Source organism: Salmonella sp. 32100201201700099SM (assembly GCF_017572645.1).
In the GTDB taxonomy this organism is placed as follows: Bacteria; Pseudomonadota; Gammaproteobacteria; order Enterobacterales; family Enterobacteriaceae; genus Salmonella; species Salmonella enterica.
This window is the reverse complement of sequence record NZ_JAGERQ010000011.1, coordinates 1-57,671: the sequence shown is the minus strand read 5'-3', so window position 1 is coordinate 57,671 and position 57,671 is coordinate 1. Positions and strand designations below refer to the sequence as shown.

The 57,671-nt window shown below is 53.6% G+C and carries 46 protein-coding genes, 2 pseudogenes and 1 riboswitch (1 of these 49 running past the window's edge); of the genes and pseudogenes, 20 read left to right on the top strand and 28 right to left on the bottom strand.

The annotated features are described in order from the left end of the window. Window positions 1-256 carry the 3' portion of a (4S)-4-hydroxy-5-phosphonooxypentane-2,3-dione isomerase gene (lsrG, locus tag J4685_RS17300; RefSeq protein ID WP_001543603.1) on the top strand. The gene continues 35 nt to the left of window position 1, outside the view, so 256 of the gene's 291 nt are visible here — the last part of the coding sequence; its start codon lies beyond the left edge, outside the window; the stop codon is at window positions 254-256. Window positions 257-265: 9 nt separating this feature from the next. After that, window positions 266-1,030 (top strand): epimerase, encoded by a 765-nt coding sequence (locus J4685_RS17295; protein WP_001088041.1) that lies wholly within the window; start codon window positions 266-268, stop codon window positions 1,028-1,030. A 91-nt stretch (window positions 1,031-1,121) separates the two neighbouring features. Here J4685_RS17295 and tpiA read toward each other — a convergent pair whose 3' ends face one another. Continuing rightward, entirely contained in the window at window positions 1,122-1,889 is a 768-nt protein-coding gene (gene tpiA / locus J4685_RS17290) for a triose-phosphate isomerase (RefSeq protein WP_001216335.1), read from the bottom strand. 112 nt (window positions 1,890-2,001) lie between these two features. Then, entirely contained in the window at window positions 2,002-2,598 is a 597-nt protein-coding gene (locus tag J4685_RS17285) for a YiiQ family protein (RefSeq protein ID WP_000802238.1), read from the bottom strand. A 100-nt stretch (window positions 2,599-2,698) separates the two neighbouring features. Between J4685_RS17285 and J4685_RS17280 the strand changes: the two are divergent. Continuing rightward, window positions 2,699-3,126: pseudogene (locus J4685_RS17280) on the top strand (DUF805 domain-containing protein). Window positions 3,127-3,235: 109 nt separating this feature from the next. Here J4685_RS17280 and fpr read toward each other — a convergent pair. The 4 genes from fpr to J4685_RS17260 form a co-directional block, all read right to left on the bottom strand. After that, window positions 3,236-3,982 carry a ferredoxin--NADP(+) reductase gene (fpr, locus tag J4685_RS17275; RefSeq protein WP_000796291.1) on the bottom strand — a complete coding sequence of 249 codons (747 nt, stop codon included), beginning with the start codon at window positions 3,980-3,982 and terminating at the stop codon, window positions 3,236-3,238. Between the two features lie 96 nt (window positions 3,983-4,078). Next, the gene (gene glpX, locus J4685_RS17270; RefSeq protein WP_001250626.1) at window positions 4,079-5,089 is read right to left on the bottom strand and encodes a class II fructose-bisphosphatase; all 1,011 of its coding nucleotides are present in this window, start codon (window positions 5,087-5,089) and stop codon (window positions 4,079-4,081) included. 111 nt (window positions 5,090-5,200) lie between these two features. Next, on the bottom strand, window positions 5,201-6,709 hold the full coding sequence (gene glpK, locus J4685_RS17265; RefSeq protein WP_000136809.1) for a glycerol kinase GlpK: 1,509 nt from the start codon (window positions 6,707-6,709) through the stop codon (window positions 5,201-5,203). A 20-nt stretch (window positions 6,710-6,729) separates the two neighbouring features. Further along, complete coding sequence (locus J4685_RS17260) at window positions 6,730-7,575, bottom strand: MIP/aquaporin family protein (RefSeq protein ID WP_000084285.1); 846 nt, start codon at window positions 7,573-7,575, stop codon at window positions 6,730-6,732. A 398-nt stretch (window positions 7,576-7,973) separates the two neighbouring features. Between J4685_RS17260 and zapB the strand changes: the two genes are divergently transcribed. Beyond that, the gene (gene zapB / locus J4685_RS17255) at window positions 7,974-8,213 is read left to right on the top strand and encodes a septal ring assembly protein ZapB (protein ID WP_000051370.1); all 240 of its coding nucleotides are present in this window, start codon (window positions 7,974-7,976) and stop codon (window positions 8,211-8,213) included. Window positions 8,214-8,434: 221 nt separating this feature from the next. Here the strand turns inward: zapB and rraA are convergent, their stop codons facing one another. The 7 genes from rraA to priA all read right to left on the bottom strand — a co-directional run bounded on the left by rraA (window position 8,435) and on the right by priA (window position 16,415). Further along, window positions 8,435-8,920: a ribonuclease E activity regulator RraA gene (gene rraA, locus J4685_RS17250; RefSeq protein WP_000872918.1), complete on the bottom strand. Its 486-nt coding sequence runs from the start codon at window positions 8,918-8,920 to the stop codon at window positions 8,435-8,437. 92 nt (window positions 8,921-9,012) lie between these two features. Continuing rightward, window positions 9,013-9,942 carry a 1,4-dihydroxy-2-naphthoate polyprenyltransferase gene (gene menA / locus J4685_RS17245; RefSeq protein ID WP_000139635.1) on the bottom strand — a complete coding sequence of 310 codons (930 nt, stop codon included), beginning with the start codon at window positions 9,940-9,942 and terminating at the stop codon, window positions 9,013-9,015. A gap of 66 nt (window positions 9,943-10,008) precedes the next feature. Then, window positions 10,009-11,340, bottom strand: a complete 1,332-nt coding sequence (gene hslU, locus J4685_RS17240; protein WP_001293360.1) for an HslU--HslV peptidase ATPase subunit — start codon at window positions 11,338-11,340, stop codon at window positions 10,009-10,011. Between the two features lie 9 nt (window positions 11,341-11,349). Next, window positions 11,350-11,880: an ATP-dependent protease subunit HslV gene (hslV, locus tag J4685_RS17235; RefSeq protein WP_000208240.1), complete on the bottom strand. Its 531-nt coding sequence runs from the start codon at window positions 11,878-11,880 to the stop codon at window positions 11,350-11,352. Window positions 11,881-11,971: 91 nt separating this feature from the next. After that, a complete protein-coding gene (gene ftsN, locus J4685_RS17230; RefSeq protein WP_000068784.1) occupies window positions 11,972-12,943 on the bottom strand; it encodes a cell division protein FtsN in 972 nt (323 codons plus the stop codon). A gap of 93 nt (window positions 12,944-13,036) precedes the next feature. Beyond that, window positions 13,037-14,062, bottom strand: coding sequence for a DNA-binding transcriptional regulator CytR (gene cytR, locus J4685_RS17225; protein WP_000841334.1), 1,026 nt, complete (start codon window positions 14,060-14,062; stop codon window positions 13,037-13,039). 154 nt (window positions 14,063-14,216) lie between these two features. Next, a complete protein-coding gene (priA, locus tag J4685_RS17220) occupies window positions 14,217-16,415 on the bottom strand; it encodes a primosomal protein N' (protein WP_000109390.1) in 2,199 nt (732 codons plus the stop codon). A 203-nt stretch (window positions 16,416-16,618) separates the two neighbouring features. On the opposite strand from priA, the gene rpmE reads away from it, so the two are divergent. Then, a complete protein-coding gene (rpmE, locus tag J4685_RS17215; RefSeq protein WP_000715284.1) occupies window positions 16,619-16,831 on the top strand; it encodes a 50S ribosomal protein L31 in 213 nt (70 codons plus the stop codon). Window positions 16,832-16,875: 44 nt separating this feature from the next. On the opposite strand, the gene J4685_RS17210 is transcribed toward rpmE, so the two are convergent. From J4685_RS17210 to metJ, 3 genes are all read right to left on the bottom strand, one after another. After that, window positions 16,876-17,538 carry a TIGR02117 family protein gene (locus J4685_RS17210; RefSeq protein WP_000792805.1) on the bottom strand — a complete coding sequence of 221 codons (663 nt, stop codon included), beginning with the start codon at window positions 17,536-17,538 and terminating at the stop codon, window positions 16,876-16,878. A 200-nt stretch (window positions 17,539-17,738) separates the two neighbouring features. Continuing rightward, on the bottom strand, window positions 17,739-19,529 hold the full coding sequence (locus J4685_RS17205) for an aryl-sulfate sulfotransferase (RefSeq protein WP_000899648.1): 1,791 nt from the start codon (window positions 19,527-19,529) through the stop codon (window positions 17,739-17,741). Window positions 19,530-19,984: 455 nt separating this feature from the next. After that, window positions 19,985-20,302, bottom strand: coding sequence for a met regulon transcriptional regulator MetJ (gene metJ / locus J4685_RS17200; RefSeq protein WP_000852811.1), 318 nt, complete (start codon window positions 20,300-20,302; stop codon window positions 19,985-19,987). Window positions 20,303-20,566: 264 nt separating this feature from the next. Between metJ and metB the strand changes: the two genes are divergently transcribed. Both metB and J4685_RS17190 read left to right on the top strand, forming a co-directional pair. Beyond that, entirely contained in the window at window positions 20,567-21,727 is a 1,161-nt protein-coding gene (metB, locus tag J4685_RS17195) for a cystathionine gamma-synthase (RefSeq protein ID WP_000197206.1), read from the top strand. Between the two features lie 2 nt (window positions 21,728-21,729). Beyond that, window positions 21,730-24,162, top strand: a complete 2,433-nt coding sequence (locus J4685_RS17190; protein WP_000110815.1) for a bifunctional aspartate kinase/homoserine dehydrogenase II — start codon at window positions 21,730-21,732, stop codon at window positions 24,160-24,162. Window positions 24,163-24,277: 115 nt separating this feature from the next. Here J4685_RS17190 and mscS read toward each other — a convergent pair whose 3' ends face one another. From mscS to J4685_RS17175, 3 genes are all read right to left on the bottom strand, one after another. Continuing rightward, window positions 24,278-25,135 (bottom strand): small-conductance mechanosensitive channel MscS, encoded by an 858-nt coding sequence (gene mscS, locus J4685_RS17185; RefSeq protein ID WP_000398251.1) that lies wholly within the window; start codon window positions 25,133-25,135, stop codon window positions 24,278-24,280. Window positions 25,136-25,137: 2 nt separating this feature from the next. Further along, window positions 25,138-26,136 carry a hypothetical protein gene (locus J4685_RS17180; RefSeq protein WP_000406831.1) on the bottom strand — a complete coding sequence of 333 codons (999 nt, stop codon included), beginning with the start codon at window positions 26,134-26,136 and terminating at the stop codon, window positions 25,138-25,140. Between the two features lie 234 nt (window positions 26,137-26,370). Continuing rightward, entirely contained in the window at window positions 26,371-27,495 is a 1,125-nt protein-coding gene (locus J4685_RS17175; RefSeq protein ID WP_001134814.1) for a hypothetical protein, read from the bottom strand. Between the two features lie 135 nt (window positions 27,496-27,630). On the opposite strand from J4685_RS17175, the gene J4685_RS17170 reads away from it, so the two are divergent. From J4685_RS17170 to J4685_RS17160, 3 genes and pseudogenes are all read left to right on the top strand, one after another. After that, entirely contained in the window at window positions 27,631-29,187 is a 1,557-nt protein-coding gene (locus J4685_RS17170) for a bifunctional metallophosphatase/5'-nucleotidase (protein ID WP_000865268.1), read from the top strand. Between the two features lie 264 nt (window positions 29,188-29,451). Beyond that, window positions 29,452-30,691 (top strand): annotated as a pseudogene (locus J4685_RS17165) (serine hydroxymethyltransferase). Further along, complete coding sequence (locus J4685_RS17160; RefSeq protein WP_000976817.1) at window positions 30,688-31,794, top strand: alanine racemase; 1,107 nt, start codon at window positions 30,688-30,690, stop codon at window positions 31,792-31,794. Before J4685_RS17165 ends, J4685_RS17160 begins: the two are co-directional and overlap by 4 nt. Here the strand turns inward: J4685_RS17160 and J4685_RS17155 are convergent. After that, window positions 31,739-33,220: a PLP-dependent aminotransferase family protein gene (locus tag J4685_RS17155; protein WP_001090458.1), complete on the bottom strand. Its 1,482-nt coding sequence runs from the start codon at window positions 33,218-33,220 to the stop codon at window positions 31,739-31,741. The two genes, J4685_RS17160 and J4685_RS17155, sit on opposite strands and share 56 nt — an antisense overlap. Window positions 33,221-33,498: 278 nt before the next feature. On the opposite strand from J4685_RS17155, the gene metF reads away from it, so the two are divergent. Both metF and katG read left to right on the top strand, forming a co-directional pair. Continuing rightward, window positions 33,499-34,389, top strand: coding sequence for a methylenetetrahydrofolate reductase (gene metF, locus J4685_RS17150; RefSeq protein WP_000007507.1), 891 nt, complete (start codon window positions 33,499-33,501; stop codon window positions 34,387-34,389). A gap of 164 nt (window positions 34,390-34,553) precedes the next feature. Continuing rightward, window positions 34,554-36,734, top strand: a complete 2,181-nt coding sequence (katG, locus tag J4685_RS17145; protein ID WP_000108111.1) for a catalase/peroxidase HPI — start codon at window positions 34,554-34,556, stop codon at window positions 36,732-36,734. A 106-nt stretch (window positions 36,735-36,840) separates the two neighbouring features. On the opposite strand, the gene J4685_RS17140 is transcribed toward katG, so the two are convergent. The 6 genes from J4685_RS17140 to argE form a co-directional block, all read right to left on the bottom strand. Next, complete coding sequence (locus J4685_RS17140; RefSeq protein WP_000374040.1) at window positions 36,841-37,944, bottom strand: glycerol dehydrogenase; 1,104 nt, start codon at window positions 37,942-37,944, stop codon at window positions 36,841-36,843. Window positions 37,945-37,955: 11 nt separating this feature from the next. Further along, window positions 37,956-38,618 (bottom strand): fructose-6-phosphate aldolase, encoded by a 663-nt coding sequence (gene fsa / locus J4685_RS17135; RefSeq protein WP_000424866.1) that lies wholly within the window; start codon window positions 38,616-38,618, stop codon window positions 37,956-37,958. A gap of 254 nt (window positions 38,619-38,872) precedes the next feature. After that, the gene (locus J4685_RS17130) at window positions 38,873-39,709 is read right to left on the bottom strand and encodes a helix-turn-helix transcriptional regulator (RefSeq protein WP_000274595.1); all 837 of its coding nucleotides are present in this window, start codon (window positions 39,707-39,709) and stop codon (window positions 38,873-38,875) included. 160 nt (window positions 39,710-39,869) lie between these two features. Then, window positions 39,870-41,603, bottom strand: a complete 1,734-nt coding sequence (locus J4685_RS17125; RefSeq protein ID WP_001192089.1) for a phosphoethanolamine transferase CptA — start codon at window positions 41,601-41,603, stop codon at window positions 39,870-39,872. A gap of 212 nt (window positions 41,604-41,815) precedes the next feature. Beyond that, the gene (gene ppc / locus J4685_RS17120; RefSeq protein WP_001005555.1) at window positions 41,816-44,467 is read right to left on the bottom strand and encodes a phosphoenolpyruvate carboxylase; all 2,652 of its coding nucleotides are present in this window, start codon (window positions 44,465-44,467) and stop codon (window positions 41,816-41,818) included. Window positions 44,468-44,835: 368 nt separating this feature from the next. After that, entirely contained in the window at window positions 44,836-45,987 is a 1,152-nt protein-coding gene (gene argE / locus J4685_RS17115; protein WP_000800204.1) for an acetylornithine deacetylase, read from the bottom strand. Window positions 45,988-46,075: 88 nt separating this feature from the next. Here argE and argC point away from each other — a divergent pair, with 88 nt between their 5' ends. The 4 genes from argC to oxyR all read left to right on the top strand — a co-directional run bounded on the left by argC (window position 46,076) and on the right by oxyR (window position 50,560). Next, on the top strand, window positions 46,076-47,080 hold the full coding sequence (argC, locus tag J4685_RS17110; protein WP_000935332.1) for an N-acetyl-gamma-glutamyl-phosphate reductase: 1,005 nt from the start codon (window positions 46,076-46,078) through the stop codon (window positions 47,078-47,080). 7 nt (window positions 47,081-47,087) lie between these two features. Further along, window positions 47,088-47,864, top strand: coding sequence for an acetylglutamate kinase (gene argB, locus J4685_RS17105; RefSeq protein ID WP_001575262.1), 777 nt, complete (start codon window positions 47,088-47,090; stop codon window positions 47,862-47,864). A gap of 117 nt (window positions 47,865-47,981) precedes the next feature. Continuing rightward, complete coding sequence (gene argH / locus J4685_RS17100) at window positions 47,982-49,358, top strand: argininosuccinate lyase (RefSeq protein WP_001230040.1); 1,377 nt, start codon at window positions 47,982-47,984, stop codon at window positions 49,356-49,358. A gap of 284 nt (window positions 49,359-49,642) precedes the next feature. Next, window positions 49,643-50,560, top strand: a complete 918-nt coding sequence (oxyR, locus tag J4685_RS17095) for a DNA-binding transcriptional regulator OxyR (protein ID WP_001025919.1) — start codon at window positions 49,643-49,645, stop codon at window positions 50,558-50,560. On the opposite strand, the gene sthA is transcribed toward oxyR, so the two are convergent. Next, window positions 50,543-51,943: a Si-specific NAD(P)(+) transhydrogenase gene (gene sthA / locus J4685_RS17090; protein WP_001120789.1), complete on the bottom strand. Its 1,401-nt coding sequence runs from the start codon at window positions 51,941-51,943 to the stop codon at window positions 50,543-50,545. The two genes, oxyR and sthA, sit on opposite strands and share 18 nt — an antisense overlap. A gap of 198 nt (window positions 51,944-52,141) precedes the next feature. On the opposite strand from sthA, the gene fabR reads away from it, so the two are divergent. Further along, window positions 52,142-52,777 carry an HTH-type transcriptional repressor FabR gene (gene fabR / locus J4685_RS17085; protein WP_000971959.1) on the top strand — a complete coding sequence of 212 codons (636 nt, stop codon included), beginning with the start codon at window positions 52,142-52,144 and terminating at the stop codon, window positions 52,775-52,777. Window positions 52,778-52,792: 15 nt separating this feature from the next. After that, window positions 52,793-53,152 carry a YijD family membrane protein gene (locus J4685_RS17080; RefSeq protein ID WP_000813838.1) on the top strand — a complete coding sequence of 120 codons (360 nt, stop codon included), beginning with the start codon at window positions 52,793-52,795 and terminating at the stop codon, window positions 53,150-53,152. A gap of 46 nt (window positions 53,153-53,198) precedes the next feature. Here J4685_RS17080 and trmA read toward each other — a convergent pair whose 3' ends face one another. Next, window positions 53,199-54,299, bottom strand: coding sequence for a tRNA (uridine(54)-C5)-methyltransferase TrmA (gene trmA / locus J4685_RS17075; RefSeq protein ID WP_000186976.1), 1,101 nt, complete (start codon window positions 54,297-54,299; stop codon window positions 53,199-53,201). Window positions 54,300-54,413: 114 nt separating this feature from the next. Next, a riboswitch (cobalamin riboswitch) is annotated at window positions 54,414-54,607 on the top strand. 65 nt (window positions 54,608-54,672) lie between these two features. Here trmA and btuB point away from each other — a divergent pair. Together btuB and murI are read left to right on the top strand one after the other, a co-directional pair. Then, window positions 54,673-56,517 carry a TonB-dependent vitamin B12 receptor BtuB gene (btuB, locus tag J4685_RS17070; protein WP_000591403.1) on the top strand — a complete coding sequence of 615 codons (1,845 nt, stop codon included), beginning with the start codon at window positions 54,673-54,675 and terminating at the stop codon, window positions 56,515-56,517. After that, window positions 56,462-57,313 carry a glutamate racemase gene (gene murI, locus J4685_RS17065; protein WP_000201804.1) on the top strand — a complete coding sequence of 284 codons (852 nt, stop codon included), beginning with the start codon at window positions 56,462-56,464 and terminating at the stop codon, window positions 57,311-57,313. The genes btuB and murI overlap by 56 nt, the downstream gene beginning before the upstream one ends. Window positions 57,314-57,671: the final 358 nt, after the last annotated feature.

Sequence of the window (57,671 nt, the reverse complement as noted above, 5' to 3'; positions counted from 1 at the left end):
TGACAAGGTTGAACAATTTATCGATGTTTTTCGGCAGAATCATCTGGGCTCAATTAAAGAGCCGGGTAACTTGCGTTTTGATGTTCTGCAGGATCCGCAGGTGCCTACGCGATTTTATATTTATGAAGCCTACGTTGATGAACAGGCCGTCGCTTTTCACAAGACAACGCCACACTATAAAACTTGCGTGGAGCAGCTTGAACCGTTGATGACCGGTCCGCGGACAAAAAAAGTTTTTATGGGTTTGATGCCTTAAGGAGCGCTCATGAACAGCCAGTTTGCCGGATTAACGCGCGAAGCATGTGTGGCATTGTTAGCGTCATATCCGCTTAGTGTGGGTATTCTGGCAGGGCAGTGGATTGCGTTGCATCGCTATCTGCAACAGTTGGAAGCGTTAAACCAGCCGCTGTTGCATTTGGATTTGATGGATGGTCAATTTTGCCCACAGTTTACCGTTGGGCCATGGGCAGTTGAGCAACTGCCGCAAACCTTTATCAAAGATGTTCATTTGATGGTAGCGGATCAATGGACGGCGGCGCAAGCCTGCGTGAAGGCGGGCGCACACTGCATCACGCTTCAGGCTGAAGGCGATATTCATCTGCATCATACGCTAAGCTGGCTTGGTCAGCAGACCGTGCCCGTTATCGGCGGTGAAATGCCGGTGATTCGGGGGATTAGTTTATGCCCGGCAACGCCTCTGGATGTCATTATCCCTATTCTGAGCGACGTTGAGGTTATTCAACTACTGGCAGTGAACCCTGGATACGGCAGTAAAATGCGCTCCAGTGATTTGCATGAGCGCGTGGCGCAGCTTCTCTGTCTACTTGGTGATAAACGCGAAGGTAAAATTATCGTTATTGATGGGTCGTTAACGCAGGATCAATTGCCTTCGTTGATTGCACAGGGCATCGATCGTGTTGTTTCTGGTAGTGCGTTATTTCGTGATGATCGGCTGGCTGAGAATACGCGGAGCTGGAGGGCGATGTTTAAGGTTGCCGGGGATACTACTTTCTTACCCTCCACAGCATAAATGCCGGATGGCGGCTTTACCTTATCAGGCCTACATAAGCACTCGGCTGGTAGGCCTGATAAGCGCAGCGCCATCAGACATTGATTGGCAATTAAGCCTGTTTAGCAGCTTCTGCTGCTTTCACGATCACCGCGAAGGCGTCAGCTTTCAGAGAAGCGCCGCCTACCAGTGCGCCGTCGATGTCCGGCTGCGCGAACAGTTCGGCTGCGTTGGAGGCATTAACAGAACCGCCGTACTGGATAATGACCTGTTCAGCGATTTTCGCGTCAGCTTTAGCAATGTGGTCACGGATGAATTTGTGCACTGCCTGAGCCTGCGCAGGAGTTGCAGATTTACCGGTACCGATCGCCCATACGGGTTCGTAAGCGATAACCGCGCCTTCAAAGGCTGCCGCGCCCTGCGTTTTCAGTACCGCGTCGATCTGGCGTGCGCACACTTCTTCTGTTTTGCCCGCTTCGTTTTCCGCTTCGGTTTCACCGATGCACAGTACCGGCGTCAGACCTTGTTCTTTCAGTACGGCGAATTTTTTGGCGATCAGCTCGTCAGATTCTTTGTGATAAGTACGACGCTCGGAGTGGCCGATAATAATGTACTGCGCGCCGATATCCTTCAGCATTTCAGCCGAAGTTTCACCGGTGAATGCGCCAGACAGATTCAGATCAACGTTCTGCGCGCCCAGCATGATGTGGCTGCCGGCAGCAGCGCGTTTCGCCAGATCGATATACATTTCCGGCGGAGCGATTGCCACGTCGCAGCCTGCTACGCCCGCCAGTTCTTTACGCAGGTTAGCCACCAGTTCGTTTACCATGTGGCGGCTGCCGTTCAGTTTCCAGTTACCCATCACTAAAGGATGTCGCATTTCATTTCTCCACGCTTAGTCAGCGAATTAAGGAAGATGGCCGCTCGTCAGAGCAGCATGGTCTGTGAAACAGTATAGAGATTCATCCCCGGAAAGGCTTTGCTTTTTGTCATCAATTCGCCCCTTCCAGATTTTCAGATAACGCCAGCTTAATCGGTTCAACCGCGAAGGTCAGCCCCTTTTCGCCGTTATCTGCGACAACATAACGTACCGCGCCTTCTGTCTCGGCGTAATAGTGTTTACCTTTACCGGCGATAAGCATCTTTTGCAGTTTTTTCTGGCTTTGCTCTTTTGTCAGCAACGGGGCGACAGTACGAATAATGGCGGCCATATATTCCAGCGCTTTCGCTTTCGCCGCTTTCTGTTCCGGCCCCTGAATGGGCAGCCAGGTAATCTGGATACTTTTCACTTTGAGCGTACCGCGCTCCAACGCCGTGGAGGCATACAGATTTTCGTTAATCTTACTGGCGGCGCGGGTCAGATTCGCCTTATCGCGGCTATTCTCAATGGCGCGAAATTCATTGAGCGGCAGATCGGGATTCTGGCGGTTAAAGTTCTCACGAAACTGGCTAATAGAAAGATCAAAGGTTGGCGAGCCCGCCAGCAGATAGGGCGCTGTCGTGGTCGATGAAGAGAGCTGCGCGTGCGCCGTTATGCTGGCGGTGAGAGCAGAAAACAACAGTAGAAACAGAGTACATCCTGGCTTCATCAATCTTACCTTTCGTTAGGATTGCTCACGATTAAAACGATAACTGTCGGGCTTGTCAAAAGGGTAAACTGTAGCGGAAGGCAAAATATAAGGAACTTACATGACCATACAGCAATGGTTATTCTCATTTAAAGGGCGTATCGACGCCGTGATTTCTGGATTTGGATCGGCCTCTGGTTTGCCGGGATGCTGGCGCTATTTTCGCTGGCGGGGAAAAATCTGCTTGATATCCAAACGGCGGCATTTTGCCTGGTGTGCCTGCTGTGGCCGACCGCCGCCGTCATGGTCAAACGTCTGCATGACCGGGGACGCTCCGGCGCGTGGGCGTTGCTAATGATTCTGGCGTGGATGCTGCTGGCCGGAAACTGGGTGATGCTGCCGGGGATGTGGCAGTGGGTCGTCGGGCGATTTATTCCGACGCTGATCCTGGTGATGATGCTTATCGATCTGGGCGCATTTGTCGGTGTTCAGGGGGAAAATAAGTTTGGGAAAGCGACACAGGACGTGAAGTTTAAAGCAGAACCGTAAACGGGCGGTAAACCGTAATTTGCCCGGTGGCGTTGACGCTTACCGGGCCTACAGATTGGTGATGATTTGCAGGAGGCCGGATAAGCCCCAGCCGCCATTCGGTAAAACATCACCAGTAATGTTCAGCCGTCATATGCCCCGGTCGGCGGCGCAGATGTTTAGTCATCTGTCGGGTCTCTTTCAGCAGTTGCTGCGTATCGCGCACCATCTGCGGGTTCCCGCACAGCATGACGTGGCTGGTCTCTTTATCCATCGGTAATCCAACGGCTTTTTCCAGCTCGCCGTTTTCAATGAGCGCTGGCACGCGTCCGGTAAGCGAGCCTGGCACGCTCTCCCGGCTGACCACCGTTTGGATGCGCAGCTTGCCTTCATAACGCTGTTGCAGTTCCAGCATTAGCGGCAGATAGCTTAAATCGGCGGCGAAGCGTGCGGCGTGGACCAAGACCAGATTTTTAAAGCGCGCGACATCCTGGCCATATTGCAGAATAGACAAATACGGGCCAATAGCGGTTCCGGTTGCCAGCATCCATAGCGTCTCGCAGTCAGGCACTTCATCCAGTACAAAGAAACCCGACGCGTCGCTGACCACTTGCACCTCATCGCCAAGTTTTAGCGCCGCCAGCCGCGGGCTGAGCTTTCCTTGCGGAACCGTCACCAGATAAAACTCTAAATTCGGATTGTCAGGCGCATTCACATAGGAATACGCGCGCTGAACGCGCTCGCCATCGATCTCCAGTCCGAGTTTGGTAAATTGGCCTGCAGTAAAAGGATTAATGGGGGCGTGAACGGTCAGGCTGAACAGTGCGTCAGTCCAGTTTTGCACCTTAGTGACTTTACCTGTTACCCAATCGGCCATGGTTTTCTCCTGTTCTGAATCGCTAACCTTATCTTCGTTCGTCAGGAGAAAGATTTCCAGCCCCGCGAGGCTGGAAGGCTCTAACTAACAAATGCGCTAGAGGATATGCGCCTGCACATCAGGATCTTTACGATCAAGATAGTGGATAGACTGAATGCGGCGGATGGTGCGTGATTTGCCGCGGATCAGCAGCGTTTCCGTCGTGGCGATATGGCCTTTTCGGCTAATTCCTTCCAGCAGATCGCCTTTCGTGATGCCGGTCGCAGAGAAAATAACGTTATCGCTACGCGCCATGTCGCCCAGGCATAACGCCTTGCCCGCTTCAATCCCCATTGCTTTGCAGCGCGCCAGTTCCTGTTCGCCAATGCGGCGGTTTTCTTCGCTGTCGCCTTTCACGTCATGGCGCGCCAGCAGACGTCCCTGCATATCGCCGTCCAGCGCGCGGATCACCGCTGCGGATACCACGCCTTCTGGCGCGCCGCCAATCCCGTACAGCACGTCGACTTCGCTATCCGGCATACAGGTCAGAATTGAGGCCGCGACGTCGCCGTCAGGAATGGCAAACACGCGTACGCCCAGTTTGGCCATCTCTGCGATGACCTCGTCATGACGCGGTTTTGCCAGAATGGTCACGGTCAGATCGCCAAGCGGTTTACCCAGCGCATATGCGATGTTGCGCAGGTTATCCGCCAGCGGCAGATTGAGATCGATCGCCCCTTTGGCGCCCGGACCGACAATCAGTTTTTCCATATACATATCGGGCGCATTCAGGAAACAGCCTTTATCGCCGACCGCCAGCACCGCCAGCGCGTTCGCCTGACCCATCGCCGTCATGCGCGTGCCCTCAATCGGATCGACGGCGATATCTACCGCATCGCCGTGACCAGTACCGACTTTCTCGCCGATATAGAGCATCGGGGCCTCGTCGATTTCGCCTTCGCCAATCACGATGGTGCCGTCAATGTTGACCTGGTTGAGCATGATACGCATGGCGTTGACCGCCGCGCCGTCCGCGGTATTTTTATCGCCGCGTCCCAGCCATTTGTAGCCAGCCAGCGCCGCCGCTTCGGTCACACGGGAAAATTCGATGGCAAGTTCTCGTCTCATAACAAACTCGTAGCAAAAAGGAGTGGCGCGCAGTGTAGCACAGGGGAAGGAGGGAATAATTGATGTGTGTGCGGAGTTGCCTCCGCACAAAGATTTTGCCGGATGGCGACCTTACTTGTCGTGCTCTTCCCACGCCATTGCGCGTTTAACCGCTTTCTTCCAGCCGCTGTAACGGTAGTTACGCTCGGTAGTTTCAATGCCGGGGCGGAATTCTCGCTCAATGACGGCTTTTTCCTGCAGCTCGTCCAGGTTCTGCCAGTAACCGACGGCCAGGCCAGCCAGATAGGCGGCGCCCAGCGCGGTCACTTCGCGCACTTCCGGGCGTTCCACCCGCGTGCCGAGAATATCTGACTGGAACTGCATCAGGAAGTTGTTGGCCACTGCGCCGCCGTCCACACGCAGAGCGTGCAGGCGGATACCGGAGTCGGCCTGCATCGCTTCCAGTACGTCGCGGGTCTGGTAAGCGATGGATTCGAGCGTTGCGCGGATAATGTGATTAGAGTTCACGCCGCGGGTCAGGCCAAAAATGGCGCCGCGGGCATACGGGTCCCAGTACGGCGCGCCCAGACCGGTGAAGGCCGGAACCACGTAGACACCGTTGGTATCTTTCACTTTCGTGGCGAAATATTCGGAGTCGAACGCGTCGCTGATGAGCTTCATTTCATCACGCAGCCATTGAATGGACGCTCCCGCCATAAACACCGCGCCTTCCAGCGCATAGTTGACTTCGCCGCTTGGGCCGCAGGCGATGGTGGTCAGCAGGCCGTTTTCCGATTTTACCGCTTTTTCGCCGGTGTTCATCAGCATAAAGCAGCCGGTGCCGTAGGTATTCTTTGCCATTCCTTCCTTTACGCACAGTTGGCCGAATAGCGCGGCCTGCTGATCCCCTGCAATCCCGGCGATAGGAATACGTGTACCGCCTTTACCGCCAATATTGGTCTGGCCGTAGACTTCGGAGGACTTACGTACCTGGGGCAGCATCGCGCGTGGGATATCCAGCACGTCCAGCATCTTATCGTCCCAGTCCAAATCATGGATGTTGAACAGCATGGTTCGTGAGGCGTTGGTGTAATCCGTAACGTGGACGCGGCCCTGCGTCATCTTCCAGATAAGCCAGGTATCCACCGTACCGAACAGCAGCTCGCCACGCTTCGCGCGTTCGCGCGAACCTTCCACATGGTCAAGGATCCATTTCACTTTAGTGCCAGAGAAGTACGGGTCGACGACCAGACCGGTATTGTCGCGGATGTAATCTTCCAGGCCGTCGCGTTTAAGCTGTTCGCAAATATCGGCGGTACGACGGCACTGCCAGACAATAGCGTTGTATATCGGTTTGCCGGTTTCACGTTCCCAGACGATCGCGGTTTCACGTTGGTTGGTGATACCGATAGCGGCAATCTGATCGGAACTGATATCGGCCTTAGCCAGCACTTCTACCAGCGTTGAGCTTTGGGACGCCCAAATTTCCATCGGGTCGTGTTCTACCCAGCCTGGCTTAGGATAAATTTGCTCAAATTCACGCTGTGATACGCTGACGATATTCGCGTCATGATCCATAACGACCGCGCGGGAGCTGGTGGTACCCTGGTCGAGCGCAACGATATATTTTTTTTCAGTCATAATTTTGTCCCGTAATCAGATTACAGCGAAGCATTTTGTTGTGTGGTCGCGGTGGAGTCCTTCTCTTCCACGACGCAGGTATCGCACGGCAAATGACGGCCAATAAATTTGCGATAAGCAAACGCGCCCAGAATGGCGCCGACGATGGGGCCAAACAGCGGCACCAGGAAGTAAGGAATGTCTCTACCGCCGGTAAACGCAATTTCACCCCAGCCGGCAAGCCCGGCGAACATTTTGGGGCCAAAGTCACGCGCCGGATTCATCGCAAACCCGGTCAACGGCCCCATAGAGGCACCGATAACGGCGATCAGTAAACCAATGAGCAGTGGCGCAAGCGGACCGCGAGGTACGCCGTTGCCGTCGTCGGTCAGCGCCAGAATCAGCCCCATCAGAATAGCGGTAATCACCATTTCAACCGCGAAGGCCTGCACAAAATTGATATGAGGATTCGGGTAAGTTGAGAAAATGCCTGCGAGATCGAGACTTTCAACGCTGCCACGGACGATATGGTGGGTTTGTTCGAAGTCCACAAAAAGATTGTAATAAAGCCCGTAAACTAACGCCGCTGCGCAAAAGGCGCCGGCAACTTGAGAAATAATAAAAGGAACAACTTTACGTTTGTCGAAACAGGCAAATAGCCAGAGTGCGATGGTCACTGCCGGGTTCAGGTGTGCGCCAGAAACACCTGCCGTCAGGTAGATAGCCATCGCTACTCCCAGACCCCAGATGACGCTGATCTCCCACTGTCCAAAAGTAGCTCCGGCAACTTTAAGCGCAGCGACACAACCCACACCGAAAAAAATCAACAACCCGGTACCGAGGAATTCAGCAATGCACTGGCCTTTTAAGGTTGATGTTTGACTCATAATCGGATCCTGAAGAGTATGTAATGTTTATTGGTATGCGAGGAGGTCATGGACATCCACGATGCCCTGTAGGCACACTGTTAATTTATCGTTAACGAGCAAAAACGAGAAATATCGAAATCAAAATGTGTGTACTGCGTCAATAAAATGAGCGTTATCGCGCCATGAGGCGCATTTTGAGACAGCAGAAGAGAGTGAATTGAATCATTTCATTAACCAATATGTTAACACTTTTAAGTTATTGAATGAATGTTACCAGGAGATGGATGAAAATTGCTGCAAACCGCGATCTACGCGGTATGTCGCTGGACAGCGAGAGCGGGGCTTCATACAATCGACACTATATATTGTGCGCGTTTACGTGAAGCGTCGCCTTGCAATTCAGGAGAGGTAAGATCATGTCTTTAGAAGTGTTTGAGAAACTGGAAGCAAAAGTACAGCAGGCGATTGACACCATCACCCTGTTACAGATGGAAATTGAAGAGCTGAAAGAAAAGAACAACAGCCTGACGCAGGAAGTGCAGTCTGCACAGCATCAGCGTGAAGAACTCGAGCGTGAAAATAATTCTCTGAAGGAACAGCAGAGCGGCTGGCAGGAACGTTTGCAGGCGCTGCTTGGTCGTATGGAAGAAGTCTAATTCTCGTCATATTTCACGTTATGGCGGCGTTGGCTGCGTGCGTTCACCCCAGTCACATAGTGGCCTATGCTCCTGGGGATTCACTTACTTGCCGCCTTGCCCTGACGCGAAATCTATAGAGGATTTAGAATGCGGATACCGGTGGGCCGGATAAGGCGTAAGCCGACATCCGGCAATCAGCGACAACGCATAAAAAAGGCGCCTTACGGCGCCTTTTTTGATCACTCGATATCAAGCGGGTCTTCGGAAAGGATAATCCCGGTGTTGTCGGCATAGAGATGATCGCCGGAGAAGAACGTCACGCCGCCGAAATTGACGCGCACATCGCTTTCCCCAATGCCTTCACCTGCGGCGCCAACCGGAATGGCGGCGATCGCCTGGATGCCGATGTCCAGCTCTTCCAGATCGTCCACCTGACGCACCGCGCCATAGATAACCAGCCCTTCCCATTCATTTTGCGTGGCCAGACGCGCCAGCTCCGCATCGACTAATGCACGACGGACAGAACCGCCGCCATCGACCAGCAGAACCCGACCACGGCCATTTTGTTCGAGCAGATCGTACAGCAACCCGTTGTCCTCGAAACATTTTACCGTGATGATTTGTCCGCCAAACGACGACCGCCCTCCAAAATTAGAGAACAGCGGTTCCACGACGTTGACATCTTCCTGATAGATGTCACAAAGCTCGGAAGTATCGTATTTCATAGGCTTAACGTTCAGTTGCTGCGAGAATTTTTAGTATATCGCGCTAAGTATACTGTTGGCAAAATCATCAATTGTTAATTGATATTTGTCAGTTAAACGGCCCACTGACTTAAGAGTATCCCAATCACAAATAACAGGTTGGTTAACAACGCGCCTTTAACGGTACGTTCAAGCATCGGGCGCATTGCCGCAGGCTCCCTTTCGCGCATTACGTAGCGCGCTTGTTTAATGAGCAAGGGCGCGGCCAGAATAAACAACCATCCCCACGGACTGTGTAGCGAGAGCAGATTAAACAGCGCCAGACAGAGCAGCGCGCCTAGCAACAGGCAGGCGTGATAACGACGCGCGTTGACATCGCCCAGTCGTACTACAAGGGTGTTTTTGCCGTTCTCTCTGTCGCTATTAATATCGCGCAGGTTGTTAATATTCAGCACCGCCGTCGCCAGTAAACCGCAGGCGGTGGCCGGGAGAATCAGCGCCGGAATCAGCGTATGCGCCTGAAGATACCAGCTCCCCATGACACTTAGCCAGCCAAAGAATACCAGAACAGAGATATCACCCAGCCCGATATAACCGTAGGGCCGATTACCCACGGTGTAGGTGATGGCGGCGATAATCGACAGCCCGCCCAAAATCAGGAAGCCGACAAAATCGGTTAACGTATGGCACGCGACCGCCACCAGCGCCAGTCCGGAGATACAGATCAGCACGACGGTAATGATTAACGCCCGCTTCATCTCCTGCTGGGTGATGACGCCTTTTTGCATCCCCCGCAGCGGCCCGATGCGATCCGGTTTATCACTGCCTTTGACAGCGTCGCCGTAATCGTTGGCGAGGTTGGATAAAATTTGCAGCAGCCCGGCGGTGATAAGGGCCAGCAGTGCGACCAGAGGATCGAAATAGCCTTGCCACCATGCCAGGGCCGTACCGACGATAATCGCCGCGAAGGCGAGAGGTAAGGTTTTGGGTCGTAAGCTTTCCAGCCAGGCCTGGGTGCGGCTAATTTGTTGTTGTTCAGTCATATTTAGCGCCAATAAAAATGGGGCTTTTCAGCCCCATCAACAGTGATGAAAATGCATTGGACGCGATTATAAGATAAAACGGCTTAGATCTTCATCTGCGACCAGCGCATCCAGATGTTTGCTCACATATTCCGCATCAATTGTGATGTTTTGGCCGTGCAGATCGCTGGCGTTATAGGAAATCTCTTCCATCAGACGCTCCAGTACGGTATGCAGACGGCGCGCGCCGATGTTTTCGGTGGTTTCGTTAACCTGCCAGGCGGCTTCGGCAATACGTTTAATACCGGAATCGGTGAACTCGATATTGACGCCTTCAGTTGCCATCAGCGCTTTATACTGCACGGTGACGGACGCGTTTGGCTCGGTCAAAATGCGTTCGAAATCGCTGGTGGTCAGCGCCTGAAGTTCAACGCGAATCGGCAGACGGCCCTGCAGTTCCGGGATCAGATCAGACGGCTTCGCCACCTGGAACGCGCCAGAGGCGATAAACAGAATATGATCCGTTTTGACCATCCCGTGTTTGGTCGAAACCGTGCAGCCTTCTACCAGCGGCAGTAAGTCGCGCTGTACGCCTTCGCGTGAAACATCCGGGCCGGAGGTTTCGCCACGCTTACAAATTTTGTCAATTTCATCGATAAACACGATGCCGTGCTGTTCAACCGCGTCGATAGCGTCCTGTTTCAGCTCTTCCGGGTTGACCAGCTTAGCAGCCTCTTCTTCAACCAACAGTTTCATCGCGTCTTTAATTTTCAACTTACGCGGTTTCTGTTTCTGACCGCCCAGGTTCTGGAACATAGACTGCAACTGGCTGGTCATCTCTTCCATGCCCGGAGGCGCCATAATCTCTACGCCCATCGGCGCGGCGGCGAGGTTAATCTCGATCTCTTTATCGTCGAGCTGGCCTTCGCGCAGCTTTTTGCGGAACGTTTGACGGGCGGCAGAAGGCTCCTGCTGCTGTTCGGCCTGGCCCCAGTTATTTTTTGCGGGTGGGATCAGTACGTCGAGAATACGTTCTTCCGCCAACTCTTCCGCACGATAGCGGTTTTTCTCGATAGCCTGTACGCGAACCATTTTCACCGCGGCATCGGTCAGATCGCGGATGATAGAGTCCACTTCTTTCCCGACATAGCCCACTTCGGTGAATTTGGTGGCTTCGACTTTAATGAACGGCGCGTTGGCGAGTTTTGCCAGACGACGGGCGATTTCGGTTTTACCGACGCCGGTCGGGCCAATCATCAGAATATTTTTCGGCGTCACTTCGTGGCGCAGCTCTTCATCAAGCTGCATACGACGCCAGCGGTTACGCAATGCAATCGCCACGGAACGCTTTGCGTTATCCTGGCCGATAATGTGTTTGTTCAGTTCGCTGACAATTTCGCGTGGGGTCATTTCAGACATGAGAGGTCCTTACGCTTTGGCGGTCAATTCTTCAATGGTGTGGAAATGGTTGGTGTAAATGCAGATATCGCCTGCAATATCCAACGCCTTTTCAGCAATTTCGCGCGCGCCGAGCTCGGTATTTTCCAACAGAGCGCGAGCGGCAGCCTGGGCATAAGGACCGCCGGAGCCGATAGCAATTAAATCGTTTTCAGGTTGCACGACATCGCCGTTACCCGTGATGATGAGCGAGGCGGTTTCATCCGCGACGGCCAGCAACGCTTCCAGTTTGCGTAGCATACGGTCGGTACGCCAGTCTTTCGCCAGTTCAACGGCGGCTTTGACCAGGTGCCCCTGATGCATTTCCAGTTTACGTTCAAACAGCTCGAACAGCGTGAATGCATCCGCAGTACCGCCCGCAAAGCCCGCAATGACCTTGTCGTTGTAGAGGCGGCGGACTTTCTTCACGTTGCCTTTCATTACTGTGTTACCCAGTGTGGCCTGACCATCACCGGCGATTACCACGTGGCCGTTACGGCGTACGCTTACTATTGTTGTCACGAGCAGACCCCTTGGTTACTAATGCTGAATTGCGGCCCCGTACGGCGTACGGGGCATAATGCAAGTATAGATGGGGGAGATTTTGAGGGTTTCAACCCCCGGTGGCGAGTCGAATGCAGTTTGTATGGCCCGCCATCTTCAGACGGTTAATGGTGCTGTCGGCATTTTCTTTACCTTTCACCGGCCCGATAACCACGCGATTCCAGCCGTTATTGGTGGTAATTTTGGAGTCAAAGCCTTCAAACGCCAGCTGAGCGCGGACGCTTTCTGCCTGCTCGGCGCCTTTGAATGAACCACATTGCACCATCCAGCGACGTTCATCTTTTTTCTCTGCTGTCGCCTTCGGCGCTTCAGGCGCGCGCGTAATGGGCGCGGCTTTTGGCGCTGCCGCGCTGGTATGCGCCGGCGTTTGCAGCAAATCCTGATAAGGTTGCTGCGAGGCCGTCTGCTTCGGCGGCTGACTTTGGCGCGCGGGTTGCGCCGGGGCGGACTGTACCGTGCGCGTTTGCGGCTGTTCGTTTACCCGCGGCTGCGTACGTGGTTGCTGAACAGGCTGCGTTTGAGCCCACTGCTGCTGCGCCTGACGCTGGCGCTGTAGCGTTTTCTGGCGTTGTTCTGGCGTCTGCTCGTTCCACGGCACTTCGTTAAGTTGCGTTGGCTGCTGACGCATATCCGCCTGCATCTGCTCCAGGAGTTGACGCTGCTCGCTGGTGAGCTGATTCGGGTTCATGACTTCGCCGCCGGCGGACGGTTCCGTTGGCGTACGCACGCCCGGCTGGCGACTTTCCAGCTCTTTGATGTAACGCCAGCGCTCTTCCGGTTTTGGCGGAAGCCCATTGCCGGTGACTTTCTGGTTTTGTAGCGTTTCGGACTCTTCTTTCTTATGGTGAGTAATGAAGTACAGACCGCCGATAAAGGTCACAAGGACGGCTGCCGCAATCGCGACCATTGCCGGCGAGACGGCAGGCATGTTGCTTTGCTTCTTCCGTGAGTTCTGTGAGGTGCTCTTTTTGCGCCGCGAAGGAGCCGGTTGGCCGCGACGTACATAATCTCGTTGTGCCACTATCGTTTCGCTGTATTTATTCGTTCGTCAGCCCGTCATGTTACTGAAGCGGCGGGCCTTTGACCAGACAGGTGAGTCTTAAAGCTATTTACTTTAGGGTAAAGCGCGTGTAGAACCGCGAATAATCAGCTCGCAATCCATTAAACGCGAGCCGCTGCTCACATTTTGCCCCTGCATCTGATCGAGCAACAGCAGCATCGCCTCGCGACCAATGTCAAAACGCGGCTGCGCCACGGTTGTCAACGGAGGGTCGCAAAACTCGGCCAGCGCGATATTGTCAAAGCCGATAATCGACAGATCGTCAGGCACTTTCAGACCCTGGCGCTTGGCCCAGGAGAGGGCGCCCAGCGCCATTACGTCGCTATGACAAAAGACGGCGGTAGGCGGCAACGGTTGCTCAAGCAACTGCTTTAATGCGTTTGCCCCGGCTTCAAAGGTAAAGTCGCCACGGGCGATGTAATGCAGATCGACCACAATGCCACTGCGTCTTAATGCCTGTACGTAACCTTGTAAGCGATAGTGACAGAGCGGCATATCTTCCGGCCCCGCAATACAACCAATCCGCTTGTGGCCCAAATCCAACAGGTAGTTCATGGCATTGAACGCGGCGGTCAGGTTATCGATATGTACCGTCGGCAGTTCAAGCTCCGGCGCAAACTCATTCGACATCACCATCGGAGGCAAATTGCGCTGCTCCTCAACGCTGGCGTCAAAGGGCAGTCGGGAACTGAGAAGTACCATGCCGTCGATCTGTTTGGTGATGATGAGATTAAGAAAGGTTTTTTCTTTCTGGTTTTGATGGGCGCAATCGCCAATCAGCACCAGATACCCCTGTTCTGCCGCGGTCACTTCGATACCGCGGATAATTTCACTGAAGAAGGGATCGCAAATATCCGGGACAATCACCAGAATCGTACGGGATTCATTGCGTTTTACATTTCGCCCCATCGACTGCGGGAAATAACCCACTTCAAGCGCGGCCTGTTCAACCCGGCTACGGGTCGACTGGGAGACTTTATCGGGGTTCATTAACGCGCGGGATACGGTTGCCGTAGAGACTTTCGCCTTCAACGCAACATCCTTCATCGTAGCGGCAGTAACCTGCTTGTTCGATTTCACTCTTTCTCCTCGCCTGGGAACTGCTGGCGCAGATCTATCCCTGGTAACACTCATCGAAAACATTTTTATCAGATAGTGCGTGGAAGCGGTTACAGAATTTTCATAAAAAGTGTGATGGATCTTTAATTTTACGATCCGCCTCGCATCGTGAGGACTATCCTTCAATCGGATCGACGTCCAGAACCCATTTAACTTTCCGCGCTTCCGGGAGCGTATTGATCAACGCCAGCGTGCCGCTGATGATGTGTTGCAGGCGAATCCGTGAAGGATGCTGAAGTAAAATTTGCCAGCGATAGCGGCCGCCGCGTTTTGGCGCGAGGGCCGGAACCGGACCTAAGATCCACAGCTTATCGTCTGATAGCGGGCTGGCCTGAATCAGATTACGCAACTGCTGGAGAAAGACGGGCGCCTGCTGATTGTTGTGATCCTCTGCGCGAATAATGACATGGCTGGTCCACGGCGGAAGCTGGAGCGTTTGCCGTTCCGCCAGCGCCTGTTCCGCAAACGCATCATAGCCTTTATACAGTAACGTTTGCAGCAGGGGATGTTCAGGATGGTGCGTTTGGAGCACCACTTCGCCCTGTTTGCCCGCGCGCCCGGCGCGGCCGGAAACCTGAGTGTAGAGCTGGGCAAAGCGTTCCGCCGAACGAAAATCTGCGGAAAAAAGCGCGCCATCGACGTCCAGCAACGCCACCAGCGTGACGTCCGGAAAGTGATGGCCTTTCGCCAGCATTTGTGTGCCTATCAGAATGCGCGCTCCACCGCGGTGAACTTCCGCCAGATGCTGCTCCAGCGCGCCTTTACGACTGGTGGTATCACGGTCGATTCGTGAGATCGGCACGCCGGGGAAGAAGGGCGCCAGCACCTGCTCCAACTGTTCCGTCCCTAACCCAACCGGTAGCATATGTGTGGAGCCGCAGGAGGGGCACTGACGCGGTACCGGACGTTGGCTGTCGCAGTGATGACAGCGTAAATGATGCTGCGCCTGGTGCAGCGTGTAGTAGTGATCGCAACGCGGGCACTCCGCAATCCAGCCGCAGTCGTGGCAAAGCAGCGCGGGCGCGAATCCCCGGCGGTTAAGAAATAAAATTACCTGATTGTCGGCCTGGAGATGTTGGCGCATACGGGCGATAAGGGCGGGCGCCAGTCCCGCCTGAAGACGCTGGCCTTTTAAATCCAGCACATGCTGCAGGGCTGGGCGGGCGTTGCCTGCGCGCCGCGTCAGACGCAGCATCCGGTATTTTTTCTGCCGCACGTTGCATAGCGTTTCCAGGGCTGGGGTGGCGGAGCCGAGAATAATCGGGATCTGCTCGCTATGGGCGCGATACACAGCCAAATCGCGGGCATGGTAGCGCCACCCTTCCTGCTGTTTATAAGATCTGTCGTGCTCTTCGTCGATGACAATTACGCCAAGATTTTTAAACGGCGTAAACAGCGAGGAGCGCGTGCCGATGACAATCGCCGCTTCGCCGTTTTTCGCTTTCAGCCATGCCGAAAGACGCTCGCTGTCGTTTAGCCCGGAATGCAGCACTTCCACCGGCGCGTTAAAACGTTCGCGAAAACGGGCGATCGTTTGCGGCGTCAGGCCGATTTCCGGCACCATCACCAGCGCCTGTTTGCCCTGGGCGAGGACGTTTTCCAGCACGCTCAGATACACTTCGGTCTTGCCGGAACCGGTTACGCCTGCCAGCAACCAGGCGGAGAAACCGTCCGACGCGCTGTGAATTGCGCCGACTGCTGTCGCCTGTTCGGTATTTAGCCGCAGGCGCTCTCCTGCGACGGCATAATGCTCCCGCCAGTCGGTAAACGCGGGCGTTTCACTGGCAAGCTCACAAAGCCCCTTACGCCGCAGCGTTTGCAGCGTGGCGTCAGTAAAATCAAGCTCGGCTACCTGATAGCGCCAGATCTTTCCTTGCCGCAGCGCCGCCAGCGCCTGTTGTTGTTTGGCGGAGCGTTTCAAGCTGTTGATGTCGACGGCTTGCCCCTCTTCGGTGGCGAACCAATACCATAGGGGCGCGTTGCTGGCTGGTTTTCCCTGACGCAGTAAAACCGGCAGAGCGTGAAACAGAACGTCGCCGAGGGGATGGTGGTAGTAATCCGCCGCCCAGAGGAGTAAGCGCCAGATGGAGGGAGAAAAGATTGGCTCGTTATCCAGGATTTCAATGACCGATTTTAATTCATCAAGCGGCAATTCGCTGTGGTCGCTAACCGAGACGACAATGCCCACGCGCTCTTGCTGCTTGCCGAACGGCACGCGCACGCGGCACCCGGCTTTGGCGACCCCGCCTTCCGGCAGCAGGTAATCAAAGGTTCGGGGAAGCGGAACGGGCAAGGCAACGTGCGCGACGGACATAGTATCTTCCTGACTTGAAATTTCGTCGGGTAGTATACACATTACGATAAGGGAGCGCGGATCAGTTTGCATACGGTGGTCAAATTCTGTATGATTCGCCGCCTTTGGTGCGTGTTGTGAGCATCAAACCCTTTACTATTAACTTCGCGTGGTGTCTGGCGTTAGGGCTGGAAGAGCGACGCGGCCTTACACTGAGGTTCCCCATGAAAAAAGGTATTCACCCGAATTACGTAGAAATTACTGCAACCTGTTCTTGCGGTAATGTTATCAAAACCCACTCTACCGTGGGTCACGACCTGAACCTGGACGTGTGCGGCAAATGCCACCCGTTCTTCACTGGTAAGCAGCGTGTTGTTGATACCGGTGGTCGTGTTGAGCGCTTCAACAAGCGCTTCAGCATCCCTGGCAGCAAATAAGTTACCGCCAGAAAAAAAGCGCCGCAGGGCGCTTTTTTTGTTTTCTAGGGATAACAGTATTTGTTCAGACACATTCTGTGATCCGTAATCGCTTTCATTACGCTTCCTGCCGTGAGTTTTAACGAAGGATTTATAGTTAGTCCCGCGCTTTCCAGCCCCTTCGCTGTCCATTTATTGCAGGTATTGAGTATGCCGTAGCGGCCATTCGCGGCGTAAAACTGGCTATCGCCGTAAATTCCTTGTTTTAACGGAATCAGATTACCCTCTTCGTCACGCGCAAAGCTGCGGCCCAGATAACGCATCAGACTGTTACGCTGGTTTGTGTGCAGGAGCAGTGATTTTATCTCGCTACCGGCGAAATAGCGTTCTGGTTTACCGGAAAAGGCGACGATGTGCATAACCGCGCCGGATGACCAGAACATGGCCTGGAGCGTAAGCGCGGTGGTTATTTCTTGTGACTGATAAAAGCCCTTATCGCCCCAGCCGATTTCATACCACTGCGCCTCCTGAACGAACCGTTTTTTAAGCTGTGGCAGAACGGTATTAACATCATGGGCCGGCGCAATAATTCCCGTGTGCCAGCCATGACTGACGATATAGATTTCCGTCGGGTAGGGCTGTCCGCCTGTCGTAGGTTTTACGGCTTGTGGAAAGGTTGTGCAGCCATATAGCAATAAACTTAACCAGGCGATAAAGAGATTTTTCATGACATATCACCAGCAAAGGCGCGGTATGTTGTGGCGTTTGTCTAATGACGCTGCGCTTATCGGGTCGGTGCCGGATTGGTAATTCATTGATATTTTTGCATTCCTCTCCGAGGGCAATAAGGCGAATGTCATAACTACAATACGTTTTAACCATTCAGGCGGAAGTTGGCTTCCGCCTGTTTTACTTTTACTCTCACGCTTTATTTTTTAAACATCTGCTCTGGATCGATAATCAGCGCCCGATAACCCAGCATACCAGCACGGTTACTGTGTACTTTTAGCTCCAGCATCACATCCTGAGTACCGTCTTTGACTTCATCCAGAACGGAAACGATTGGATTTGTACCGCTCATTCCCGCTGTGGCCGAGTACATGAACATCGTTTTGGTTTCCGGGCGATATTCCGTGACGGAAGTAATGGCGCTGTACCAGTCAAAACCGCGCTCTTTACCATATTCCCACATTTGGGAAACCGTCATATTTTTTTCGTCAATCTGATATTCCACGCCGCGGGAATATTTCATTGACGGCATGGCCGGTTGTTCCATGCCGCGCGCATCGCCGTTATCAAAGGCGGTCACGACGGTGTTACCTCCGGTGCTTTTGGATGGCACTAACCAACCGGTATGTTGTGTCCATGTCCAGTCAAATCCACCGTCGCAGTGGTGCGCTTCGCAGGTTAGCGGTTTACCGTTGCTGTCTACGGGTTTCAGCACTTTTTTCGCCAGTTCGCCTTTCCAGCCGGATGGATCGGAAAGTATCCATTTCACTTTTTTATCGCGACCAATTTTGATGATGGCAGACTGGTGGCGCGAGCTAATGATAATGCTGTCGTCGCGAGGATCGTAGCTGACGGAGTTAACATGCGCCCAGTTGCGGCCCGGGCCGGAACCCGCGATATCGCCGAAGGGTTGTTTTGCAAGCTGCTCTTTGGTCATGACCTGACCGGAATGTTCGGCATCGACGCTCAAACATACCGCTCCCTGATCCATCGCCAGAATAACGTCGTCACGATAGGGGTCGAGGATTTTTGGCAGATCCCAGTAATCGACGGTATCGCCGTTCTGGTCAACTTCAAGAATATGATCACGCACAGTATTGATGGTGTATTTACCATTTAATGGATAATTTTCTTTTGCGACACGCAGCAGGTAGGTGCCTTTCGGCGTTTCGGTAATGGCGTGCGAAAAATCAATAAATCCTTTTGGCAGTCGTTTATCAGAAATAACGCGGCCTAAGAAATCATATTTAAAGTAACGTTGACCCTGGCCAAAAATAAGATTGCCATCGTTAACCTGATGGAAGCTCATCATGGAACCAAAGCGCGTTATATCATCCTGGTTACGGAATTTATCAATATTCATATAGCCGCGAACATCGCCATTCGTATCGCTAATCCAGTTGATACCGGTATAATCCCAGTTCGCCGCGCCGCCTGCGACATGCATAATGTGGCCGGCTCTTGGCATCCCCGTTATATGGTTAAAAAGATATAAGCGATTTTTAAGCGAGCTATCGACTTTAACCGGTTCTACCGTAGGAAGAACGGCAGTTTGCCCGGTAGTAGAGGGTAATGATACCGGTGCGGCGTAAATGGACCACGTATAAGTTTGTTTTTTACCTTCTTCAGTCCAGTCAACTTTAACTTTATTGACATAATCTGGATACAAGCCAAATACAGGTATGCCGTCATGGGTATTTATAGCCTGCGGGCCGACATCATAACTGATCGGGATACCTTTTTCCCCTTTCCCTAAAACGGTAACCTTCACGTTCTGTACATTATGATTGGCTTTATTAATGATTGCTGTTAATGGGAAAACGCCGCCGTAGGGGGCGACATCGACCATACCTAATGGCCCCTCATGGACTGGAATGACATCTGCTGATGCGACCATTGGCCTGTTTGGGTCTAAAACACCTGAGGTCAAAACGCTGCCGCTCAAACACAGGCAGCATAATACAGGTAAGACTTTCCTTGTAAATAACATATTTATTTCCCCATTCGATATTATCGATAAAATGAATGTATATTAACCTTCTTATTTATCGGAGATGAAAAAACATTTAAAAAAGTAAAACAATCCGCGGAGGGGAATAATGATGTTGGTCACAAATATGAGGTGTCCATGGTCTTTTTAACAATACTCATCGTTATACTATTTGTTCAGTAAATATATGGCGGTGTATTATTATTCATGTACGCTTTGCTACGTGAAACTTTAAATAAAGATTGGAAGTTTAAATATAATAAAATTATATCGATTATGGCATGCCGGGAATTTTTTCAGGAAAATAACGAAGAGAAACTTATCATGTCTGACAAATTTATCCACCGAAGGCTATTCGGGAAGATGAACGTTTAGAACAATGTCGGAGATAGCCGTGTACAGGGGAAATCGTTAAAAAAGCGCGGCCAGAGGCGTTCTGACCGCATGCTTTGTTATCAGTATTCCCACGTTTCCGGGTCAATCCCCATCTCACGCATGATCTCTTTTGCCGCTTCCGGGATTTCATCGCTGCGCTCTTTTCGCAGATCGGCATCATCCGGCAAGGGTTGCCCGGTAAAGGCGTGCAGAAATGCTTCACACAACAGCTCGCTGTTGGTGGCGTGGCGCAGGTTGTTCACCTGACGACGCGTACGTTCATCGGTGAGGATTTTTAACACCTTCAGAGGAATGGAAACCGTAATTTTTTTGACTTGCTCACTCTTCTTACCGTGCTCAGCGTATGGGCTGATATATTCGCCGCTCCATTCAGCCATGAGATACTTAATCCTCTTCGTCATTAATATTGAGGTCTGAACCTGAGCCCGGACCATAATCGCGCGTAGTTTACCGTAGTGGCGCGGCCCTGACACGAAGTTAGCGGTCGCAGATGTGCGCTAATGCATATAATTTTAACGGCTATTTGCGGTTTGCTCAATCTATACGCAAAGAAGTTTAGATGTCCAGATGTATTGACGTCTATTGTGGTAGTGGTTAATCTGTGGCCTGACTTTCACCGACTCAGCCAGGAATATCTTCATATGACGCGTAAACAGGCCACTATCGCAGTGCGTAGCGGATTAAACGACGACGAGCAATACGGCTGCGTTGTGCCGCCAATCCACCTCTCCAGTACCTATAACTTTACCGGTTTCAATGAGCCGCGCGCGCATGATTATTCCCGCCGCGGTAATCCCACGCGTGATGTGGTTCAGCGCGCATTAGCGGAACTGGAAGGCGGCGCGGGCGCGGTATTGACGAATACCGGCATGTCGGCGATTCATCTGGTCACCACCGTTTTCCTCAAGCCGGGCGATCTGCTGGTCGCGCCGCATGATTGCTACGGCGGCAGTTATCGTCTGTTTGACAGTCTGGCGACACGCGGCTGTTATTGTGTGCGGTTTGTCGATCAGGGCGATGAACGCGCCTTACAGGCGGCGCTGGAAGAAAAACCGAAGCTGGTACTGGTAGAAAGTCCAAGTAATCCATTGTTACGCGTGGTGGATATTGCGAAAATCTGTCGGCTGGCGCGCGAGGCGGGCGCAGTGAGCGTCGTTGATAACACGTTTTTAAGCCCGGCGCTGCAAAATCCGCTGGCGTTGGGTGCCGATCTGGTGTTGCATTCATGCACGAAATATCTCAACGGTCATTCGGATGTCGTGGCCGGCGTGGTGATTGCGAAAGATCCGGAAGTGGTCACTGAACTGGCGTGGTGGGCGAATAATATTGGCGTGACCGGCGGGGCGTTTGATAGCTATCTGCTGCTGCGCGGTTTGCGAACTCTGGTGCCGCGTATGGAGCTGGCGCAGCGCAACGCGCAGGCGATTGTGAAATATCTGCAAACCCAGCCGTTGGTGAAAAAACTGTATCACCCGTCGCTGCCGGAAAATCAGGGGCATGAAATTGCCGCGCGCCAGCAAAAAGGCTTTGGCGCAATGTTGAGTTTTGAACTGGATGGGGATGAGGAGACGCTGCGTCGTTTTCTGGGCGGGCTGTCGCTGTTTACGCTGGCGGAATCTTTAGGGGGAGTGGAAAGTTTGATCTCTCACGCCGCCACCATGACGCATGCCGGTATGTCGCCGCAGGCGCGTGCCGCCGCCGGGATCTCCGAAACGCTACTGCGTATCTCCACCGGTATTGAAGATGGCGAAGATTTAATTGCCGACCTGGGAAATGGCTTCCGGGCTGCAAACAAGGGGTAAACATGAGTGTGATTGCGCAGGCAGGGGCGAAAGGTCGTCAACTGCATAAATTTGGCGGCAGTAGTCTGGCGGATGTGAAGTGTTACCTGCGTGTCGCAGGCATTATGGCGGAGTATTCGCAGCCTGACGATATGATGGTAGTGTCCGCCGCAGGCAGTACCACCAACCAGTTGATTAGCTGGCTCAAGTTAAGCCAGACCGATCGCCTTTCTGCGCATCAGGTATTACAGACGTTACGCCGCTACCAGTGCGATCTGATTAGCGGGCTGCTTCCCGCCGACGCGGCAGATGACTTAACCAGCGCTTTTATCAGCGATCTGGAACGTCTTGCCGCCTTGCTCGACGGCGGCGTAACGGATGCCGTCTATGCTGAGATCGTCGGACACGGCGAAATTTGGTCGGCGAGATTGATGTCCGCCGTCCTGAATCAGCAGGGTCTGGATGCCGCCTGGCTGGACGCGCGCGCATTTTTACGCGCCGAACGCGCCGCACAGCCGCAGGTTGATGAAGGGCTATCTTATCCTTTATTGCAACAGCTACTGGCGCAGCATCCTGGCAAACGTCTGGTCGTGACCGGCTTTATCAGCCGCAATCACGACGGCGAAACGGTCCTGTTAGGCCGGAACGGTTCCGACTATTCCGCCACGCAAATCGGCGCGCTGGCGGGCGTTTCCCGCGTGACCATCTGGAGCGATGTCGCGGGCGTTTATAGTGCCGACCCGCGCAAAGTGAAAGATGCCTGCCTGCTGCCGTTGCTGCGTCTGGACGAAGCCAGCGAGCTGGCGCGTCTGGCGGCGCCTGTTCTGCACGCCCGTACGCTACAGCCAGTGTCCGGCAGCGATATCGATTTGCAGTTGCGCTGTAGCTACACGCCGGATCAAGGGTCAACCCGAATTGAACGGGTGCTGGCTTCCGGGACGGGCGCGCGTATCGTGACCAGTCACGACGATATCTGTCTGATTGAGTTTCAGGTGCCCGCCAGCCAGGATTTCAGGCTGGCGCACAAAGAGCTCGACCAAATTTTAAAACGGGCGCAGGCGCGTCCGCTGGCGGTGGGCGTGCATCGCGATCGCCAGCTATTGCAGTTCTGCTATACCGCCGAGGTAGCGGATAGCGTACTGAAACTCCTCGACGATGTCGGGCTGCCGGGCGAATTGCGCCTGCGGCAGGGGCTGGCGCTGGTGGCGATGGTCGGTGCGGGCGTTACTCGCAATCCGCTACACTGCCATCGCTTCTGGCAGCAGCTTAAAGGTCAGCCAGTGGAATTTACCTGGCAGTCGGAGGAGGGCATCAGTCTGGTGGCGGTGCTGCGTACCGGCCCGACTGAGAGCCTGATTCAGGGGCTGCACCAGTCTGTTTTCCGCGCCGAAAAACGCATTGGCCTGATGCTGTTCGGTAAGGGGAACATCGGCTCCCGTTGGCTGGAACTATTTGCCCGTGAACAAAGCACGCTTTCCGCGCGTACTGGTTTTGAATTTGTGCTGGCGGGCGTGGTGGATAGCCGCCGTAGCCTGTTGAATTATGAAGGGCTGGACGCCAGCCGCGCGCTGGCATTCTTTGATGATGAAGCCGTTGAGCAGGACGAAGAGTCGCTATTCCTGTGGATGCGCACGCATCCGTATGATGATTTAGTGGTGCTGGATGTGACAGCAAGCGAGCAACTGGCCGATCAGTACCTTGATTTCGCCAGCCACGGTTTTCATGTGATTAGCGCCAATAAACTGGCGGGCGCAAGCGCCAGCGATAAGTATCGCCAGATTCATGACGCGTTTGAAAAAGCCGGGCGTTACTGGCTGTATAACGCCACCGTGGGCGCGGGGTTGCCGATCAACCACACGGTGCGGGATCTGATTGACAGCGGCGATACGATTCTCTCGATCAGCGGGATCTTCTCCGGGACGCTATCTTGGCTGTTCCTGCAATTTGACGGTACGGTGCCGTTTACCGATCTGGTGGATCAGGCCTGGCAGCAGGGGCTGACCGAACCCGATCCGCGCGTCGATCTTTCCGGAAAAGATGTCATGCGTAAGCTGGTGATTCTGGCGCGCGAGGCGGGATACGACATCGAGCCGGATCAGGTGCGTGTAGAATCGTTGGTACCGGCGCACTGTGAAGAAGGGTCTATCGATCACTTTTTCGAAAACGGCGACGCGCTGAATGAACAGATGGTGCAGCGTCTGGAGGCAGCCCGCGAACTGGAGCTGGTGTTGCGTTACGTGGCGCGTTTCGACGCCAATGGCAAAGCGCGCGTCGGCGTTGAAGCGGTGCGTCCGGAGCATCCGCTGGCGGCGCTGCTGCCGTGCGATAATGTCTTTGCTATTGAAAGCCGCTGGTATCGCGATAACCCGCTGGTGATCCGTGGGCCGGGCGCGGGTCGCGATGTGACCGCCGGGGCGATTCAGTCGGATATCAACCGCCTGGCGCAGTTGCTGTAATAAAGGCAAGTTCGTGAGCGAAGCGCCAGGTTGCGCTTCGCTCCCTCATCAATACGTTATGCAGTCATTCTGTAGATACTGATATACGAAGCGCTATCCGATTGCTGACGAAACATTATGGCGTGATGCTTTTTACATTCTCAACCCGGACATCCATCCGGGGGTAAGGAATATTGATGCCGTTTTCATCCATTGCTTCCTTGATATTTTCCAGAAGATCGTAGTAAGTACTCCAGTACTGAGCGTTGGGCACCCATACGCGAACATAGAAATTCAGGCTAGAGGGCGCAAGTTCGCCCAGGCGGACCGTAATATCGCGGGTTTTATCAATGCGATGATCTTGTTCAATAATACGATGTATCACGCTTTTTACGTCAGCAATACGGCTTTGGTAATCCACGCCAATAATCAGATCAATACGTCGATAGGGGTGTCGTGAATAGTTGATAATATTATCAGCAATAATTTTACCATTCGGGATGACAACTTCTTTGCTATCCGCAGTGAGCAGAGTGGTGGAGAAAATATGGACCTTTTCTACTGTGCCGATAACCAGGCCAATTTGTACAATTTCCCCGGCGCGGAAAGGACGCAGGGAGACAAGCAGTACGCCTGCGGCAAAGTTGGAAAGTGACCCTTGCAGCGCCAGGCCAATGGCTAAACCCGCCGCGCCGATAACGGCAATAATTGAGGAGGTTTCTATACCGACACGGCCAAGAGCGGCTACTGCCGTGAAAGCTATCGTGATGTAGCGAACCAGCGCGGAGAAAAAGTGGACAATAGTGGCATCCACTTGCCGCCTGAGAAGTAATTTTTCCAGACCTCTCGATAGTAAGCGAGCTATTAACTTACCGATGAAAAGTAGAATGATGGCGGCAACAACATTCCAGCCAAAATGAATTACCGAGTCACTGTGCTCGGCCATCCATTTGATCGCGCCTTTAATTTTTGGAAATAACTCAAAACCTTCCATGTTTATCCTCTGTCAGCAGTATCCGCGGTATTAGCAGTAATAAAACGGTTCATTTTTGCCTGGATAATCGCCGCGCCGACGGGTGGCAGCAGTAATGCCCAGAATAGTGTCCAGCCGGTTCGTATTCCGCCATCTTCGTTTTTATTCGCCAGCAGAGCGCGGATTTCGTCGCTAAGCGTCAGACACAATATGGCTGTGCCAAACGGCATAATGGCTGACAGCCATCCCGCGCCACATGCGGTCATGAGTCGGGGCGAAGGCGCCACAAATTGCATTTCCCGGTGAATTCTGAAGAACCAATAAATAATATAAAATGGAATGAAAAATGCCAATAATGCGACGACAAGGGGTTCTGCGCACTCAGGTCGCTGGGTTGATGAGAACCTTTTGGGCGGTGCAATATAGAAAAGTTCTTTTTTGAGCGGTAATAGTAGCAAAAGCGCGATAACCGCTAAAGTAATTACGATTATTCCTATATAAGGAATTGAGTATATAAATATAGACAGATAGCCAGCGATGATAAATTTGAACAGTAAGCAGAGGCTAAATAAAATAACAAATGTCTGAGCACTGCCGATAGCGCTGAAAAGCAGCATGGGGACTAACAGCGTTACGATCCCCATACCCAGATTAATTAAAAACTGCGCTATGATAAGCCTGACTACGTCAGACGGGCCATTTATGCAGAAGGAACAGACCACGCCAATGATTAACAGGAGCGCAACAAAGTAGAAGGGGTAACAATTTTTTATACGGCAGACAAACCAGCTGGCAACCATACCCAGGAGGTATCCCAGTTGGCCGCAAACGAGAATAACACTAATACGATCGGCTGGAATAGACAGTGATTTACTCCAAAAATAAACACCATACGACGATCCCAGCGAACTGATAAAAGAGAGCACCAAAAAGAAAAAAGTGATCCCCCAGAATCGATAGCTACTCAGGAGATCGGCGCAGGTCCATTTTTTATCTGACATTGACGGTAAAGTAATTTCCATATTTATCCCTTGTTTTCCATAGAAAATAAGAATGTATAGAACTATTTAAATTGATAATAAATATTGATTATGTGAATAACGTTTATAGCCGATTTTAACTTAAAACGAAGGGCCATTTTATCAAATAGTTCTATTCTTTTTCAGCGTATAAAAGCAGGATGTGAGGTGATTAAATCTATAGCGCCTTCTGAATGATAATCTGTGATTTTTTATGCGTGGCATTACATCATTGGGTTAAATGTGATTCCATTGTGAGTTATATTTTTCCGTCAGCAAATACAGAATTTGCGTGACGCGTTTGGCGGAATAGTGGGCGCTTTGCTGGAATTCAGGTTGTTGCCATAGCCAGGTAACAAAGCGGCGACTGGCCGCCAGATTAACGGCGACACCTTGTTCTAAGTGGGAACCGGTTAACGAACAGACCATTTTGCGGTTGTGACCTTGCCCCCAGAGTTGCCACTGATTTTGCCACCATCCCTGCCATGTTTTGCCTAACAGTTGCCACTCTGCGCGGCAATCGTCATCGTTTATCTCTTCCTCAACGAACCACAGCGAGGAGAGACGCTGGCGAAACCGCTCCGCCCATGCCGTAATGACCGCGCCGTGCAAAAAACACTCATGGGCAATGATGTGTGTCGTGACATCAGGAAAGCGGTTTTTCAGCACCCGAAAATGACCATGCGCCGTAATGACCGGGCGAAGTATTGTTCCTTGCGCGTTACGTTTAAGCGCCGCCGGGCCATACTGAATCTCATCGAACTGACTGCGCTGTAAAAATTGCCGTTCTTTAGTGGCGATACGGTGAATAATATCGCCATTCTCACCCTCGGGCGGCGCAATTCCTTTCCAGTGGTAATGCAAACTCTTTCCGGCAGAAAGTAACGTGAAATTGCTGGAAAGGTGAAGAATATTGCCGCGAACAGCGTCAAAACTGAATAAAAAGTACAATTGCTGGAAGGCATTCGCTCCCTGAAACGGTACGAGCAGCGGAATACTGCAAATCTGTTCCGGCGTTTCGGCGACATTCAGCGCGTGCTGTTTTGGCGTCCAGACCTTCTTACAGTACTGGCACTGAAGTCGCTGCGTTCCGCCGGGATTACGTCCATAGCGAATCCATGTTTTTTGATAGCAGTCGGGACAAAAGTGACCATGCTCTTTGGCATATTGCGCGATATAAGCAGACGCCCAGCGGCGAAATTCCCCCTCGTTGAAGAGCGGCGGATAACTGCCGCAGGCTCGACAATGCAATGCCGGATAACCCAGGCGATAGTCCGGCCACACATAATCCGGCGAGTCAGGCAGCCCAAGATTGCGACAACCAGCGCTTTTGCAGGCATTAATGGTGAACAGAGGCGGCATACATTTTACCAACGATTTTGGCAGGTCGTTGATTCTGCCTTCATAAAACGGTACGCGGGTGTGAGGACTCTCACATAAAAAAACCTTTCAGAACGTAACGTAGCGAATCTTTATATGACTGAAAGGGACTTATTTATGAAAGTAAAACTGCTTGCAGCCAGTATTTTGTTCACGCTGCCGTTCTGGGCCTGCGCCAAAGATGTCACCATTATTTACACCAACGATCTACACGCCCATGTGGAGCCTTATAAAGTGCCGTGGATTGCTGACGGTAAACGCGATATTGGCGGTTGGGCCAATATCGCTACGCTGGTGAAGCAGGAAAAAGCCAAAAATAAGGCGACGTGGTTTTTTGATGCCGGAGATTACTTTACCGGACCGTATATCAGCAGCCTGACGAAGGGTAAAGCGATTATCGATATTTTGAATACCATGCAGTATGACGCTGCCACTATCGGTAATCATGAGTTCGATCATGGCTGGGACAATACATTGTTGCAACTGAGCCGGGCGAAATTCCCTATCGTACAGGGCAATATTTTTTATGAGGACAGCAGTAAATCCTTCTGGGATAAGCCGTACACCATTGTTGAAAAAGATGGCGTCAAGATTGGCGTAATCGGCTTACACGGTGTCTTTGCTTTTAATGATACGGTTTCCGCCGCGACGCGCGTGGGCATTGAGGCACGCGATGAAATTAAGTGGCTGCAACGTTACATTGATGAACTTAAAGGTAAAGTCGATCTGACCGTCGCGCTGATCCACGAAGGCACCCCGGCCCGCCAGTCCAGCATGGGGAATACCGATGTGCGACGCGCGCTGGATAAAGATATTCAGACCGCAAGTCAGGTAAAAGGGCTGGATATTTTGATTACCGGCCACGCGCATGTCGGTACGCCGGAACCGATTAAAGTCGGTAATACGCTGATTCTTTCAACGGACAGCGGCGGCATTGATGTCGGCAAATTGGTGCTGGACTACCAGGAAAAGCCGCATCAGTTTACCGTGAAGAACTTCGAGCTGAAGACCATTTTTGCTGATGAGTGGAAGCCAGATCTGCAAACGAAACAGGTGATCGACGGCTGGAACAAAAAGCTCGATAAAGTCGTGCAGCAAACGGTGGCGCAGTCGCCGGTTGAGCTGACCCGTGCGTATGGCGAATCGTCGTCGCTGGGGAATCTGGCGGCGGATGCGCTGCTTTTTACGGCGGGGAAAGACACCCAGTTAGCGCTTACTAACTCTGGCGGTATCCGCAACGAAATCCCGGCTGGCGCGGTGACGATGGGGGCGGTAATCAGTACCTTCCCGTTCCCTAATGAACTGGTCACGATGGATTTAACCGGTAAACAATTGCGCAGCCTGATGGAGCATGGCGCTGGCTTAAGCAACGGCGTATTGCAGGTGTCTAAAGGGCTGGAGATGAAGTATGACAGCAGCAAACCTGTCGGCCAGCGGGTTACCGTGCTGACGCTCAATGGCAAGCCGATTGACGATGCTACGGTTTATCACATCGCTACCAACAGCTTCCTTGCCGACGGCGGCGATGGTTTTGCGGCATTCACGGAAGGCCAGGCGCGGAATACCTCCGGCGGCTACTATGTGTCGAATGCGATAGTCGATTACTTTAAGGCGGGCAACACCATCACGGATGAGCAGCTCAAAGGAATGCGCGTTGCGGATGTGAAGAAGTAAGGGGTTACTTGCCTGTGCGCAATGGCCTTTAGCGCATTCAGGCCGGACGGCGGTATGTCTGGCCTGGATCATTCGTGGACCGCGGATATCAACCGTCTGGCGTAGCGCCTGCAATTTTGCCGGGTTACGCGCTGTGTTCCCGGCATGTTCCTGCTGAAATTTACCCCTCTATCCGGTGGTCTGCGTCCTGCGTAAAAAGTGGCGGGGTGCGGGGGAAACTTTCCCTGCGAAAATCATCGCATGATGAATTTTCGGGGGAACCGCATGATAAACAACGATCCGCTTTTTGATCTGCTTAACAAAGAGCAACAGCGCCAGCAGCACTCGCTGGAACTGATTGCCTCGGAGAATTTCGCCAGCCCTGCCGTTCTTGCGGCACAAGGGTCGGTGTTAACCAATAAATACGCCGAAGGCTATTACCAGCACCGCTACTACGGCGGCTGTAAGTTCATTGATGAGGTTGAGATGCTGGCGATAACCCGCGCGCAGCAACTTTTCGGCGCGCGTTACGTTAACGTGCAGCCTCACTCCGGCAGCCAGGCGAATCAGGCGGTATATCTGGCGCTGCTGAAACCCGGCGACAAAATTCTGGGCATGAGCCTGCAATGCGGCGGCCATCTCACTCACGGTTCGCCGGTCAATCAATCCGGTAAATGGTTTAACGCCTTTCATTATGGCGTCGATGCGCATAGCGGTCTTATTGATATGGATGAGGTTGAGACGATCGCGAAGCGTGAGCGCCCGCGGCTGATTATCGCCGGGGGATCGGCCTACCCACGACACTATGATTTTGCCCGCTTTCGCCGCATTGCCGATGCCGTCGGCGCGATACTGCTGGTGGATATGGCGCATTTTGCCGGGCTGGTGGCGGGCGGCTGTTTCCCCCTCGCCGCTGGCGTATGCCGATGTGATTACCACCACCACGCATAAAACGTTGCGCGGGCCGCGTGGCGGCATGATTCTGGCCAACGACGCCCGGCTGGCGAAAAAAATCGACAGCGCCATCTTTCCCGGCTTGCAGGGCGGGCCGTTGATGCACGTTATCGCGGCTAAAGCGGTGGCGCTTGGCGAAGCGCTACAGCCTGAATTTAAACGTTACGCCGGGCAGGTAATCGAAAATGCGCAAGCGATGTGTCAGCAACTGGCGCAGCGCGGCCTGACGCTGTTAACGGGCGGTACCGACTGCCATCTGGGCATTATCGACCTGCGCCCGCAGGGGTTAACCGGCGCTCAGGTGGAATACTTTCTCGAACTGGCGGGGATCACGGTCAATAAAAACACGCTGCCAGGCGATCCGCAGCCGCCGTCGATTACCTCCGGGATTCGCATTGGCAGCGCAGCCTGCGCCACCCGCGGAATGAATGCCGATGATTTTACGCTGATCGCGGACTGGATCAGTGAAATTATTTTTGCCATCAAGACGCCGAATATTACAGATATTTGCGCCGATATTCGGCAAAAAGTGACTAAATTAACCACCAACTATCCGTTGCCTTACCAATGATGAAACTTGCTGAAATTCAGGCGGCGTGCGGCGTTCTTTGTGTAGATCTCGCCGCTGTCGTTGACAATTATCAAACGCTGGCGCGCCATGTCGCCCCCGCGCAATGCGGCGCAGTACTGAAAGCCAATGGCTATGGTCTGGGGGAGGAGGCGATTGCGCCAGCCCTGTATGCGGCCAATTGCCGGATCTTTTTTGTCGCGCAACTTTCTGAAGGGGTGGCGCTACGTAAAATCCTGTCGGCTGACGCGATGGTGGTGTTGCTTAATGGCGTCATGCCGCAGGCGATGCCGCTTTGTTGCGCGCAACAGATCACGCCGTTGCTGAATTCTGTTGACCAGGTGATGGCGTGGCTGGCACTACAGGAGGCGCGGTCGCAGCGGCGTCCGGTTTTGATCCAGCTTGATTCCGGCATGTCGCGGCTGGGGGTGACGCCGGAGCAACTGGCGCGGCTGGCCGCGATTTTTCGCCAGCGTGGCTGGGCTGCGCCAGACTATATCATCAGCCATCTGGCGAACGCCGACAGGCCGGATCATGCGTTAAATGTCTATCAGCATACGCTACTCCAGCAGGCAAAAAAGGCATTCCCAACCAGCCGTTATTCGCTGGCAAATTCCTGCGGTATGTTTCTGCATCCGGCCTGGCGGGAAGATCTTTGCCGTCCGGGCGTTGCGCTGTTCGGCGTCGCCCAGCCGTGGTTTTCAACGCCGTTAAAACCGGCATTTACGCTGACGTTGACCATTTTGCGCGTGCAAGACGTGCCGGTTGGGACGCCGATTGGCTACGGCAGTACGGTTACTACCACTCGCCCGCTGCGTATCGCCACGGTATCCGCCGGATACGCTGATGGGATTCCGCGTAATTTGCGTCCTCTGGCGGGCGTGTGCTGGCGCGGGGTTCGGTTGCCGGTGTTGGGGCGGGTCTGCATGGACAGCTTTATGGTGGACGCCAGCGCCATCATGCCAACGTCTGGCGATGTTGTGGAGTTTATTGGCGTGAGCCAGACGCTGGAAGAGGTTGCTGCCGCCTGCGATACCATCCCTTATGAGATTATAGCCCGGCTTGGCGCACGTTTTCGGCGCATAATGCAGCCCGCAGAAGCTTGACTCCATTTTCAATCTCGTAGGGGGTAAACGCGGCGAATCCCAACAGCCAGCCCGTGGGCGCGGGGTGCGTCAGCCAGAACTGGCGCATCCCGGCGATGTTTAACCCGGCCCGCCGCGCGGCGTTAAGGGTCTGTTGTTCGTCAATACCTTCATGCAGCCAGCAGGGCATTTGTAATCCTCCGGGCGTCACTACCGGCGTCACCCAATCACTAAGATGCTGGTTGATGGCCTGCGCCAGGCACGCCTGCCGCACCGCGTACATACTGCGCATGGTGCGGATATGGGCGGCAAAATGGCCGGATGCGATAAATCGCGCCAGCGTCAATTGGGTCAACGCGGGCGTTGCGCCATCAAGCAAATTACGCGCAGCGGCAAAGTGCGCGGCCAGCGACGCAGGCACCACCAGATAACCAATGCGCAGACCGGGGTAGAGCGTTTTGCTGAAGGTGCCGACATACAGGGTGCGCTGCTCGCGATCTAACCCCTGCATACAGGCGACGGGCGCGCCGTTGTAGTGAAATTCACTGTCGTAGTCATCTTCGATAATCCAGGCATTATGCGCCTGTGCCCAGTCAATCAGGGCATGACGCCGCGCCAGAGAGAGCAAATGACCGGAGGGAAACTGGTGCGACGGCGTAACGTAAACCAGCGGCGCAGGCGGCAGTTTATCCACCCGAATACCGTCTCCATCGACTTCAATGGGAAGAAGGTTGAGCTGTGCGGCGGAGAATGCCTGACGCGCGCCGGGATAGCCTGGATTTTCCATCACCACCGACTGCCCGGCCTCTGCCAGCAGTTGCCCGCATAGCCAGAATGCCTGACGCGCGCCACTGACAATCACAATCTGCTGCGCGTCGACCTTCGCGCCGCGTTCAAAATTGAGATAATGGGCAATTTGCTGGCGCAGTTCCTGCTCTCCCTGCGGATCGCCATGCAGCATTAGCGTATGCGCCCGCTCGCGCTGGATCTGGCGGGCAAAATTCTGCCAAATGGTTTGCGGGAAGTTTCGCGTTTCCGCAAGGCCGAGCGTAAACGTCTGCACCCGGCGGGCATCGAAAGATACGGCGCGATCGGCAATCGTCTGCCAGCGGGCGCTAAGCGTGGGCGTCTGGCGAGGCGATGGCGGCAGGCTGTGCTGCCCCTGAATATGCGGAACCCCTTGGCGGCTGGCGAAACTCCCGGCCCCTTGCCTGCGGGTCATAAAGCCGTCGCGCTGAAGCTGGGAATAGGCATTTTCGACGGTATCCCTGGAAAGGTGCAGCCGCTGGGCCAGCGCGCGAGCGGAAGGTAGCTTTGCGCCATCAGCCAACGCACCGGAAATTACCAATTGGCGAAAAGCGTGGTACAGGCGCAGATGCAGCGGTAGATTGCGCCACGCTTGCGCGTCGATCATGATATGTATCGACTCGAAATTCGCTGTGTTCATCTTCTGGTTCCCCCGTCCCTGCGTCGCCAAAGTCGTTGAATCATATCATTTACGCCTTATTTTTTATGTGTTGAAGAACACCCGGAACCGTATGAAGAAGGTATTGCTCAAGATGATGGAGAATGAAGTTTTTTCAACTTTGCTGAATATTCCTCATTCTTTGGCGTGATTTTTCAGTTGACGTCCTTCCGCTTTTCCGTCATTTTTACATCTGGACGTCTAAACGGATAGATGTTTACAGCACAACAAATAATAACATGCGATTGATGAGGTAAGGTATGAGCTTTTTTCACGCCAACCAGCGGGAAGCCCTGAATCAGAGCCTGGCGGAAGTACAGGGTCAGATTAACGTTTCGTTTGAATTTTTCCCGCCGCGCACCAGTGAAATGGAGCAAACCCTGTGGAACTCCATCGATCGCCTGAGCAGCCTGAAACCGAAGTTTGTTTCGGTAACGTATGGCGCCAACTCCGGGGAACGTGACCGCACTCATAGTGTTATTAAAGGCATTAAAGAGCGTACTGGGCTTGAGGCCGCGCCGCACCTTACCTGTATTGACGCCACGCGCGATGAACTGCGCACCATCGCCCGCGACTACTGGAATAACGGTATCCGCCACATTGTTGCTTTGCGCGGCGATTTGCCGCCGGGCAGCGGTAAGCCGGAGATGTACGCCGCCGATCTGGTTGGTTTGCTCAAAGAGGTGGCCGATTTCGATATTTCAGTAGCGGCCTATCCGGAGGTACATCCGGAAGCGAAAAGCGCGCAGGCCGATCTGCTTAATCTGAAGCGTAAAGTGGATGCTGGCGCTAACCGCGCGATAACCCAATTTTTCTTCGATGTGGAAAGCTATCTGCGTTTTCGCGACCGCTGTGTTTCCGCCGGTATCGACGTAGAAATTATTCCCGGCATTTTACCGGTGTCTAACTTTAAACAGGCGAAAAAATTTGCCGATATGACCAATGTCCGCATTCCGTCCTGGATGTCGCTGATGTTTGAGGGGCTGGATGATGACGCAGAAACCCGCAAGCTGGTGGGCGCTAACATTGCGATGGACATGGTGAAAATTTTAAGCCGCGAAGGAGTGAAGGATTTCCACTTCTACACGTTGAATCGTGCGGAAATGAGTTATGCCATTTGCCACACGCTGGGCGTAAGACCGGGTTTATAACCTCCAGCTCCCTGCCGGGAGCTTTATTACACCTCATATTGATCTACATCTCTGTAACTAAAAATATAAAAGGTATTAGCTATCGAATCTGTGGATTAATTCAACTATATCTATTTGCTCCTGGTGTATATCGTAACGGTAACACTTTAAAAGGGAGCTGAGATATGAGCACGACCGACGATACCCATAACACGTTATCCACTGGAAAATGTCCTTTCCATCAGGGGGGGCATGACCGAAGCGCAGGCGCAGGGACTGCCAGCCGCGACTGGTGGCCGAACCAGCTTCGCGTGGATCTTTTGAATCAACATTCCAACCGTTCTAACCCGCTGGGCGAAGACTTTGACTACCGCAAAGAGTTTAGCAAGTTAGACTACTCCGCCCTGAAAGGGGATCTCAAGGCGCTGCTGACCGATTCACAACCGTGGTGGCCCGCCGACTGGGGCAGCTATGTCGGTTTGTTTATTCGTATGGCCTGGCATGGCGCTGGCACCTACCGTTCTATTGATGGTCGTGGCGGCGCGGGTCGTGGTCAACAGCGTTTTGCGCCGCTTAACTCCTGGCCGGATAACGTCAGCCTGGATAAGGCGCGTCGTTTGCTGTGGCCGATTAAGCAGAAATATGGCCAGAAAATTTCCTGGGCCGACCTGTTTATTCTGGCGGGTAACGTGGCGCTGGAAAACTCCGGCTTCCGTACCTTCGGTTTCGGCGCCGGGCGTGAAGATGTCTGGGAACCGGATCTGGATGTGAACTGGGGCGATGAAAAAGCCTGGTTGACTCACCGACACCCTGAAGCGCTGGCAAAAGCGCCGCTGGGCGCGACCGAGATGGGCCTTATCTACGTTAACCCGGAGGGGCCGGATCACAGCGGCGAACCACTTTCTGCCGCCGCCGCTATTCGCGCTACCTTTGGCAATATGGGGATGAACGACGAAGAGACCGTGGCGTTGATCGCTGGCGGGCATACCCTCGGTAAAACCCACGGCGCGGCAGCGGCATCCCATGTAGGGGCCGATCCGGAAGCCGCGCCGATTGAAGCGCAGGGCTTAGGTTGGGCCAGCAGCTATGGTAGCGGCGTTGGTGCGGATGCTATTACCTCCGGGCTGGAAGTGGTCTGGACGCAGACGCCGACCCAGTGGAGCAACTATTTCTTCGAGAACCTGTTCAAATATGAGTGGGTACAAACCCGTAGTCCGGCTGGCGCTATCCAGTTTGAAGCGGTAGACGCGCCGGATATCATTCCGGACCCGTTCGATCCGTCGAAAAAACGTAAGCCAACCATGCTGGTCACCGACCTGACGCTGCGTTTTGATCCGGAGTTCGAGAAGATTTCCCGTCGTTTCCTTAACGATCCGCAGGCCTTTAATGAAGCCTTTGCTCGTGCCTGGTTCAAACTGACGCACAGAGATATGGGACCAAAAGCGCGTTACATCGGACCGGAAGTGCCGAAAGAAGATCTGATCTGGCAGGACCCGTTGCCGCAACCGCTCTACCAGCCAACGCAGGAAGACATTATCAACCTGAAAGCGGCGATCGCTGCATCCGGGCTTTCTATTAGCGAGATGGTTTCGGTTGCCTGGGCATCCGCGTCTACTTTCCGCGGCGGCGATAAGCGTGGCGGCGCTAACGGCGCGCGTCTGGCATTAGCGCCTCAGCGCGACTGGGAGGTCAACGCCGTTGCGGCTCGCGTTCTGCCGGTATTAGAAGCGCTCCAGAAAACGACGAATAAAGCCTCGCTGGCCGATATTATTGTGCTGGCGGGCGTAGTCGGTATCGAGCAGGCGGCCGCTGCTGCGGGTGTCAGCATCAGCGTACCTTTTGCGCCGGGCCGGGTGGATGCGCGTCAGGATCAGACCGACATCGAGATGTTCTCGCTGCTTGAACCGATTGCCGATGGATTCCGTAACTATCGTGCGCGTCTGGATGTGTCGACGACCGAATCGCTGTTGATTGATAAAGCGCAGCAGTTAACGTTGACCGCGCCGGAAATGACGGTACTGGTTGGCGGGATGCGTGTGCTGGGAACCAACTTTGACGGCAGCCAGAACGGTGTCTTTACCGACAGACCGGGCGTGCTCAGCACAGACTTCTTCGCTAATCTGCTGGATATGCGTTACGAGTGGAAACCGACCGACGAATCTAATGAGCTGTTCGAAGGCCGGGATCGTCTGACTGGCGAGGTGAAATACACGGCGACCCGCGCCGATCTGGTGTTTGGTTCCAACTCCGTACTGCGCGCGCTGGCGGAAGTTTACGCGTGTAGCGATGCGCACGAGAAGTTTGTGAAGGACTTCGTCGCGGCATGGGTGAAAGTGATGAACCTGGACCGTTTCGATCTGTTGTAAATCTTATGCCGGATGACGCTAACGCTTATCCGGCCTACCGTCTCATATGCCCACCGGGCAAAAAAATCCCCGCGCAATTGCGGGGATTTTTCATTGCAAGCCGACCTTATTCCCATTCCTGCAAGAAGCGTTGACCGTACTGGTCGGCGACCAGCAGCGCGGCGTACACTTCATCCGGCGTTGCGCCGCCAGGTATGTTATGAATAGTTTCACCTTCTGCGCAGGAGGCTTCCGCGACGGTGCGCATTTTGGCCGGGATATCCTGTTTAATATCCAGTTGCGCCAGCGTAATCGGCAGGCCAACGGAATGGCACAGTGCCGCAACGGTTTCGATTTCTTCGACCGGCGCGTTTTCCAGCACCAGTTGCGTCAGCGTACCGAAAGCGACCTTCTCACCGTGATAATAGTGGTGCGCATCCGGAATCGCCGTTAAACCGTTATGAATCGCGTGCGCTGCGGCCAGACCGCCGCTTTCAAAACCGACCCCGCTCAGGTAGGTGTTGGCTTCGATGACGCGTTCCAGCGCTGGCGTGACGACGTGCTGTTCGGCGGCCAACATGGCTTTTTCGCCTTCTTCGATCAGCGTGTTATAGCATAGCTCCGCCAGCGCCAGCGCGGCCTGTGTACACTTGCCGCCCGCCATTGTGGTGGCGCCGCTGCGTGAGCAGGCGCGCGCTTCAAACCAGGTCGCCAGCGCATCGCCGATACCGGCTGCCAGCAGACGCGCCGGCGCGCCCGCCACTATCTGCGTATCGACAATGACCATATTCGGGTTATGCGGCAGCAGCAGATAACGGTCAAACTCACCGGCATCCGTATAAATAACCGAGAGCGCGCTACACGGTGCGTCGGTAGAGGCGATGGTCGGCGCGATAGCGACCGGGACGTTCATAAAATGCGCCAGCGCTTTGGCGGTATCCAGCGTTTTACCGCCGCCGATACCCAGTACGGCACCACACTGACTTTTCTCGGCGACGGCGCGCAGCCTGTCGATCTCATTTTGCGAACATTCGCCGCCAAACGGGGCGATTTCTACTGACAAACCGGCACCCGTCAGGCTTTTGCGCAGCGTCTCTTCGGCAAATCCCAGCACGAATTTATCGCCCACAACCAGCCAGTTGTTCGCCATTGGTTTTAAATAATCGCCAAGACGCGCGATGACGTTTGCACCCTGAATATACTTACCTGGTGACTGAATAATGCGATCCATACATTTCTCTCCTACAGGTTCAGATTACCAAAAGCGTTTTTCCAGTCTTGCTCAAACTTCTCTATTGCTGACTCTACCGCAGGCGTATTGAGCATTTGTTGCGCTACATCTAAAGGAAGGGTAATCGCCTGGCAACCTGCCAGTAAGCAATCCAGCGCCTGCCGCGGTGTTTTAAAGCTGGCCGCCAGCACCATGCTGTCGGGAGCGTGATGTTCCAGTAGCGTTTGCAGCTCCTGAACCATACGAATGCCATCGCCGCCCTGCGCATCAACGCGGTTGACGTAGGGAGCGACATATTTTGCGCCCGCCAGCGCCGCCAGCAGGCCCTGCGACGCGCTGTAGACGGCGGTGCCCAGCGTCACGATGCCTTCTTTTTTCAGCAATTTAATCGCTGCAAGACCTTCGGCGGTCACCGGAATTTTCACCACAATGCCGGGGATGGCGTTATTCAGTCGTTTGGCTTCTTCCACCATCCCTTTCGCGTCGCGGCTCATGGTCTGCGCAAATAAAGTGCCTTCTTCGCCGATGGCGTTTTGCAGCCTGGGCAGCACATCCCAGATAGATTCTTTGCTGGCTGCCACAATGCTTGGATTGGTGGTGACGCCGGCAATCGGGAAAATGCGCGCCAGACGTTCAACTTCCGCCACGTTAGCGGTATCCAGATAGAGTTCCATAGTCTTTCTCTTCGTGAGTTTTCGTTATGGACAGGATAAAGGAGCGTGCCCCGGATGCGCTATGTGACAAATCTGCCAAAAACTGGACAAATGTGATGCTCTTGGTAAAGTGTGATTTACTTCACAAGTTGGTGATGGTTAACGTATAACGTGCTGTTGTATGCCATGTGGGGGAGTGAGGTTTTTGCATTGATATTACAATAATCCAGTAAATGCGCGTTTTATCTACTGTATTCTTTTTACTGGCGTGTGGATTATTTTTCCGTTAGCTGGCTGTGATACTGGCGGCGATACTCCGACGGCGAACGTTCCGTATTTTTGCGAAACAGGCGGCAGAAATAGTTACTGTCGACAAAGCCGCAACGGTGCGCTACCTCTTTCACTTTCAGGTCATAGCCCTTCAGCAACGTTTTGGCGTGTTCCAGTCGCGTATGGTTCAGGTATTCGTTAAAGCCGATGGCCCCCGTTTTCTGGAACAGGTGCGAGAGGTAATTTGGCGAGATATAAAACGCCTGTGCTACCGATTCACGCGTCAACGGCGCGGCGTAGCGTTCATCAATATACTCCCGAATGGCTTCAAAAAGCGCGCGGCTGCGGGAGGCGGTCTGGATTTGGCTGCCGAGCAGATCGCGGCAATGGCTTAGTAGGCTGGCGACAATCAATCTGGCCGTTTGCTGCTCTTGCGGCTGCATCTGCATCTCATTAAGCGTTTGTAACAGGAAAGAGCCGATACGCGGGCCACGGCGCGCAACGTGCTGTTTCGTGAGGTTTTGATGCTGCTGACCATCCCAGTGGACTACGCTGAAACCTAACTGCTGTTTGCCAAACAGAATGCTCAGGGTGGTGACGGGCGTTTGCCACTGCGGGATGTTCCAGCCGCCAGCCGGAACGTAGAGAACATCGCAAGGAATGAGCGGGGCGGTAATGCTCATGTCAGTAAGCTCGCCCTCCAGCACAATCTCCAGCCGCGGAAAATCCACCTGGTACGCCAGTTCCGGCGCTGGGCCGCTGGCGCTGGCAAAATAAATCTGGCGCAGCGGCAGCGGGCCGTTGATGAGACGGGAGAGAAGGTGGCTGACGTCGTGATACATGATAATCCCCTGCCGATCGCAAACAGAGGAAACAGTAACGTCGAAAACCGATGTCCTCAAGCAATTATTGCCGGATAGCGGCGCTTTGCGCCTTATCCGGACTACGGGAGAGAAGAACGCCAGGCCCGATAAGCGTTAGCGTTATCGGGCAACATACAGGCTATTGATTACCGACCTGATCGCCATACGGCAACGTATCATAATCAATCAGCGCGTTTTTCTTATACGGGTTGCCAATCCAGCGCGTGGTCTCTTTGAACTGCGGGTTGGTGATGGAACGCGTCGGGTCGTAACCATCATAGGTCAGGCCCGCTAAGTCCGACCAGGTATGGATAAGCTCGGAACTGCTGTACTTACGATCGACATCCTGTGAGAAGTCGCGCGGATGCGCCGCCTGCCATTTCTCTGAGGTCCACAGCAGGAACGGCACCGTATACATATGACGGGTTGGCGAATCTTCGTTTCGTCCCTGCGTCTTATGCGGCGGCGTGTCATACACTTCTTCACCGTGGTCGGAGAAGTAGAGCAGGAAACCGTTCGGATCGGTCGCTTTATAGTCCTTAATCAGGCTGGCGACAACATAGTCGTTATACAGGTTCGCGTTGTCGTAATCGTTATACGATTCCAGTTCGTCGCTGCTTAATCCCGGCGGAACATGGTCGGTTTTACCATCAAACTTGCCCTGGTTTTCTGGATAGCGGAACTTGTATTTAATGTGCGTTCCCAGCAGATGCACAATAATGAATTTTTTCGGCGCCGGGTCGGCTAACACCGCTTTAAACGGCGCCAGCACGTTGCTGTCATATTCGCGCGCGCTTTGAGTGCGCTGCTGGTTCATATAGAACTGCTTATCAGTCTGCTTAGAGAACACGGTCAGCATGGTATTACGCGCCGTCATCGTCTGCTGGTTAGTGATCCAGAAGGTTTTATACCCGGCCTGTTTCATCATATTCATCAGCGATGGCTTCGTCAGATACCAGTCCGGGTTCTTTTCGTCCGCGAACGTTAGCGCCTGTTGCAGGATCTCAATGGTGTACGGTCGCGAAGTTACCACATTATTAAACACGGTCAGCCCGGGGTCGGTTTTATGCAGCGCGTCCAGTTCCGGCGTGGTTTCGCGCGGATAACCGTACAGACTCATACGGCCACGCTGGGTCGATTCGCCAATCACCAGTACCAGTGTGCGCGGCGCATCGCCGGAGTGGTCCTGGAAGTTAGCCAGCGGCGGCAGGGCATCGTTTTCATTCAGCAGTTTATTCAGCGAGGCGATCTGTAAACGGTACTGATAGTAGCCAGTAATAAATTGCCACGGAGCGGCGGGTTCCATTCGTGACGCCAGGCTATCCAGCGTTTTCTCCATCGACTTATGCTTGATAAAGGTATTCATCGCGATGGGATGGAGGATCAGCCCGTACAGCAGGGCAAACGACACCAGATAACGCCAGGGGGATGGAATATAAACCGGGCGCAGACGTGTCCACAGCAAAATCGCCGCCACCGTATAAGCCAGCGCGACAAGAACAATTTTCAGACTGAAATATTGGCTTAAATATTCGCTGGCTTCATTGGCGTTGGTTTCAAACATCACAAACAGCACGCTTTGCGAGAACTCCTGCCCGTAGATTACGTAATAGCTCAGCGCCGCCAGCGAGGCGGCCCAGAGTACGACGCCAATAACGGCAGCAATAACCCGGATGCGGCCTGGAAACAGAAAGACCGGGATCAGCCACAGTGAGCTGTACAGTAGCGAATCCCGCAGACCGTTTGTCCCGCTGTATCCGGTGAGATAAATAATGGCCTGCAGGAGGGTGGAAAAGAACCAAAAGTAGAGCAGTGCCCAGCCCAGGGCTTTCCAGCTAAACGCGGGTTTAGTCTGGAGTAATGTGGATTGCATAATGAGAGCCTGTCTTTAATCGTAGCGCCAAACGTAACGCCTGAACCTTAAAAGAATCTGAAGCAAACCTGCTTTATGCCGCACGTTTTGCTAAGAAAGATTTATAAATGCATAAAATGTGCAGACAGGAATATATTGAAAAAATGACGAGGATGACAGCAGTATTTCATGCCGCCCCCACATAACTGCGTGAGGGCGGCTTTCTTTTGGCGTTAGCCGGTGTTGCGCATACCGGCGGCGACGCCCGCAATCGTGACCATCAACGCCTGTTCGACGCGAGGATCGGGCGATTTGCCCTGCTCTTCAGTCAGACGGGAACGATACAGCAACTCGGCCTGCAACACGTTTAATGGATCGGTATAAACGTTTCTTAACTGAATGGACTCCGCAATCCACGGTAAGTCGGCCATCAGGTGCGAATCGTTGGCAATCGCCAGCACCACTTTAATGTCTTCTTCCAGCAGGTCTCGTAGCTCTTTGCCCAGCGGCCATAGCGTTTTCGCCACCAGACGCTGATCGTAATAGTCGGCCAGCCACAGGTCGGCTTTCGAGAATACCATTTCCAGCATCCCAAGACGCGTGGAGAAGAACGGCCAGTCGCGGCACATGGCTTCCAGTTCGCTTTGTTTACCGTCTTCCACCACTTTTTGCAGCGCAGTACCCGCGCCCAGCCAGGCTGGCAGCATCAGGCGGTTTTGCGTCCAGGCGAAGATCCACGGAATCGCGCGCAGCGATTCGACACCGCCAGTTGGACGACGTTTCGCCGGACGTGAGCCGAGCGGCAATTTGCCCAACTCTTGCTCCGGCGTCGCGGAGCGGAAGTACGGTACAAAGTCTTTATTTTCGCGCACGTAGCCGCGGTAGGTTTCACAGGAGATAACGGAAAGCTCATCCATAATATGACGCCAGCTGTCTTTCGGTTCCGGCGGCGGCAGCAGGTTTGCTTCCAGAATTGCGCTGGTGTAGAGCGAAAGGCTGCTGACGGTGACTTCCGGCAGGCCGTATTTGAAGCGGATCATCTCGCCCTGCTCGGTCACGCGCAGACCGCCTTCCAGACTGCCTGGCGGTTGCGAAAGCAGCGCCGCGTGGGCTGGCGCGCCGCCACGGCCAATAGAGCCGCCGCGGCCGTGGAAGAGAGTGAGCTCAATGCCGGCTTTTTCACAGGTTTTGATCAGGGCGTCCTGCGCCTGATACTGCGCCCATGACGCGGCCATGACGCCGGCGTCTTTTGCCGAGTCGGAGTAGCCGATCATGACCATCTGCTTACCCTGAATCAGCCCGCGATACCAGTCGATATTCAACAACTGGGTCATCACGTCGTCGGCGTTGTTCAGGTCGTCGAGGGTTTCAAACAGCGGCGCGACCGGCATGGCAAAGCCGATACCTGCCTCTTTCAGCAGCAGATGCACAGCCAGCACATCAGACGGCGTTTTCGCCATTGAAATTACGTAGGCGGCGATCGACCCTTTTGGTGCTTCGGCAATAACCTTGCAGGTTTCAAGCACTTCGCGGGTATCGTTGCTCGGCTCCCAATTACGCGGCAGTAGCGGACGTTTGGAGTTCAGCTCGCGGATCAGGAAGGCCTGCTTGTCGGCTTCCGACCAGCTTTCGTAGTCGCCAATACCGAGGTAGCGGGTAATTTCGCCCAGCGCTTCGGTATGGCGGGTGCTCTCCTGGCGGATATCAATACGCACCAGCGGTACGCCGAAACACTTCACGCGGCGGAGCGTGTCGAGTAACTCGCCGTTGGCGATAATGCCCATGCCGCAGGCCTGTAACGACTGGTAGCAGGCGTACAGAGGTTCCCAGAGCTGCTCGTTTTGCGTCAGCAGGCCAGCCGGTTTGGGCAGCTCCTCGCCTTTCAGACGCGCTTCCAGCCAGGACTGGGTCGCCATCAGACGGGCGCGCAATTTTTTCATCAGGTAGCGATACGGCTCAGACGCGCCTTCTTCACCCACTAACGCCAGCAGCTCCGGCGTGGCGTCGACCATCGACAGTTCTGATACCAGAACATGAATGTCTTTCAGGAACAGATCGGTGGCTTTCCAGCGGCTTAACAAGAGTACGTGGCGGGTGATATCCGCCGTCACGTTCGGGTTGCCGTCTCGGTCGCCGCCCATCCAGGAGGTAAAACGTACCGGCACAAAATCCACCGGCAATTTGTAGCCGAGATTTTCTTCCAGTTGTTCGTTCAGTTCACGCAGATAGTTAGGTACGCCCTGCCACAGGCTGTTCTCAACCACGGCGAAGCCCCATTTGGCTTCATCCACCGGGCTTGGGCGCTGCTTGCGGATCTCATCCGTATGCCAGGATTGGGCAATCAACTGGCGCAGGCGACGCATCACCTGGTGGCGTTCGTAGTCGGCGATATCGGTATTATCAAGCTGTTTCAGACAGTTATTGATTTCACCCATCTTGTGAATAAGCGTACGGCGGGTAATTTCTGTCGGGTGGGCGGTTAGCACCAACTCCAGAGACAGCGACTCTACCGCTTTTTTGATGGTTGCGTCGTTGAGGTCCGGTTGGTTTTTCAGTTTACGCAGAGTGCGGGCAATCACTTCCGGGTTGCTGGCGGCTTCGCCTTTTGGCGAAATGCTGTGGTATTGCTCGGCAGTATTGGCCAGGTTCAGGAACTGACTAAACGCGCGCGCAACTGGCAGCAGCTCGTCATTAGACAAATTTTGTAGCGTGGTGAGCAGCTCCCGGCGATTAGCTTCATTGCCGGCGCGTGAAGATTTGGATAGCTTACGGATTGTTTCTACGCGATCAAGAATGTGCTCTCCCAGCGCATCCTTGATGGTTTCTCCCAGCACCTTGCCGAGCATACTGACATTACTACGCAACGCGGAATATTGTTCGTTCATATGACCCCAGACACCCCATCTTTAATGTAATTGCCCTGTCTCTTTCATACCACAGCGGCGTTGGCTGCTCTCGCCCTTATGCCAGTTCTCCGGAATGGGCTCGTTTGCCGCCTTGCTGTGACGTGAAATTTTTCGGACTTTGCTTTTTAGCCGTCTTTTATAAAGCCACGTAAAACCCGTGGCGTCAATTACTGCGAAATCGGTTCAGCAAACGAAGAAATGACGGTAATTTATTAAAGTTAATTCACATCGTGCCAAATAAGAAATGCTTATGAACATGTGGCGTAGAGACGCCGGATGGCGCTGCGCTTATCCGGCCTACAAGACGGGGTAGGCCCGGTAAACATCGCGTCACCGGGCAATATGCATTAATGCCAGCAAAAATGGTGTACTACCTGGGTAATCAATTCCCGGGTTGGCTTAATAAAACGCGTTTCGAGATATTCATCCGGCTGATGCGCCTGATTAATTGAGCCCGGACCAAGCACCAGCGTTGGGCATAATGTCTGCATAAACGGCGCTTCAGTACAGTAGTTCACCACGTCGGTTTTCGTTCCCAACAGTTTTTCTACTACTTCAACCAGTTGGTGGTCCGGTGGACACTCGTAACCTGGAATCGGCGGATGTAATTCCGCCACCGTCAGGCGGCCCGGCCAGCGTTCGCTTACCGGGGCCAGCGCGTCGTTAAGCAGTCCATTAAGGTCGTTTAACGTCATGCCCGGCAGTGGACGAATATCCATATGTAATTCGCAGCAGGCGCAGATACGGTTTGAGGCATCGCCGCCGTGAATATGGCCCAGATTCAGCGTTGGATACGGAACGGTAAACGCCTCGTAGTGATACCGCGCTTTCAGCGAGTCACGCAGTTGCATGATATGGCCAATCGCATCGTGCATCAGTTCAATGGCGTTAACCCCACGCGCCGGGTCGCTGGAATGACCGGACTGCCCCAGGACGCGAACGACATCAGAGATATGCCCTTTGTGCGCGCGTATCGGTTGCAACGACGTCGGTTCGCCAATGATCGCGCAGTCCGGACGTAATGCCGTGGTTTCGGAAAAATAACGCGCCCCCGCCATGCTGGTCTCTTCATCGGCGGTCGCCAGAATGTAGAGCGGCTTTTTCAACTTTGTGACGTCAACGTCACGTAGCGCGTCCAGAATAAAAGCGAAGAAGCCTTTCATATCCGCAGTGCCCAGACCATAGAGCTTATTGTCGTGCTCGGTCAGCGTGAACGGGTCGCGCGTCCAGCGTCCGTCATCAAAGGGAACCGTGTCGGTATGGCCGGTCAGCAGCAAACCGCCCGCGCCATGTCCGGTGCTGGCGAGCATATTAAATTTGTTTCGCGTTCCTGGAACCGGTTGAACCTCTACGTTGAAACCAAGATCGCTGAACCAGCCTGCAAGCAAAGTGATTAAAGACGCATTACTTTGATCCAGGGATTCTTCGGTTGCGCTTATCGACGGTGTGGCAATCAGAGCGCGGTAAATCTCGATAAATGGCGGTAAAACGTTTTTCATTGTTGACACACCTCAGGTCATGATAGTATCAATATTCATGCATTAATTATGAATAAAAATACATTAACGTTGAGCATAAAGGAACCCGATGTTGAATACGCTGATTGTAGGCGCTAGCGGTTATGCGGGCGCAGAGCTTGTAAGCTACGTAAATCGCCACCCACATATGACCATAACCGCTTTGACCGTCTCAGCGCAAAGCAATGATGCAGGAAAGTTAATTTCTGATTTACATCCGCAGTTAAAAGGGATTGTCGACCTGCCATTGCAACCGATGTCGGATGTACGTGACTTTAGCGCAGATGTTGATGTGGTGTTCCTGGCGACAGCGCATGAAGTGAGCCACGATCTGGCGCCGCAGTTTTTACAGGCCGGATGCGTCGTATTCGATCTTTCCGGCGCGTTTCGGGTAAACGATCGCGCCTTCTATGAAAAGTACTACGGATTTACTCATCAGTATCCTGAGCTGCTGGAGCAGGCGGTGTACGGTCTGGCGGAGTGGAATGCCGATAAACTGAACACGGCGAATCTGATTGCGGTTCCTGGTTGCTATCCAACCGCAGCGCAGTTGTCGCTAAAACCGCTGATTGACGGCGGGCTTCTGGATCTGACGCAGTGGCCGGTAATTAATGCCACCAGCGGAGTGAGCGGCGCGGGGCGCAAAGCGGCAATATCGAACAGTTTCTGTGAAGTGAGTTTGCAACCGTATGGCGTGTTTACGCATCGTCATCAGCCGGAAATCGCCGCCCATCTGGGCGCGGAGGTCATCTTCACCCCGCATCTGGGGAATTTCCCGCGCGGGATTCTGGAAACCATTACCTGCCGCCTGAAAGCGGGAGTAACCCATGCGCAGGTCGCCGACGTGTTGCAAAAAGCCTATGGCGATAAACCGCTGGTGCGCCTGTATGACAAAGGCGTTCCGGCGTTAAAGAACGTCGTCGGGCTGCCGTTCTGCGATATTGGTTTTGCCGTCCAGGGCGAACATCTGATTGTGGTGGCAACCGAAGACAACTTGTTGAAAGGCGCAGCGGCGCAGGCGGTGCAGTGCGCTAATATTCGTTTTGGCTTCGCTGAAACGCAGTCTCTTATTTAAGGGTGAAATGATGAATCCATTAATTATCAAGCTGGGTGGCGTATTACTGGATAGCGAAGAGGCGCTGGAACGTCTTTTTACCGCGCTGGTCAACTATCGTGAGTCCCATCAGCGTCCGCTGGTGATTGTTCACGGCGGCGGTTGCGTGGTGGATGAGCTGATGAAAGGGCTGAATTTGCCAGTGAAAAAGAAAGACGGCCTGCGCGTGACGCCTGCCGATCAGATTGGCATCATTACCGGCGCGCTGGCGGGAACCGCTAACAAGACTCTGCTGGCCTGGGCGAAGAAACACCATATCGCCTCTGTTGGTCTGTTTCTGGGCGATGGCGACAGCGTAAACGTGACCCAACTCGATGAAGCGTTAGGCCACGTCGGGCTGGCGCAGCCGGGGTCGCCGAAGCTGATTAACATGCTGCTGGAAAACGGCTTTCTGCCGGTGGTCAGCTCCATTGGCGTAACAGACGACGGCCAACTGATGAACGTCAACGCCGATCAGGCGGCAACCGCGCTGGCGGCGACGCTGGGGGCCGATCTGATCCTGCTTTCCGACGTGAGCGGTATTCTGGACGGCAAAGGCCAGCGTATCGCCGAAATGACGGCGTCCAAAGCCGAGCAGCTTATCGACCAGGGCATTATTACCGACGGGATGATTGTGAAAGTGAATGCGGCTCTCGATGCTGCGCGGGCGCTGGGTCGCCCGGTGGATATCGCTTCCTGGCGTCATGCGGAGCAACTGCCGGCGCTGTTTAACGGCACGCCGATTGGCACGCGTATTCTGGCTTAACTATTTGTTCGCCCGATGGCGGCTGCGCCTTATCGGGCCTACGTGAACAGAAATTGTAAGCCGGATAAGCGTAGCGCTATCCGGCAGTGAAATTCGAAGAATTTAAGGAAGTCTATTATGGCACTTTGGGGTGGGCGTTTTACACAGGCGGCAGACCAGCGGTTTAAACAATTCAATGATTCGTTGCGCTTCGATTACCGTCTGGCGGAGCAGGATATTGTCGGTTCTGTGGCCTGGTCCAAAGCATTGGTCACGGTAGGCGTACTGACTGCCGATGAGCAACGACAGTTGGAAGAAGCGCTGAACGTGCTGCTGGAGGAGGTTCGCGCGAATCCGCAGCAAATCCTGCAAAGCGATGCGGAAGATATCCATAGCTGGGTGGAAGGTAAGCTCATCGACAAAGTGGGCCAGTTGGGTAAAAAGCTGCACACCGGGCGCAGCCGTAACGATCAGGTGGCGACGGACCTGAAACTGTGGTGCAAAGAGACGGTGAGGGAACTGCTTACCGCTAACCGCCTGCTACAGAGCGCGCTGGTGGAAACCGCGCAGGTGAACCAGGACGCGGTAATGCCGGGATATACCCATCTGCAACGCGCGCAGCCAGTGACTTTCGCCCACTGGTGTCTCGCGTATGTCGAAATGCTGGCGCGCGATGAAAGCCGCCTGCAGGACACGCTTAAACGTCTGGACGTGAGTCCGCTAGGTTGCGGCGCGTTGGCGGGAACGGCCTATGAAATTGACCGTGAACAATTGGCAGGCTGGCTGGGCTTTGCGTCTGCGACCCGCAACAGCCTGGACAGCGTGTCCGATCGTGACCACGTACTGGAACTGCTTTCTGATGCGGCTATCGGCATGGTGCATCTGTCACGCTTCGCGGAAGATCTGATTTTCTTTAATTCTGGTGAAGCGGGTTTTGTAGAGCTTTCTGACCGCGTGACTTCCGGTTCATCGTTAATGCCGCAGAAGAAAAACCCGGACGCGCTGGAGCTGATTCGCGGTAAGTGCGGTCGCGTACAAGGGGCGCTAACCGGCATGATGATGACCTTAAAAGGTCTGCCGCTGGCGTACAACAAAGATATGCAGGAAGACAAAGAAGGGCTGTTCGATGCGCTCGATACCTGGCTTGACTGCCTGCATATGGCGGCGTTGGTGCTGGACGGTATTCAGGTGAAACGCCCACGTTGTCAGGAGGCGGCGCAACAGGGGTATGCTAACGCCACCGAGCTGGCGGATTACCTGGTCGCGAAAGGCGTGCCGTTCCGCGAAGCGCACCATATTGTCGGCGAGGCGGTGGTAGAAGCTATTCGCCAGGGTAAGCCGTTGGAAGCGTTGCCGCTGGCCGATTTACAGAAATTCAGCCGCGTGATTGGCGACGATGTGTATCCGATATTGTCTTTGCAGTCGTGTCTGGATAAACGGGCGGCAAAAGGCGGCGTTTCTCCACAGCAGGTGGCGCAGGCCATCGACGATGCCAGGGCGCGCCTCGCGTTGTAGGCCTTATAAGCGTAGCGCCATCAGGTAATACTGCCCGGCCGAGCATCAGCGACGCCGGGCTTTTTTACGCAAAAAAAAAGCGGACCAGAGGTCCGCAAAAGTTCACGTTGGCTTTAGTTATTTCGGGTTCGAGAGATACCCTCTAAACGGGCGGTGTCTTCAAGGGTTAAACGAGAAACCGCTCCGTTCTGTGATGTATTATTAATCAGAAAGGTTGATAGGGATAATCGTTCGTTGCTATGCTACCTATCGCCATGAACTATCGTGGCGACGGAGGATGAATAATGAATATTCGTGATCTTGAATATCTGGTGGCGTTAGCCGAACATCGCCATTTCCGGCGAGCGGCGGACTCCTGTCACGTCAGCCAGCCAACCCTTAGTGGGCAAATACGTAAGCTGGAAGATGAGCTGGGCGTTATGCTGCTGGAGCGTACGAGCCGTAAGGTGCTGTTTACCCAGGCGGGCTTACTGCTGGTGGATCAGGCGCGTACCGTACTGCGTGAGGTCAAGGTGCTCAAGGAGATGGCAAGCCAACAAGGCGAGACGATGTCCGGCCCGCTGCATATTGGTTTAATCCCAACAATTGGTCCCTATTTGCTGCCGCTTATCATTCCAATGTTGCACCAGACTTTCCCGAAGCTGGAAATGTATCTGCATGAGGCGCAAACGCACCAGTTGTTAGCGCAACTCGATAGCGGCAAGCTTGACTGCGCTATTCTGGCGCTGGTGAAAGAGAGCGAGGCGTTCATCGAAGTGCCGCTGTTTGATGAGCCCATGATGCTGGCTATTTATGAGGATCATCCGTGGGCGAATCGCGATCGCGTGCCGATGTCCGACCTGGCGGGCGAGAAATTACTGATGCTGGAAGATGGCCACTGTCTGCGCGATCAGGCGATGGGGTTCTGTTTTGAAGCGGGAGCGGATGAAGATACCCATTTCCGGGCGACCAGTCTGGAAACGCTGCGTAACATGGTGGCGGCGGGCAGTGGTATTACACTACTCCCCGCGCTGGCCGTACCGCAGGAGCGTAAGCGCGACGGCGTGGTTTATCTGCCATGCATTAAGCCGGAGCCGCGTCGTACCGTGGGGCTGGTTTATCGCCCGGGATCGCCGCTGCGTAGCCGTTATGAGCAACTGGCAGAGGCCATCCGTGGCGCAATGGATGGCCATTTCGACAAGGCGTTAAAACAGGCGGTTTAAGCCGTTCAACGCCGCAACCCGATAAGCTTCCGCCATGGTTGGGTAGTTAAAGGTGGTGTTAACGAAGTATTCGATGGTGTTACCGCCACCTTTCTGCTCCATGATCGCCTGGCCGATATGAATAATTTCGGCGGCGCGTTCGCCAAAGCAGTGAATCCCCAGAATTTCTTTGGTTTCGCGGTGGAAGAGAATTTTTAGCGTGCCGACGTTCATGCCGACGATTTGCGCTCGCGCCAGATGCTTAAACTGCGCGCGGCCCACTTCGTAAGGCACTTTCATTGCCGTTAACTGCTGCTCGGTTTTGCCGACAGAACTGATTTCCGGAATGGTATAAATCCCGGTGGGGATATCTTCGATAAGATGCGCGGTCGCTTCGCCTTTCACCAGCGCCTGCGCTGCAATACGTCCCTGATCGTAGGCGGCGGAGGCCAGACTGGGATAGCCAATCACGTCGCCCACCGCATAGACGTGCGGCAGGGCGGTCTGGTACATACTGTTGACTTTGAGCTGTCCACGGCTGTCTGTTTCCAGACCAATATTCTCCAGCGCCAGCGAATCGGTGTTACCGGTACGGCCATTAGCATAGAGCAGGCAGTCAGCCTTCAGTTTTTTGCCGGATTTCAGGTGCATGATGACGCCATCATCGCAGCCTTCGATTTTCTCATACTCTTCATTGTGGCGAATAACCACGCCGCTATTCCAGAAATGGTAAGAGAGAGAGTCGGACATCTCCTGATCGAGAAAGGCCAGCAGGCGATCGCGGGTGTTGATCAGATCCACTTTCACATCCATACCGCGGAATATGGACGCATATTCGCAGCCGATAACGCCTGCGCCGTAAATAATAACGTGGCGCGGTTCATGGTGGAGACTCAGGATTGAGTCGCTGTCATAAATGCGCGGATGCGAGAAATCCACATCATTGGGATGGTAAGGACGCGAACCACAGGCAATAACAAATTTTTCTGCCGTCAGGGTTTCAACCGTGCCGTCATGGCATTCCAGCGCCAGGGTATGTTCGTCAATAAAATGGGCGTTGCCCTGCAAGATTTCACAGTGGTTACGCTCATAAAACCCCTGACGCATACGCGTTTGTTGATTAATCACGTTATCGGCATGATTAAGGATATCGGCGAAAGAAGAACGAAGGAGACGGGAGTGGTCGCTATAGAGCGGGTTTTGATTAAATTCAATAATGCGGCTGACGGCGTGGCGAAGGGCTTTGGATGGGATGGTACCCCAGTGGGTACATCCGCCGCCAACGTTATGATAACGCTCAATCACCGCGACGCGTGCTCCTTGCTTAACCAGACCCATTGCAGCGCCTTCACCGCCGGGGCCTGACCCTATGACGACTGCATCATAATCCCAGGAATGTGGCATGGTATTACTCACCTGTTTTTATACATAAAATAAACACGATGATAACATTTGTCCAGCTTTAACCCAATTATCGTTGTGCTTTTTTGCGAAGCCGGAGCACAAACTGTCTGTAAACAATCATTCACAATCCAGTGTGAACCCGTTACTTTTATTCTCTGGTATAGTGCCGAATAAGGCATATGGAAGGATTCAGACATTGTGATGGGTGTTAGAGCGCAACAAAAAGAAAAAACCCGGCGTTCGCTGGTGGAAGCCGCATTCAGCCAACTGAGCGCTGAGCGGAGTTTCGCCAGCCTGAGTTTGCGTGAGGTGGCGCGTGAAGCGGGCATTGCGCCAACGTCGTTTTACCGTCATTTTCGCGATGTCGATGAACTCGGTCTGACGATGGTGGATGAAAGTGGTCTGATGCTGCGTCAGTTGATGCGTCAGGCGCGACAGCGTATCGCGAAAGGCGGCAGCGTCATTCGCACGTCGGTCTCTACATTTATGGAGTTTATCGGCAACAATCCCAACGCCTTCCGTCTGTTGTTGCGCGAGCGTTCCGGCACTTCCGCGGCGTTTCGTGCCGCCGTCGCGCGGGAGATTCAGCATTTTATTGCGGAACTTGCCGACTATCTGGAACTCGAAAACCATATGCCGCGCGCGTTTACTGAAGCCCAGGCCGAAGCGATGGTGACTATTGTCTTTAGCGCGGGCGCAGAGGCGTTGGACATCGGCGCTGAACAGCGTCGGCAATTAGAAGAGCGGCTGGTATTGCAACTGCGCATGATTGCGAAAGGGGCGTATTACTGGTATCGCCGTGAGCAAGAGAAAATAGCACAACATTCCGAATAACGTGAAGGACGAGTAATGAAACAGTCAGGTCAAGATAAAGGTACGCTGTTGCTGGCGCTCATCGCTGGCTTATCGATTAACGGCACATTCGCGGCGCTGTTTAGCGCTATTGTGCCGTTCTCCGTATTCCCTGTTATCTCGCTGGTGCTGACGGTATATTGCCTGCATCAGCGCTACCAAAATCGTACTATGCCGGTAGGTTTGCCGGGGTTGGCCGCCGCCTGTTTCATTCTTGGCGTTTTACTGTATAGCACCGTCGTGCGTGCAGAATATCCGGATATTGGCTCTAATTTCTTCCCGGCGGTGCTGTCGGTGATTCTGGTATTCTGGATTGGCTTTAAACTGCGTAACCGCAAGCAGGACACCGCAGAGTAGTGTGCGAAGGCCGGATGGCGGTATAACCGGCCATCCGACGTACATTTTACCTTGCGGTGAGTAATACCCCGCATTCCATATGATGCGTATACGGGAACTGATCGAATAGCGCCAGGCGAGACACCGTGTGCGTCTGGCTTAACGTTTCCAGGTTTTTGCACAACGTTTCCGGATTGCAGGAAATGTACAGAATACGTGGATAAGCCTGCACCATTTTTTCTGTTTCGCTGTCCAGACCGCTGCGCGGCGGATCGACAAAAATGGTTTCGCACTGATAGCGCTTCAGATCGATCCCCTGCAGGCGGTTAAACTCACGAACGCCGTTCATCGCCTGGGTAAACTCTTCCGCCGCCATGCGAATAATTTGCACATTATCAATATGATTAGCGGCAATATTGTACTGTGCGGCAGCGACGGACGGTTTGGCGATTTCGGTTGCCAGCACGCGGTTAAAATTGCGCGCCAGCGCTAAAGAAAAATTGCCGTTGCCGCAATACAACTCAAGCAGATCGCCTTTTGAGTCTTTCGTCACCTCCAGCGCCCACTCTAACATCTGAATATTCATGGCGGCGTTTGGCTGCGTAAAGCTGTTTTCGACCTGGCGGTAGATGATCTCTTTACCTGCCACAGGCAGACGCTCATCAATATAATCCTGATCCAATTCGATCTTGGTTTTAGTAGCCCGGCCAATCAGGTGTACGTTCAGACCTTGCGCGCGTAAAGCATCGCGTAACGCAGTGGCGGCTTCACGCCACTCTTCGTCCAGCTTCTTATGGTACAGCAACGACACTACCGCCTGGTTGCTCAAGGTCGTGAGATAATCGATCTGGAACAGCTTATGCCGCAGTGCATGATTATCGCGCACGCCGGCAATCATCGCCTTCATTAAGGTATTAATCAGTTGGCTGGCCGCCGGGAAGGTGTCAACGCGAATCCGGCTTTTGGTCTGCTGATCAAACATAATGTGGTACAGGTCATCGCCGTCATGCCACAGGCGAAATTCCGCACGCATACGATAGTGACTGACCGGCGAGCGAAATACTTCCGGAACCAGGCCAGAAAACGGCGCCATCATACTCTGCAAGCGCGCCACTTTTTCGGCCAGCTGCGCCTCATACTGTTCTGTCGGAAGATGTTCGGGGGTCATATCGCATCCTGAATAATAAAAGTACGCGGGGATTGTAGGGATTGCTCAGTGGATGTCCAGCTATTGATGATTTCTGATTTGTGATGCGCGGTCTGGACAGGGTGTTGTGACAGACGGTAGCATCCGTGGGCCGGTCCTGTGAGTTAATAGGGAATCCAGTGAAAATCTGGAGCTGACGCGCAGCGGTAAGGAAAGGTGAGATGAGAGCGTAAGCAGACACTGCCTCCGGCGGGAAGTCATCATTTCTGCTATCCAGTCAACGGATAACCCTCCAAGCCCGAAGACCTGCCGGCTAACGTCGCATCTGGTTTTTCATCATCGCGTACTATCGATGAAGCCTGCGGCATCCTTCTTATATTGTGGATGCTTTACAATGATTAAAAAAGCTACGCTGCTGACGGCGTTCTCCGTCACGGCCTTTTCCGCTTGGGCGCAGGACACTAGCCCGGATACCCTGGTTGTCACCGCCAACCGTTTTCAGCAGCCGCGCAGCGCGGTTCTGGCGCCCGTTACCATCGTGACGCGTCAGGATATTGAACGCTGGCAATCGACCTCCGTAAATGATGTTCTGCGCCGTTTGCCTGGCGTCGATATTGCGCAGAGCGGCGGCGCCGGACAAAACTCCTCCATTTTCATTCGCGGCACCAACTCCAGCCATGTACTGGTATTGATTGACGGCGTGCGTCTGAATTTAGCAGGCGTGAGCGGGTCCGCCGATCTCAGCCAGTTCCCGGTGTCGCTGGTACAGCGCATTGAATATATTCGCGGTCCGCGCTCCGCTATTTATGGTTCCGATGCTATCGGCGGCGTAGTGAATATCATTACGACGCGCGATAACCCAGGCACAGAATTAACCGCTGGATGGGGAAGCAATAGCTACCAGAATTACGACATCTCGACGCAACAGCAACTTGGCGAAAACACGCGGGCGACGTTGATCGGCGATTACGAATACACCAAAGGGTTTGACGTGGTAGCGAAAGGCGGTACCGGGATGCAGGCGCAGCCTGACCGGGACGGCTTTTTGAGTAAAACGCTTTATGGCGCGTTAGAGCATACCTTTTCTGATCGCTGGAGCGGATTCGTGCGTGGTTATGGCTACGATAACCGTACCGATTACGACGCCTATTACTCGCCGGGCTCGCCGCTGATTGATACACGCAAACTTTATAGCCAAAGCTGGGACGCCGGGCTGCGCTTTAATGGCGAACGTATTCAGTCTCAGCTGGTTTCAAGCTATAGCCACAGTAAAGATTACAACTATGATCCGCACTATGGCCGGTATGATACCTCCGCCACGCTGGATGAGATGAAACAGTACAATGTTCAATGGACCAACAGTGTGGTCGTGGGGCACGGTAATGTTGGGGCGGGCGTAGACTGGCAGAAACAGACTACCACGCCAGGTACCGGCTATGTGCCCGAGGGATATGACCAGCGTAATACCGGGGTTTACCTGACAGGATTACAACAGTTGGGTGACTTCACTCTGGAAGCGGCGGCGCGCAGTGATGACAACTCCCAGTTTGGTCGTCATGGTACATGGCAAACCAGCGCGGGATGGGAGTTTATAGAAGGTTATCGCTTTATTGCCTCCTACGGAACCTCCTACAAAGCGCCTAATTTGGGCCAGCTGTATGGGTATTACGGTAATCCGAACCTGAATCCTGAAAAGAGTAAACAGTGGGAAGGCGCATTTGAAGGGCTCACCGCTGGCGTCAGCTGGCGTATTTCAGGTTATCGTAACGATATTAATGACATGATCGATTATGACGATCATCTGCAAAAATATTACAACGAAGGCAAGGCGCGCATTAAAGGTATTGAGGCGACGGCGAATTTCGATACCGGACCGTTAACGCATACGGTCAGTTATGATTACGTTGATGCGCGTAATGCGATTACCGATACGCCATTACCCCGGCGTTCCAAACAGATGGCAAAATATCAACTTGACTGGGACGTTTACGATTTTGACTGGGGGGTGACATATCAATACCTTGGTTCCCGCTATGATTCGGATTACTCCGCTTACCCATACCGGACAGTAAAAATGGGCGGCGTCAGTTTATGGGATCTTACGGTTGCATATCCGGTCACCTCACATCTGACAGTTCGTGGTAAAATAGCCAACCTGTTCGACAAAGATTACGAGACAGTTTATGGCTACCAAACTGCAGGACGAGAATACACCTTGTCTGGCAGCTACACCTTCTGAACCACGTCCCACCGTGCTGGTATTTGATTCCGGCGTCGGTGGATTGTCGGTCTATGATGAGATTCGGCGGCTCCTGCCGGATCTCCACTATATATATGCTTTCGATAACGTGGCTTTCCCCTACGGGGAAAAGAGCGAAACGTTTATCGTTGAGCGCGTTGTCGAGATTGTGACTGCGGTACAGCAGCGCTATCCCCTTTCACTGGCGGTGATTGCCTGTAATACCGCCAGTACGGTCTCACTTCCCGCATTACGTGAAAAGTTTGCCTTCCCGGTGGTGGGCGTTGTGCCTGCGATTAAACCAGCGGCGCGGTTGACCGCCAATGGCGTCGTCGGGCTACTGGCGACGAGAGCCACGGTCAAACGTCCTTATACTCACGAGCTGATTGCGCGCTTCGCCAATGAATGTCAGATAGCGATGTTGGGGTCGGCAGAACTGGTGGAACTGGCGGAAGCTAAATTACATGGCGATTCGGTATCGCTGGAAGAACTGCGCCGTATATTACGCCCATGGCTACGAATGCCGGAGCCGCCTGACACGGTCGTTCTGGGGTGTACGCATTTCCCTCTATTACGGGACGAGCTTTTGCAAGTCCTGCCCGAAGGGACGCGGTTAGTGGATTCCGGCGCGGCGATAGCGCGTCGTACAGCCTGGCTGTTGGAACATGAAGCGCCGGATGCGAAATCAACCGATGCCAATATTGCTTATTGCATGGCAATGACGCCAGGAGCTGAACAATTATTACCCGTTTTACAGCGTTATGGCTTTGAAACGCTCGAAAAACTGGCGGTTTAATGGCGTTTTGGGTAAATACCAGGCACTTAAGAAATTATTTTAAATTTCCTCTTGTCAGGCAGAAATAACTCCCTATAATGCGCCACCACTGACACGGAACAACGGCATACAGTCCGCCGGGTCAGCGGGGTTCAGACCAGAACCTCACGGAGAAAAGCAAAAATAAACGCTTGACTCTGAAGCGGGAAAGCGTAATATGCACACCCCGCGCCGCTGAGAAAAAGCGAAGCGGCACTGCTCTTTAACAATTTATCAGACAATCTGTGTGGGCACTCGAAGATACGGCTTCTTAACGTCGCAAGACGAAAAATGAATACCAAGTCTCAAGAGTGAACACGTAATTCATTACGAAGTTTAA

Bases quoted from the DNA above. Each gene is read 5' to 3' on its own strand.
- J4685_RS17295 (WP_001088041.1), top strand. From the start codon at position 266: ATGAACAGCCAGTTTGCCGGATTAACGCGCGAAGCATGTGTGGCATTG.
- tpiA (WP_001216335.1), bottom strand. From the start codon at position 1,889: ATGCGACATCCTTTAGTGATGGGTAACTGGAAACTGAACGGCAGCCGC.
- J4685_RS17285 (WP_000802238.1), bottom strand. From the start codon at position 2,598: ATGAAGCCAGGATGTACTCTGTTTCTACTGTTGTTTTCTGCTCTCACC.
- fpr (WP_000796291.1), bottom strand. From the start codon at position 3,982: ATGGCCGATTGGGTAACAGGTAAAGTCACTAAGGTGCAAAACTGGACT.
- glpX (WP_001250626.1), bottom strand. From the start codon at position 5,089: ATGAGACGAGAACTTGCCATCGAATTTTCCCGTGTGACCGAAGCGGCG.
- glpK (WP_000136809.1), bottom strand. From the start codon at position 6,709: ATGACTGAAAAAAAATATATCGTTGCGCTCGACCAGGGTACCACCAGC.
- J4685_RS17260 (WP_000084285.1), bottom strand. From the start codon at position 7,575: ATGAGTCAAACATCAACCTTAAAAGGCCAGTGCATTGCTGAATTCCTC.
- zapB (WP_000051370.1), top strand. From the start codon at position 7,974: ATGTCTTTAGAAGTGTTTGAGAAACTGGAAGCAAAAGTACAGCAGGCG.
- rraA (WP_000872918.1), bottom strand. From the start codon at position 8,920: ATGAAATACGATACTTCCGAGCTTTGTGACATCTATCAGGAAGATGTC.
- menA (WP_000139635.1), bottom strand. From the start codon at position 9,942: ATGACTGAACAACAACAAATTAGCCGCACCCAGGCCTGGCTGGAAAGC.
- hslU (WP_001293360.1), bottom strand. From the start codon at position 11,340: ATGTCTGAAATGACCCCACGCGAAATTGTCAGCGAACTGAACAAACAC.
- priA (WP_000109390.1), bottom strand. From the start codon at position 16,415: ATGTCCGTCGCGCACGTTGCCTTGCCCGTTCCGCTTCCCCGAACCTTT.
- rpmE (WP_000715284.1), top strand. From the start codon at position 16,619: ATGAAAAAAGGTATTCACCCGAATTACGTAGAAATTACTGCAACCTGT.
- J4685_RS17210 (WP_000792805.1), bottom strand. From the start codon at position 17,538: ATGAAAAATCTCTTTATCGCCTGGTTAAGTTTATTGCTATATGGCTGC.
- J4685_RS17205 (WP_000899648.1), bottom strand. From the start codon at position 19,529: ATGTTATTTACAAGGAAAGTCTTACCTGTATTATGCTGCCTGTGTTTG.
- metJ (WP_000852811.1), bottom strand. From the start codon at position 20,302: ATGGCTGAATGGAGCGGCGAATATATCAGCCCATACGCTGAGCACGGT.
- metB (WP_000197206.1), top strand. From the start codon at position 20,567: ATGACGCGTAAACAGGCCACTATCGCAGTGCGTAGCGGATTAAACGAC.
- J4685_RS17190 (WP_000110815.1), top strand. From the start codon at position 21,730: ATGAGTGTGATTGCGCAGGCAGGGGCGAAAGGTCGTCAACTGCATAAA.
- mscS (WP_000398251.1), bottom strand. From the start codon at position 25,135: ATGGAAGGTTTTGAGTTATTTCCAAAAATTAAAGGCGCGATCAAATGG.
- J4685_RS17180 (WP_000406831.1), bottom strand. From the start codon at position 26,136: ATGGAAATTACTTTACCGTCAATGTCAGATAAAAAATGGACCTGCGCC.
- J4685_RS17175 (WP_001134814.1), bottom strand. From the start codon at position 27,495: ATGCCGCCTCTGTTCACCATTAATGCCTGCAAAAGCGCTGGTTGTCGC.
- J4685_RS17170 (WP_000865268.1), top strand. From the start codon at position 27,631: ATGAAAGTAAAACTGCTTGCAGCCAGTATTTTGTTCACGCTGCCGTTC.
- J4685_RS17160 (WP_000976817.1), top strand. From the start codon at position 30,688: ATGATGAAACTTGCTGAAATTCAGGCGGCGTGCGGCGTTCTTTGTGTA.
- J4685_RS17155 (WP_001090458.1), bottom strand. From the start codon at position 33,220: ATGAACACAGCGAATTTCGAGTCGATACATATCATGATCGACGCGCAA.
- metF (WP_000007507.1), top strand. From the start codon at position 33,499: ATGAGCTTTTTTCACGCCAACCAGCGGGAAGCCCTGAATCAGAGCCTG.
- katG (WP_000108111.1), top strand. From the start codon at position 34,554: ATGAGCACGACCGACGATACCCATAACACGTTATCCACTGGAAAATGT.
- J4685_RS17140 (WP_000374040.1), bottom strand. From the start codon at position 37,944: ATGGATCGCATTATTCAGTCACCAGGTAAGTATATTCAGGGTGCAAAC.
- fsa (WP_000424866.1), bottom strand. From the start codon at position 38,618: ATGGAACTCTATCTGGATACCGCTAACGTGGCGGAAGTTGAACGTCTG.
- J4685_RS17130 (WP_000274595.1), bottom strand. From the start codon at position 39,709: ATGTATCACGACGTCAGCCACCTTCTCTCCCGTCTCATCAACGGCCCG.
- J4685_RS17125 (WP_001192089.1), bottom strand. From the start codon at position 41,603: ATGCAATCCACATTACTCCAGACTAAACCCGCGTTTAGCTGGAAAGCC.
- ppc (WP_001005555.1), bottom strand. From the start codon at position 44,467: ATGAACGAACAATATTCCGCGTTGCGTAGTAATGTCAGTATGCTCGGC.
- argE (WP_000800204.1), bottom strand. From the start codon at position 45,987: ATGAAAAACGTTTTACCGCCATTTATCGAGATTTACCGCGCTCTGATT.
- argC (WP_000935332.1), top strand. From the start codon at position 46,076: ATGTTGAATACGCTGATTGTAGGCGCTAGCGGTTATGCGGGCGCAGAG.
- argB (WP_001575262.1), top strand. From the start codon at position 47,088: ATGATGAATCCATTAATTATCAAGCTGGGTGGCGTATTACTGGATAGC.
- argH (WP_001230040.1), top strand. From the start codon at position 47,982: ATGGCACTTTGGGGTGGGCGTTTTACACAGGCGGCAGACCAGCGGTTT.
- oxyR (WP_001025919.1), top strand. From the start codon at position 49,643: ATGAATATTCGTGATCTTGAATATCTGGTGGCGTTAGCCGAACATCGC.
- sthA (WP_001120789.1), bottom strand. From the start codon at position 51,943: ATGCCACATTCCTGGGATTATGATGCAGTCGTCATAGGGTCAGGCCCC.
- J4685_RS17080 (WP_000813838.1), top strand. From the start codon at position 52,793: ATGAAACAGTCAGGTCAAGATAAAGGTACGCTGTTGCTGGCGCTCATC.
- trmA (WP_000186976.1), bottom strand. From the start codon at position 54,299: ATGACCCCCGAACATCTTCCGACAGAACAGTATGAGGCGCAGCTGGCC.
- btuB (WP_000591403.1), top strand. From the start codon at position 54,673: ATGATTAAAAAAGCTACGCTGCTGACGGCGTTCTCCGTCACGGCCTTT.
- murI (WP_000201804.1), top strand. From the start codon at position 56,462: ATGGCTACCAAACTGCAGGACGAGAATACACCTTGTCTGGCAGCTACA.